This is a genomic window from Roseivirga sp. E12 (genome assembly GCF_017592825.1).
Classification (GTDB): Bacteria; Bacteroidota; Bacteroidia; order Cytophagales; family Cyclobacteriaceae; genus Roseivirga.
The window spans coordinates 230,686-288,356 of sequence record NZ_JAGFMD010000005.1 but is presented as its reverse complement, the minus strand read 5'-3'; the positions used below and the strand labels follow the sequence as shown (position 1 = coordinate 288,356).

Below are 57,671 nucleotides of genomic sequence, written 5' to 3'. Positions count from 1 at the left end.
GCACCGTAAGTAGCATTTTTGCCTACTCTTTCTTCTATAATCTCTAACGCCTCCCTGATCTTGGCTTTTGCTTTCTCATGATCACCACTCTCCACGTAGGTTGTTGCAAGGTTGTTTAATGAAATGGCGTAATCGATACTTCTTATTCCCTCTATTTGAGCAAAAATGGTATTGGCTTTTTCATAAAAGGGTTTAGCGAGTTCGGGCTTGCCTATTTGATTATAGCCTGTGGCTATATTGTCTAGGCTTATCGCATAGTCTCTGCTTTTCTCTCCCGTTACCTCTTTAAAGGTTTTGTTTGCTTTCAGCAAAATAGGGAACCCCTTGTCCGTCAGGTTTTGACGAAAATAGACCATCCCTAGATTATCTAACGTAATTGCATATTCCTTGCTTTTTTCCCCAAACAGAGTTTTCTCACCTTCAAGTACTTCGAGATATAGAACTTCTGCCTTAGGGAATAAACCTTGACGATCATAAGTTTGTGCTAGGCCTTTCTTTGCGCTTATGTATTTAGCACTTCCCTCTCCCTCCGTTTTACTAAGAATTACAAGACTTTTAAGGAAATAGTCCTCGGCTTTATCAAATTTACTCCAGCCCCTATATAAGTAGGCTATATCTACGAGGGTTTCGCTATATACCGTACTGGCCGTCCCCTGGAATTCTTTGATGTCATCCAGTAAGGCAAGGTACTCCTTCTCAGATTTCAAAAACTCCGTGGCTTTATAGAAATTCCATGCTAGACTTGATCTGTAGGAATTGATTAGTGCCTTCTTTTCTGGAGCATATTTTATCGCGAGGGATAGAGCTTCTCGATAGTATTTTTCAGCTTTTTTAAAATTATTGTCTTCGTGATAGTATCCAGCGAGGTTTCGTATGATAATCCAATGATTTTCGTTGCTCAAGGGCCTAACTTTTTCGGACCTAAGAACTGCTTGTGATCCAAGTCGAATTGCTTCGTTTTTTTCTCCCTTTTTTGAGGCTACCAGCGCCCTATCATTTAATGAAGTGGCTGTTTCTTTGCCGTCTATTCCATAAACCCATTTTTGAACTACCTGGCCATCTACAAAATTTTCTTTTTCCTTTACATCACCATCACTCCAATATTCAATTCGCTCACCATGTCGCTTGCCGTTGCGATAAACTGTTCTAGCTTTTATAGTACCCGTGGAGTAATAATTAGTGCGAACTCCGTGAAGTTCATTTTTGAGATAGTTGCCTTGCTCTTTTAATCTCCCAAAGCGATCATACAGCTTATAGGGGCCTTCTTGAAGGTCCGCACCAAATACATATTGCTCTTCAATTTTCCCATCAGGGAAATAACCGACCAATTCACCTTCCTTTTTGCCATTGATGAACTCTACCTCGGTTTTGATACCTCCTGCAGCATAGTATTCCTTAAGCTTTCCATGTAGAATACCCATTTCATAAGGTTGCTCTTGCCACAATTGACCATTTGGGTGATGTGTTGTGGCGATTCCGTGTAATGTGTCATTACGATAAAGCTCTGTCCCCGTCAACTCACCCTTTTCTCCGAAATGCGTAGATTTTCCATGTTTTAAATTACCCTTCATCTCGACCTTACTTCTAAGTTGAGCGTTAGGATATTTTTCTATATAACCAGTTGATTGTCCATTTAGGAAGTAACCTTCGTATATCAGAACTCCTTGTTCGTCATATTGATATAGAGTGTCGTTTGGGATGTCTATCCTATTGGCGAAGGAAGACCTAAGCCTGCCATTTGTATGGAAGGTTTGATGTAAGCCTTCTGGCTGACCCCAATTATAAACCCCCGTAAAACGAACCTTTCCTCCCTGATAATACTCCATGACTTTACCATGCAACGTGTCATTTTCGTAATTCTCTTTAGAAAAGAGCTCTCCGTTTTTATAAAACTCAAGAACTTCTCCTTGCCGTTTTCCCTTAGCAAAAGGTTCTGTCTTCTGTATTCCTTCTGACTCGAAATATTTATTAACCATTCCGTCCACTAGACCATTTTTATAGGGTACATCGTATTCTAGTTTACCCGAGGGGTAAAAGTATTTCTCACGGAGCATCACACCCTCATCAAATAAAATATGTAACGAGTCACGACCTTCTTGACTCAATACTTTTCTCCATCCATGTGGAACTCCTTCTTGATAAGTCGTAATAAATCGGGTCATTCCGTTTTCATGATATGCCGTATCTGATAGAATGACTTTACCTTTGTCATAATATGTGACAACTTTCAATTGACCTTCGGGGAAATATTCAACCAGACGCCCCTGGTTTTTATCATCAACTATATTCACTTCGATGTCAATCTGGCCGTTTTCAAAATAACTAGTCGCTAGGCCATTTTTTTTCCCGTCTTTCCAGTGTATTTCGACCCGTAATTGCCCATTCTCCCAATAAAACCGATGTGGCCCATTGGCCATTCCTTCTTTATAGGTTTCTACAATTTTAAGCCTGCCATTATTGAAGAATGTTGAATCATAGCCATCTAATAACCCCTTTCTATACATTGCCCTTCTTTCCAGTATCCCGTCATCATAATACCGCAGTAATTCACCCTCTCGTTTTCCATTCTTATACCCCATGGTTTGGTGTAACTGGCCATTCTTGTGATACCATTTCCAGTTACCCTTAGACACAAATTCGGGTCGGTCACTAATCGCCTCTCCAATAGATTGGCGTTCGCCTGTAAGGTATCGGCCCTCGACCTTTCCAACGGGCTTTCCTTTGCGGTAGCTAATTAAACGATAAAAGACAATGGAGTCAGGATTGAGGGTTTCATTCCAATTCTTGTCCATAGGGATTGTCCAATCTCCAACTCGTCTCCCCTGATTATCGATCTTATTTGGTCTTTCTGGGATGGACTGTGCAACACCTGAAAAATGGAAAAAGACAAAGGAGAATAAAAGGAGAAGACGTCTGTGCATGCTTTTTTATAGGGTACTCTAAGTATAATGTGAAAATATACAATGAATATATAAAGTTCGAACGATAAAAAAGGTAACGAGAGCTTGAGGTTTATGAAACTGGATGACGACAAATTGATCATCCATGAACAAATTATAATTGACAGCGTTATGCTTTAAATTTTGTTACTTCGCGGTTCGGATTCATTATCTAATCTATTGATTTGCCAATAATTCAGACAATATTTCGGTCTGTCATCCTATGAATTTTATACCTAAAACGCTTCTTAAAAAGCTTTATACCAGGGGCAGTCTCAATAAGACCGACCAAGGCTTTACTTTCAATGTCAAGAATAGATTGATTGATGTTCACTTTCAAGGCCTTAATTCTCTTGAAGTAGAGGGAAATAAAGTTCCGGAAGAAAAGGTGTTTGCAGACCTAGGTGATGGTAACTGGGTATCGGTTAATGAAATTAATCATCAAAATGGCTTTAGCCTAAAACTCGGTAAGAGTTTCAATGTGCTGGTTAAATCTAAGCTCAATGGGCAAGCGAATCTGAAACTAGATTTCAAGTTTGATACAAAGCCATTTGGAACACTGAGTTTTGGTGTGATGGACCAGGTGAATGAATTTCAAGCTGAAAGAGAACTAAAAATCCCGAGAGTTGTCAATGAAGACTATGGCAAAGCGGCTATTGACCAAAGACTCGACTTTGTAAAGTCCTTTACTGGGAGTGACCCAAAAAATATACACCAACCGATTGAAGACACTTCGGTTTATCAGGGAAACATTGAGCACCTAACTGGTTTCGCACAAGTTCCTTTAGGTATTGCTGGTCCCATACGGATTAATGGAGAGCATGCTCAAGGTGATTTCCTAATTCCCTTGGCGACCACCGAGGGTACACTTGTAGCTTCTTATAACAAAGGCATTAAACTCGTTAATGAGTCTGGAGGTGTTAATTGTCGAGTGGTGAAAGACGGTATGCAACGCGCCCCGGTCTTTATATTCGATAACGTAAATAAAGCTATTGATTTCAGTCAATGGATCGAAACCGTCACAGACAACTTGAAGGCTGAAGCTGAAGTTGGCTCACGACACCTGAAATATCAAAATGTTGAGGTTTACCAGGCCGGTAACAACGTATTTCTAAGATTCAATTTCTTTACGGGCGATGCTGCAGGTCAGAATATGGTGAACAAGGCCACTTTCCAAATCTGTCAATGGATTCTTGAATCATTTAAGGGCATTAAGCACTTCTTTCTGGAGTCTAATATGGCCAGTGACAAGAAGCATTCTTTTATTAATTCTCTCAACTCACGAGGCAAACGAGTTATAGCCGAGGTCACATTTTCTGAAAGACTTTTGGTACAGAATTTTGGTGTAGATGCCCATCAGCTTCAAAAACACCTTGGTGTGGCCAACTTGGGCGGAATGATGGCTGGTGTCAATAATAATGGCCTTCACACGGCAAATGCCTTAGCTGCAATGTTTATAGCATTTGGACAAGATGTAGCCAACTTGGCTGAAAGCACCGCTGGGTTCTTACACTCAGAAGTTACTGCCGATGGTAGTTTATATGGGACCATAACTTTACCCTCTCTTATTGTGGGGACTGTCGGTGGAGGTACAGCTTTGCCTACCCAAAGAGACTGCTTAGAAATGATCGATTGCTACGGCAGTGGCAAAGCGAAAAAATTAGCCGAAATCATTGCAGGAGTAGTGCTGGCTGGCGAAATTTCATTGGCTGCAGCTATTTCTTCACTTGATTGGGTAGCCGCACATGAAGATTTAGGAAGAAACTCAATTCCATAAGGACTGAAAGTATCTATCATCATACCAACCTTCAACGAGGAAACTTGCATTGGCTCGTTGCTAAAAAGTCTGCAACACCTCACGCCCGAACCATATGAAGTCATAGTTGTCGATGGAGGGAGTAGTGACAATACACTGGCTTTAGTAGAGAAATATGAGCCTCGGCTGATACAAGCCAAGAAGCTAGGCCGAGCGGCACAAATGCATGATGGAGCGATTGAAGCCAAAGGCGATATACTCTGTTTCTTACATGCCGATACTTTTGCTCCCGAGAATTTAGTCACGATTGTGGAGAATACATTAAGAGACGATAGCATAAAGCTAGCGGGCTTTAGAAGTATTATGACAGGCACCTGCCATCAGAGAATGACCACTTGGCACAACAGGGTCAAGACCTACTATGCGCCTTTGATATACAATCCCTATCGCACTATTTTCAAAGGACTAAGATTACTTTTCGGAGATCAACTGCTTTTTTGTCGTAAAGCCGATTACCTGAGCTCAGGAGGGTTTAATCCTGAAATGATGATTCTGGAAGAAGCAGACCTGTGTATCAAAATGAATCGATTAGGGAGGATACAACAGATCGACAGCAAGGTTTATTCATCCGACAGGAGAGTGGCCAAATGGGGTGTAATCAAATCGAATGCAATCTTTATTGCCATCACGGCACTTTGGGCGATTGGTGTCTCAAATAAGAGATTGGCTAGGTTCTACGGGAATGTGCGCTAGCATCTTTCAGAAGTTTCTTTCGTTTGACATGTAACGAATATTGATTTCGGAAGTATGTTGAATAACAGCCGGATCAAAACCCCATAACCATGGTCAAAAACTATCTCAAAATCGCCTTACGATCTCTTCTTAAGAACAAAGTCTACGCCTTTCTTAACATTTTCGGTCTCACTGTGGGCATTACCTGCTCCTTACTAATCTTTCTCTATGTTCAAGATGAAGTCACTTATGATAGCAATCATTCACAAGCAGACGATATCTACCGTGTTTCTTGTGAATACTACCTTCCTAATGACGGAGGCTCGGAGAAATGGGCCCCAATTTCTGCTTATGTAGCTCAGTACTTTGTTAATGATTATCCCGAGATCTTAGAATCGGTTAGGTTTCAGAGAAGTACTAATGTGGTTGTCCAAAAGACGGGAGAGACGGAGCTATTCCACGAGACAGTGGTCTATGCAGACTCCAATGTCTTTAATGTTTTCGATTATGATTTGCTTGATGGCAATCCCGAAACCGCCCTAAAACAACCAAATACTACAGTCGTATCTAAGGCCACCGCCATGAAGTATTTCGGCAAAGTAAATGTAATTGGAGAAACGTTGGAGCTACCAGACAATCAGCATATACTGACCGTCACGGGTGTTCTGGATCAAATACCAAACAATACCCATCTCAAGTTCGATATGCTTGTATCATTTGAAACCTTGAGAGCTGCAGGAAGGGTCAGTCCTACCTGGTGGAACTTCAATACGCACACCTATCTAAAGACTTCGCCTGGTATAGACCCGGTAGCATTAGAAAAAAAGATAAAGCGGATTTCAGCAGAATATATTTTAGACCAAGAAACTGGCTCTGGCTATAGACAAGAATACTTCCTGACTTCGTTAAATGACATTCATTTACGGTCGAATGTCAGATCTGAATTTGAGACAAACAGTCGAGAGGCGTATGTCTATATATTCTCTTCGGTAGGGCTTTTCATACTCATTATCGCTTGTATCAATTTTATGAATCTGGCCACAGCAAGATCTGTAAATAGAGCAAAGGAAGTGGGTGTGAGAAAAGTAGTTGGCGCTTTTAGGAAGCATTTAATAGGACAGTTCCTTAGTGAATCGATCTTTATCGCCTTCGTATCTCTGGTCTTGTCAATTATCCTCACCTTGCTCGTATTGCTTCAATTAAATGCCTTTACCGGCAAGGCCTTGGTATTTAATCCTCTTGAAAATATTTCCCTGGGAGTGGCATTAATAGGGATCACACTTTTCGTTGGCGTGGTCTCTGGTAGTTACCCAGCCTTCGTTCTATCGGCTTTTAAACCAACAGAGACATTAAAAGGGAGCTTCAAGACTTCCTCAAAAGGTATAGTGTTGAGAAAGGGACTGGTGGTTATGCAGTTCTTAATTTCTATTGGCTTAATTATCTCCACTTTGATTGTATTCAACCAGCTCAATTATATGAGAGATTTAGAGTTAGGTTTTGAAAAAGAGCGTGTGATATTCATCCCATCCAGATTCGGTGCCGGAACAGAACAAGGTTTTCAAGTATTGAAAGATAGGCTGGAGCAGTTCTCAGAAGTGAGCCAAGTGTCACTTTCATCACGTGTGCCCGGGAGAGAAATGGGCAACAATGTGGTACGTTTGGGCTGGGACCAAAGTGCGGATTGGAGTGATATGCGCTTTATTACGGTGGACTATGACTTTATAAATACTTATGATTTGGAACTGGTGGCTGGAAGAGGCTTCGATGAGACCTTTGGCACAGACCTAAATGAAGCCTTTATACTAAATGAAACTGGTGTGAATAGGTTGGGTTTTGCGAGTCCTGAAGAGGCCATTGGTAAGCAACTCGGTTGGCGGAACAGACAAGGGAGAGTGATTGGAGTATTGAAAGATTTCTATTTTATGTCGGTTCAAAATGAGATTGAGCCCTTCATTATGCCGATGCAACAGGGAACACCCGGATATCTCTCGGCAAAAGTTGAAACAGCCAATTTCACCAATGTAGTTAAGCGTATTGAGTCCACTTTTCGAGAAGTAATGCCGAATAGAATTTTTGAATATTCCTTTCTCAATCAAGACTTTGATCAGCAGTATAAAAACGAGGAAGGTTTCAGCAAGGTGTTTACCTTTTTTGCAATCATAGCCATTTTGATCGCTTGTTTAGGGCTCTACGGCCTTGCAGCTTTCACAGCACAACAAAAAGTTAAGGAAATAGGCATTAGAAAGGTGTTGGGAGCATCAGCCTTCGGTGTTGTATTTCTGTTATCAAAAGACTTTGTCAAGCTCGTATCCATATCATTTGTTATTGCCGCTCCTGCCGCCTATTTCTTAATGGATGGTTGGCTCAAAGATTTTGCAGAACGTGTCAATGTAGGTGCTGCTACTTTCCTTATCGCTGCAGGAGTGTCACTCTCAATTGCCGTTTTGACCATCAGTTACCAGTCTATAAAAGCAGCATTTACCAATCCAATAAAAGCACTGCGATACGAATAGATACTAAAAATTTGTGGTTGCACTCCATTAATATAGTGAGTCAATGACTTCAGTTTTGCTAGGGATTATCTTAAATGATAATGTCATCATGACCAAACTCATTGTTCAGAAGAGAATGACTCATTTTAGGATAATGCTCGTTGGTGTCCTTTTCGGTAATACTATTCTAAAAATCTCCATTACTTTTACCAGTCAAAAGTCATAAGCATTTTTTTGTGATTCTACGCAGCCTTTTTATGAAATGGGCTGTAATGGGATTATAAGGGCTACATTTGACCAAGATCGAAAAACTATTGGAAGCAATTATTCTAGGCTGCAAGGAGAATGATAGGCAGAGCCAAAAGGAGTTGTACAGCAATTTCTACGGCTATGCTATGAGCATTTGCCTGCGCTACACCGGAGGTGAAGCCGATGCTGTAGAAGTGCTGAATGATGGTTTTTTGAAAGTCTTTAAAAACATTGAAAAGTTTGAGATCACTAAGCCCTTTAAACCTTGGTTACGCAGAATTCTTGTGAATGCATGCTTAGACCATATAAAAAAGAATGCCAAGCACAACCACCTGGCCGATATTTCGGAAGCCCAAGTGGAAGAAACAGACCAAGTGGCTCCAGATCATGATATGGATTATCAGCAGATACTGGAGAAAGTTGGGCAATTGTCCCCGGCCTATAGAGCAGTTTTCAACTTGTACGTCATTGACGGATACAAGCATCATGAAATTGCCGAACAGTTAGGGATTACTACAAGTACTTCGAAAGCGAATTTGACGCGAGCAAAGGCAGCCCTAAGGTCTTTGCTTAGTAAGGAGGTGTATAATTATGGATGAGGCGAAGAACGGAGATAGATTAGAACAGCTTGTAAGGGAAGCAGCAGAGGGAGCTCAATTTGAGTTTAATCCATCCGCTTGGAGCGCGATGGAAAAGAAACTTGATGCTCCGAAAAAAGGATTCTTTTGGTGGAAGCTCTGGGGTGGACTCGGATTGCTTGCAGTAATCATATTGCTTATTATATACATACCTAATGGCTCAAAAGAAGAAAGGCTTGATGCCAACTCATCTTTAAAAGAAAGTACTCTTGTTAAGGAAAAAGGAGATAAGGATGACAAGTCTGGTACAGGCATCAAAGAGAATTCTACACCTTCATCTACTAATGAAGAACAGGTAGAGGAGAAAAGCATTACGCCCCAAGCTGAGAGTACAGACCAAGGAAATTTAGCAAGCGAAAATGCAAAAGCCGCAGTGACGGGTGAGACTGAAGTCAGAGAGGTTGGCGAATTGAATAATCAGGAATCAAGTGCGGATAATACTGTGACTAAGGCAGAAAATTCAAGTACTCAGCGCCAAGCCACTGAATCCGTTGATTCGCGGTTACGGTCGGCAGAAAGCACAGCATTATCTACTACAACATCCGCTGTAAGCACCAGTAAAGTCAGTGAGTCGGTAAACACCGTCAGCAATAAAAATGAGAGTAATTCAGCATCGGCAGTAACTTATTTTGATCCGGAGCAGCCTCTTGCTCCTTTGGACAGTATAGGTAGGCAAGAAGCCGAACTATACGAGGTCGGTATGGAAACCATTGCACCGAGGTGGGTACCTAGCGTCTTTCTATTCGATCTGTCATTGAAGCCCATGACCTTAGACACTGGTAGTTACCAAACAGCCGACTTAGATAGTCTGCAGACATTCAAAAGATGGTCGTTTGGTGTTTTGGTTTCTTTAGATTTAAGTGCGACCGGATTAGAGGGCTTTACTGATCCAGGAAACATGATCGGTTTGTTAGCAGAGTATAGGCTTTCCAGAAACTGGAGTATTCAATCTGGTTTAAGCTATTCAGTGAAAAACTATAGTGCACTTGGTGAAGAGTATGATACATCAACCTGGCCCGGAGGCCGCTCAGACAATCTTGTCAGTGCACTCGCCAGATGTTTGGTTATCGATATACCAATCAACGTGCGGAGATACTTCGCTGCGAAAAATGACAATCAGTGGTTCGTCAGCACAGGTTTATCGACTTACCTCATGCTACGAGAAGACTACGAGTATGAATATACTCGGCCGAGCCCTAATTGGGCACCAACAGGTCAGATCAGAGGAGAGAATAACCACTTCTTCGGCATAGCCAATTTCAGTGTCGGTTATGAAACTCCTATCAATAAGAGATTCGGTCTTGCTGTTGAGCCGTTTATGAAATTGCCTTTAACAGGCATCGGTCAGGGCAAGGTCAAGTTTTTGAGCTTTGGTGCTAACGTGGCCATCAAACTAAGATAATTACTAGCAAGTCGATTGAGTCGAAGAGGTCCTCATTTTATGAGGGCCTTTTCATTTTAAAACCATTACTTAGTTGAAAAGTATCTATGCTCAAAGCTCGACTTTATGAATCTAGAACCTAAGAAGCATTTATATGGGGCTTAGTGCTGTTAGAAATCTAGGTCTTTTGAAAAAGATCATTTATAAAGGCTGGTATTGGGATGCTAAGAACAAATTGAAACGCATTCAACCCGTTTTAACACGATCGGGAAAAATCGTGGATATTGGTTCTGGCTATGGCACCGTTACAGATTTACTCAGAAGAGACGGCTATGATATTACGCCCGTAGATGTTACAGATCATTCCATAAGAGAAGACTTAAAGCCCATTTGTTATGATGGTACTTCTCTACCTTTTAATGAGAATACATTTGATCAGGCCTTGTTGTTGACTGTTCTCCATCATACCCAAAATCCTCAGGCAATGATCGCTGAAACTGCCAGGGTCAGCAGAGAGGTTATCATTATTGAAGACGTTTATCGAAACAAAGTTCAGCAATACCTTACCTACTTTTTTGACAGCTTATTCAATCTTGAATTCAAAGGGCATCCCCATACCAACAATACACGTAAAGGTTGGGAGGCAGTTTGTAAGAACTTAGGCCTAGAATTAAAACTCATTCGGTCCGATCGGTTTTTACTTTTCTTTAGGCAAGAGACCTACCTGGTCATTCGCAATTCTGAAAACACCAAGCATTAGGAATTGCTGCAAACGTGAGCGTTTAAAAGAGTCGTTTCACAAGCTTCTTTCTCGCGAATTTACTTTCTTAGGTAGATGAATTGGGGATTTATAGGTTTTGGTAGAATAGCACGCAAGTTTTTAGAAAGTCTCAATGCAGTAGAAGGCGAAGTACCTTATGCATTTGCATCAAGGTCGAATGCTGCGGCATTACAAAACGAGTTTCCGAAAGTTAAAATGTATGACTCATATGAATCTCTTCTTGCCGATCCAGAAGTAGATATTGTCTATATCAGCACCACCCACAATTTTCACTGCCAAAATACAATCGATGCACTTCAGGCTGGTAAGCATGTGCTATGCGAGAAGCCTATGGGCATATCCAGCAACGAAATTGTTAAGATGACTGAAGTGGCTCGGGAAAGCGGGAAGTTTTTGATGGAAGCCATGTGGATGAGGTTTCTACCAGCATATCGACAGGCCATCGATGTAGTGAAATCTGGTAAAATTGGTGAAGTCAAATACATGACTGCCAGCTTTGGCTTTAGGTCTGAAGAAAAGCTTACCCAAGACGGCCGTCTCTTGAATCCTGACCTAGCGGGTGGAGCCCTCTATGATGTTGGTGTCTACCCTCTGACCATTGTTTCAGACCTTTTTGGTTGGGAGCCTAGTGATTTTAAAGCACACGCCATTAAGTCGGGTACTGGCGTAGACGAAACCATACAAGTACAGCTTGATTTTGGAGACAATCGCATGGCCCAAGTGCTGGGTAGCATTGCTCTCCATACCAACAAAGAAGCCTGTATTTATGGAGACAAAGGTTATGTGAGAATCCCCATGTTTTGGAAGGCAGAATCCTTCGAAATTATCAAAGGTGACGAAGTTGAAACCTTTAGTGCTCCTATGATCAGCACAGGCTATGCACATGAAATTGTTGAGGTAAGAGACTGTATTCTCAAGGGAAAGACGGAATCTGAATTATTTACACTTAACGATAGCTTAATGAGTGCTCGGTTGGTGGAGCGCATTCTTTCAACCATCTTCAAATAGAAAATTGACGAGTATGCCAAAAGGATTTTTAATAGACCAAGACGGAGTTATTTATGTTGAAAACAGCATGATTCCCGGTGCGGATGTCTTTGTGAAAACCCTGCAAGACAATAACATTCCCTTCACCTTTATGACCAATAACAGTCAACGTACGCCACTAGATGCTGTTCGTAAACTGGAGAAAATGGGCATTTATGTAGAGGAAAAAAATGTCTATACCAGTGCCATGGCCACAGCCCATTTTATGGCGCAGCAATTTCCCAATGGTACCGCCTATGTGTTGGGAGAAGGAGGGTTGATCTCGAGCCTTCACGAAAATGGATTGACTTTAGTGCAAAGTGATCCTGACTTTGTGGTGGTGGGCGAGGGCATCAATTTTACATTGGAGATGGTTCGCAAAGCCATAGATTTTATACTTGAAGGCTCTAAGTTTATTGCCACTAATCTTGATGCATCTCCTCGCAAGAAAGGCTGGAATAATTTGGGTATAGCCTCTATTGTAGCCATGATCGAAGCAGCCACTGGTAAGAAAGCCTTTTCTGTGGGCAAGCCAAGTCCAGTGATGATGCGTCAGGCCCGAAAGTACATAGGTTTAGCTACGGATGAAGCCACCGTAATTGGCGACACGCTTTCAACCGATATTCAAGGAGGAGTTCAGGTTGGCTACAAAACTATACTGACCTTAAGCGGGATGTCTGATCGTGACCAACTAAATGACTTTCCCTTCAAACCCGACCTAGTAGTGAATTCAATTGCTGACCTGACTTTGGACAAGATTCCTTGGTGGGAAGATTGACCTATTCCACGATCATTTCGTTTGCTGGAATTATTATATTTCTAACATGTACTTTTTAGGCTATGATTTGGGTAGTAGTTCAGTTAAAGCTGCTTTGGCTTAGGCTTGTAGATTTTTAGCATCAACACCAAGAACTCCTTTCATGTATATACTTATATTTCACTACCTTAGGAACCGACCAGAATCATTGTAAACTTGGAACTAAGGCATCATGATCAATACCTAAGCATCGACCCATTGATGGGCGGAGCTATTCGTGAATTGACTCTTTCTGCGAGCGGAAATGGCAGGACTTTAATTAGCCCACAGGAGGGCTACCACTACCAGTCTTCGCTGCTTTTTCCCTTTCCCAATCGACTGGCTGCTGGTAGGTTTGAAGTTGAAGGGAAAACCTACCAATTTCCGCTGAATGATTTTGGTAGACCTAATGCACTGCATGGCATGTTGCACAATCGAAAATTTGAATTGCAATCTCAGGATGAAGATCAAATTGTATTAGTCAATGCCTATGATGGCGAATTGACGCACTTCCCTTTCCCTTTTAAAATCGAAATAAAGTACAAATTGGAACCAGGAGGGCTTTCGGTGACTGCCGAAATATTGAATACGGGATCATCATCAATGCCATGCGTTTTTGGCTGGCATCCCTACTTCAATCTGTCGGAGGGAGATGAGTTAGGTGAGTTACAGTTAAGTGGGGTCGACCTTATTGAAGTGGATGAGAATATGATTCCTTCAGGCAAAAGAACACCTTTCAAAACACTGGAAGAACCGGCTGATGTCTCGGAGCTAAGCCTTGACAGTTGTTTTCTCTTTGTAGAAAGTGCTGACCGATATTCAACTCAACTAGTGTATCCAGATAAGACTGTACTGAACGTTTGGCAGGACGAAAATCACCCTTATGTTCAAATTTATACACCGGATGATAAGCGTACCATTGCTATTGAGCCAATGACGGGTAATATTGATGCCCTTAACAATAAGGAAGGCTTAAGTCTAATCGAACCTAAGCAATCCTTAGTCTTAAATTTCGGCCTTACACTTTCTTAGTTCATTCATGTATTACCATGATGGGCATGGGAATATCAAGAATCATCTTCTTAGTATGGCTTCCATGTCTTAACCTTTCCAGCAAGTTGTGGTGCTTAGAAATCATGGCAATCAACTCGATTTTGGCCTCCTTGGCAAATTCTAATAAGCCCTCTTCCACATCGTCAAATTTTCTGAAATGAAAGGAATGATTGATGTGTTTGAGATATTTATCCATGCTTCTGGCAATGTCGATTTGCTCTTTGACTAGCACATCCCCTTTGTCAATATGGATGACATGTAGCTGAGCCAGAAAGGCCTTGACTATATCTACTACCAGGTGAATTGCGTCATGATCGGGTACATTACGATAATCACCCGCCAAAGCAATATGCTTCATTCGACTAATGTTTGCATCTTCCGGTAATGCAATCACTGGAACTTTCACATGTTTGATTACATGATATGCGTTACTGCCGATCAACACTTTGGCCAAACCGCTGGCTCCATGAGTACCCATTACTATCAATGCAATGTCCTCATCTTTTGAGAGTTCATTAATGCTTTCATGAAGTGATCCATATTGGATGATATGCCTATAAGAGACCTTCAAAAGGGCTGGAGTTTCTTTAATTAGTTGTTCAATCCTTTGTCTCGAACTTTTTTCAAGTTCCTCAAAATCATAACCAACGTTTCCTGCTGGAACACCCTCAGCTAACCCTATCGGTACGATTACGGAATGGAATAACAGTAATTCCATTTGCATTCGTTCGGCTATTTGAGCGGCATTATTAAGGGAATTTTTAGAACAATTGGAAAAATCAACGGGTACAAGTAGCTTTTTCATAATTACCTCCTTTAAGTCTGTTAATGATGTAATGAAGCTACCTCATGTCAAAGTTGAAATGCCTGATTGGGGTCAGACAGGCACATGATAATCATCATGTTTTGAGGAAAATTTATTAAAATAAAAAAGGAGTAAGAGAAATCTTACTCCTTGATTTTTCGAGTAGCGGGAAAGGTCAAAATGTCGAACTATAAATCATGCCTAAGAGAGTATCACGAGCTTTGGTTGCTTTTGCAGGAATCAGCGTGAAAAAGGCTTTTAGTGAGGGTTATCTATTGAATTCGGATCGGAATTGTTCCAAAGTACCAGGAATCCATTTGACCTCAAAAAGGTCCTCACAAAGTTCAATTAGGAATTCGAACATATCGTTCGATAAACCTTGACCAAAATCTTCGTAATGTTTGCCTGCAATTGAGGGTCTGAGATCATGATTTGTCCTGATCAAGTCATAATGGAGTATTTTATCTCTAATAGACCTTACAATTTTACCCCATGACTCATCGACCTTCATAAATGTGTCCTCGATTTCCCTGCTCTTATCGCTATCCATTCTTCTAAGAATTTTATAGAAATCCTTGGTTCCATCTATTGGCTTGGTGTAGCCTAGGCATATGCAGCTCAATTTCTGAGCAAAATCTATAAATGATCTTATCTGAATGACTGTGCTTTCTAAGAATAAGGAGTCAATAATTGAATCCGCATTGTTCCATTCATAAAGCTCTTGATTGAGCCTAACCGGATCCAGTGGCTTTTTTAAATCGGATATTTGCCAGAGGAATTCGAGATTGATAACAGCAAGAGTGAATTTGAACAGCAATGCATCAGTATGCTTCAATATTTTTTGAGAATGCTCTAAGTCGTTTTTGTTTTCGATGAATATCGTAGAGGCTTCTCGAAACTTGAGGCCAATTGTATTGATTTGAAATCTAAAAACATCATCAATGATTTGAGTCAGGTCAACTTTCATCCGCTTTCCTTTAATTCGTGCATAAGGTGTGAAATCCATATTAGAACTGCATAGAAACTATTACTAATTTTGATTGAGATTTGGCGGGTTTACCCCTGACAGAGACTCGAACTTACGTGAGTCATTGATTATTAAGCCATTAACTGTGTTGAGTGCTATTTTAAGCATAAAAAAAGGACACTAATTGCTTAGTGTCCTTCCGAGTAGCGGGAGCAAGACTCGAACTTGCGACCTTCGGGTTATGAGCCCGACGAGCTACCAACTGCTCCATCCCGCGATGTATCAACCTCAGACGATTTCTGAAGTGGGCTACAAATGTAGGTGACAAATCCATTCGAAACAAGTACCTTTGCGACTTAATTTCTGAATGAATGAGTGATCAACCACATAAGGCTGGTTTTGTGAGTATTATAGGTAAACCGAATGTCGGTAAATCTACCTTGATGAATGCCCTAGTGGGTGAAAGGCTTTCAATAATAACATCAAAAGCGCAGACAACTAGACACCGAATTATGGGTGTATTAAGTGGAGAGGATTTCCAAATTATTTATTCTGACACCCCTGGAATTCTTAAGCCAGAATACAAGCTTCATGACTCCATGATGAGCTTTGTAAATAGCTCTTTTGAAGATGCTGATGTCATCCTCTTTGTGGCCGATCTTTATGAGAAGTTTGAAGACGAAAAACAGATCAATTTCCTGAAAGACAAGAAGGTCCCGGTTATCTTGGTTATGAATAAGATTGACCTCTCAAAAGGAAGTCAAGCGGAAGACAAGGCTGCTTATTGGCAGGAGCTATTCGACTTTGATGATGTAATTTTAGTATCAGCCTTGGAGAAGGAAAATATTGAATCACTTTTTGAATCAATAGTCAAACACCTTCCGGAACACCCCGAGTACTTCCCAAAAGATACCTTGACAGATAAACCTGAGCGCTTTTTTGTTGACGAAATCATAAGAGAGAAAATCTTTTTGAACTATAAAAAGGAAGTACCTTATAGCTGTCAGGTTGTGACGGGAGAATTTAAGGAAGATGAGAAAATCATCCGCATTCGTGCAGAGATTTATGTGGAGCGTAAAAGCCAAAAGGGCATAATCATCGGTCATAAAGGAGAGGCAATCAAGAAAGTGGGAATTGAAGCTAGAAAAGACCTGGAGACTTTCTTCGGAAAGCAGGTTCATTTGGAGACCTTTGTAAAAGTAGAAGAAGACTGGCGTAAGAAAGAGATGAAACTCAAGGGTTTCGGATATTCTAATTGAATATAGATTATGGCAAACATTGTAGCGGTAGTAGGAAGACCTAATGTAGGGAAATCGACTTTTTTTAACCGATTGGTAGAAAGAAGACAAGCCATCATGGATAATGAAAGTGGGGTTACTCGTGACCGTCATTATGGCTATGGAGAGTGGGTAGGAAAACACTTCACTGTTATTGATACAGGTGGTTATGTAACTGGTTCTGAAGACGTTTTTGAAGGGGCTATTCGCGAGCAAGTAGAAGAGGCAATGAACGAGGCTTCGGTCATCATTTTTATGGCCGATTGTCATGATGGGCTAACCGGACTCGATCAAGATTTTGCCAAGATCGTTCGTGGCTTGAAAAAACCAGTTGTTATTGCCGCAAACAAGGCTGACACCGCAGATTGGTCTTACCAGTCCAGCGAGTTTTATGGGCTCGGTTTGGGTGAGGTATTTCCCATTTCCTCTTCCAGTGGTAGTGGAACGGGGGAGTTACTGGATGAAGTGGTCAAGCACTTCGAAGATGATGGAAATGAAAATCCCGAAGACGGTATTCCACGCATCGCCATTTTAGGACGTCCTAATGCCGGAAAGTCTTCCTTCATGAATGCCATTTTAGGCAAAGAAAGAACCATTGTGACTGATGTTGCTGGTACGACTCGAGATTCGATTAACACTCACTACACACTTTATGGCAAGGACTTTATCTTGACCGACACAGCTGGTGTGAGAAAGAAGTCTCGCGTCCACGAAGACATAGAGTTTTACTCGGTCATGCGTGCATTGCAAGCACTACAAGATTCAGACGTCTGTGTTATCATGGTTGATTGTACAAGAGGTTTGGAGGCACAAGACATGAACCTCATTAGCCTTGCTCTGAAATATAAGAAGGGCATCATGCTCATGCTCAATAAGTGGGATTTGATCGAGAAGGACTCAAATACTATGAACAAGTTTAAAGCTGACCTTGAGGAAAAATTGGGTCATTTGAACTGGATTCCAAAGATTTTCACCTCGGTGACCGAGAAACAAAGAATCTTTCAAGCGATTGAAATGGCCGTTCAGGTTTATGAAAATAGGATTCGAAAAATATCAACTTCTCAGTTGAACGATGCACTATTACCCGCAATTGAGCACTATCCACCACCTGCTCTCAAGGGTAAGCATATTAAGATTAAGTATGTAACTCAGCTGCCTACTCACTCACCTACAATCGCCTTCTTCTGCAACCTTCCCCAATATATAAAAGCGCCTTATGAGCGTTATTTGGAGAATAATATCAGAGAGAAATTCGAGTTTGATGGGGTGCCAATAAAACTAGTCTTTCGGAAAAAGTAATCATTTTGAGAGAAGTATTGATAGATAAGGTGCCGGCTAGTGCACTTGACTATTGCCACCAACTTTGGTCGGATTTTCCTTTTGATTTTAAGCTTACAAAATCAAGATCTTCTAAGTTGGGAGACTACAGGTATGACCCAGATCAGAAGTCTCATATCGTTACTGTAAATGAGGACTTGAATACCTACCAATTTCTGATTACATACGTTCATGAAGTCGCTCATCGCGTGGTTCATAATCCACGTGGAAGACAGAAGCCCCATGGTATCGAATGGAAGATGTGTTTTCAGCGATTGATGTTGCCCCTCTTAAGACCGGAAGTCTTTCCGGAAGATATCCTGAGAGTCTTGGCAAGGCATATGAAAAACCCAAAAGCGAGTAGTTCGGCAGACCCCAAGCTGCTGGCCGTTCTTTCAGAATATGATGAGTCTAAAATCGATGGTACTACTTTGAAAGAACTTGAACTCGATACAGAATTCATGTTTAGAACAAGGGCTTTTCGTAAGCTTCAAGAGAAAAGAACAAGGGCGGTTTGCTTGGAGTTGAATAGTCAAAGGCGTTATTTAATTCCTATGGTAGTGGAGGTAGAAGTAATGCAGTAGATGAGTAACCACCCCCAACCCCTCCTTGAAAAGGAGGGGAGCAATTAGTGCTTTGTAAAATCATTTCATGATCAATGGTCTCGGGCAGAATATGGAACGACCTTATATCTAATGACTTGAAAATTCGTGATTGAGAAATTGAATCCAATTCCCCTCCTCCTAGGAGGGGTCAGGGGTGGTAAAAGCATTTTTAATTTTGTCTAATACTGCCATGGTTGCCAAAAAGACATCTTCATTTTCAATTCTGATGATTTTAAAGCCTAATTCTCTCAGCTCCTCATCGCGCTTTCGATCATATTGAACTCCTGCCGCTGAGAAATGCACATCTCCGTCAAGCTCAACGATTAGCTTTTCAGAAGGACAATAGAAATCTACAATGTAGTTTTTGATGCTATGTTGTCTTCGGAACTTGCGACCTTCTAATTGCTTATTTGAGAGTAGCGTCCATAGTGTGGCTTCGGCTGAAGTGCCATTATTTCTCAAGTGTTTTCGCCTTTCTTTTAAGGCCAGTCTGTTGTGAATTCTTCCCACTTGTATGTGTTTACTTCAATTTAATGAATGTATTAACCACCCCCAACCCCTCCTTGAAAAGGAGGGGAGTAATTAGTGCTTTGTAATCACCCCATGTGCAATAGTCTTGGTTAGCGTATGAAAATGACCTCATATCTAATGATTTCAGTACTCTCATCAATGAAGTGGATCTACTACCCCTCCTGCTAAGAGGGGTCAGGGGTGGTTTGTCTGAGAAAAGTAGGCAGTGAGGATCTTTTAATTAACCAATTCGGTGACCGATGATATGATCTATTTTTTCGAAGAAAAGCTGCGGTTTTAGGGTTCTCCAATTAACAATATCCAGTTCTCCACCAAAGTTGATATAGCTGTCTATGTTGAAGTTTTTCATCTCGTCTTGAACGAAGTCTCGAAAGTTTACACCTGTAATCCAGCCATCTTCCACCTCTTCAAACCACTCTTCGTAATAGCTATCATCAGAACCATGAAAGTTGAGAATATTCTCCCCTATCAGTATGTATTTAGTAATACCATAACCGTTGAAGTGGTCAATAATGTTCCGTTTTAAATACATCACATCATTGTTGATAGCATCATTCCACTCACCAATAAACTCTATAATGATAAAACCACGATCGTAATCGGTAAAGAGGATTTTAATATAAAGAGTTTCAGACCCCATAAAGTCCCAGTGTGGATCAATATAGTAGCCGTAAATATTCTCTGAATAAAGATCGAAGTTATACTCCTTTCCATCATATGGAGAATTAGGGTCTTCCGCTACATTGTAATACTTCAGCCAGTTATAATAAGGTTCGATATTATGCATCGGCTAGACAGTCTGAATGTGTACCCATTTGACTGGTTGGTTTGGCTTGTCTTGATTTAGGATAACCTCGAAGTCGAGCTCTTCTCCGTTTTCCACTGGCCCGATTACTGAAACACTACCTCCAGAATTCATATTGAACAAATTGGCAAGTTGAAGAGATTGAAAAACTAGCTCAGCGTTGGAGCTTGCCGAAAGCTGGACTAGAATATTGGCCTGAAACTGTTCGCGAAATTTTTCATATCTGGCCAGTCTTTGTATGTCGAAAACCAGACCGTTTTCCCTCTGAAACTTATCCAAAAACTTTTGAAAGTTCTCCTTTTGTGAAACCTCGTAGTTGATAGTAAGATGGATAGTTTTCATTGCTGATCGCTCTTGATAAAATCAATCACTTTCCGCACAGAACCGTGCTCTTTTAACAATTGCTCGGCTACCTTGTAATTTACCTGCAGCATTTCCATGATCATTTTTGCCCCTCGGTCTACCAGCTTATTGTTGGACAATTGCATGTCTACCATACGGTTTCCTTTTACCCGTCCGAGCTGAATCATCACTGAGGTTGAAATCATGTTGAGAACCAATTTTTGGGCAGTGCCTGCTTTCATTCGAGTGCTTCCGGTTACAAACTCAGGCCCAACTATGGGTTCGATTGGAAACTCGGCTTCCCAGGCCAAAGGACTATCTGGATTACAGCTTATACAACCAGTCAAAATGCCGTGCTCTTTTGCCTTTTTGATCCCGCCAATCACATATGGGGTTCTGCCAGAAGCTGCAATTCCAATGACTATATCTTTGTGATTAATCATATGCTCTTGCAAGTCTTTCCATGCCTGCTCAGTATCATCTTCGGCAAATTCAACTGCCTTGCGAATGGCACTATCACCTCCTGCGATAAGCCCGACTACCATACCATGTTCAACTCCATAAGTAGGGGGGCATTCAGAGGCATCGACAACACCAAGGCGGCCACTAGTACCTGCTCCGATATAGAAAATGCGCCCACCTTTTTGCATTCGTGGAACAATCTCTAATACTAAGCCTTCAATTTGTGGAATAACTCTTTCCACCGAATCGGCTACTGATTGGTCCTCTTGATTGATGTTTGCGAGTAGGTCTTTCACAGACATCTTTTCGAGGTCGTTATGATTTGATTCTGATTCGGTGACGTTCATTGTATGAATTATTGGTGAAATAGCGTAAGCCCTGCAATGGGCTGTTGTGTAATGTGTTTGATTTGAAGTCCGTTATTCATGGCAACATCGCGAAGAATATTACCGAAATAATACGCCACGGAACCTGTAAAATGGATAGGTAGTTCTTGATGTCCCTCATATTTCATCACGTTTTTGGTGATAAAAAGTTCGAAACCATGAGCCACTAATTGGTACATATATGGATCTGATACATGCTTGCCAATAAATTTCGCGAAGCTTGCTAAAAACCTACCTGGCATCGGCTCCTGATATATTTTTGTTAGAAAACCATCTTTGGTCAGTTCAAACTCCTCTTTGAATAGCACTCGTAAGTGCTTGGGCATATCCTTTCGATAGTAGTCTGTTACCAGCGCTTTGCCTAGATAGGTGCCACCGCCTTCATCTGCAATTGCCCAACCCAGAGAAGGTACGTTATCGAGAATTTTCTTTCCATCATAAAGACATGAGTTGGTGCCCGTTCCGATAATACAGGCGATACCAGACTGATCTCCACAAAGCGATCGCGCAGCTGCCAAGAGATCATGATTTACATCAATTTCAGCATGCGGATAATACCGTTTTAAGAGGTTGGCAATCTTGTCTCTATTAGTAGCAGAAGAGCACCCAGTACCATAGTAATAGATTCGATCAATTTTTTCGGGTACTTGATTGTGGAGGTTTTGAATCTCCTTTAGCATTTCTTCTTCCGTCTGATAATACGGGTTGATGCCCGCGGTTTTTGCCTGAGAAATATCTCCTTCCTCACTTATAACCCGCCAGTCAGTTTTTGTAAAGCCACTATCGGCAATCAGTATCTTCATTGAAAAGTTTTACCACGCTTTGTGGTTTCTAAGTTTGACGAATTTATAAGGGTAACAGGAGCTTTCCAATTAGCGAAAGACTTCCCTGTATTCATTCAACAAATTATACCAAAGGCGAAATAGGTAATGGAATTATGGTCTGACAGAATTGTCACTTGACTGAAATGAAAAGAACAGGCCTCTACGGCCTGTCCAATCACCTTTTTAATAAATAACCCAAACCAATATCTTTCTAATTCTTTGACTTCAGGTTTGATGTAACAACAAAAGCACGTCTCGAATCAAGTCTTTTCAAGTGATAAACCTTCTCTCCCAATTGGCCTAGAGGCATAAAACCATTCACGATTTCCTCTGTTCGAGTAATTCGCATTTCATTTTCATTTTTCATCTGGGCTAGTATGTTAAACTTTCTGCCATCGAGGGTTTCGTATGCAATCATAAACTGATTACCTCTGCTCAGCATTTGATAACCTTTAACGGTTTCTCCCATAATGCTCACATCAGTAGAACCTTCATTTAAATCGACTCCGAAGAGGATGTCTAGCTCTGTTGGGCTTTCCTCATTAGCCACCCACATACCTGCTAGGTTCACAATACCGTCATTGAAGTATAAGGGCTCAGTTTTATTTGGGGCACAGTAGGTCAGTAACAGTGCCATTGGGATGAAAATTAGTAGCTGGAATCTTTTCATGTTCTTTACTTTGATCCGAATGTCATGAAATACAAGAAGTTATTTCTCCACTTTCGTTGAGTGAACAGGACCCTTCGATAATTGGTATATTTCTTCGATAACTCGTAATATCCTTTGATGAATGAAATAGTCGTTCAAATGGCCTTGCTTCCAATAATTGTTGGCATTGCTTATCTTCAGACAAAGCATTAACTATGAAGATCAAATTATTCCTTTCTATCACTGGCCGTTCTTAACCTTCCTTGCCAACAGGACTTTAAGACTTTTCTACTTAGCCAAATCTGATTTATGAATTCCTAAAGAGAGGTTATACCGAAGAAGATGTTGCCAAAATGTGCTACAAAAATGTCTTCAGGGTATGGAGAGCAGTGGAGAAATTAGATGCAAGTGAATAGAGATTCTTATTGATAATCGTATCAAAAAATGTGGTCGACATCATTTATATCAACCTGACTTCTAATGGCGGGTATATTCGATTATGTATCGATCCCTCTCTCTTTTTGTTCTCTTCACAACATTCTCTTGCGTACAAGCACAGGAGGATGGTTTTATTCCACAATTCGCTAATGAAACCAACGCTATTAGCGGTTTTCTAAAGGTTCCAGAAAACAGGAATGACCCTAACACAAGGGAAATTGAGTTAGCCTATGTTGTCTTAAAAGCAAATGCTTCAGCACCGAAAAAGGACCCAATAGTTTATTTAATGGGTGGGCCCGGTGGAGCAGCTACTTATACAATAGGATCTTGGCGCAACTCTCAATTAAGAAGAGATAGAGATTTTGTCATTTTTGATCAACGAGGAACGGGGCTTTCTGCGTCTGTTTGTGATGATCTTGGGTCTGAAGTGTTTGAGATGGTAAGTCAAGACCTATCACCAGCCGAAGAAATGAAGGCCTTATTGGCAGCGGCAAATGCTTGCAAGGTGGAAATGAATTCTGTTGATCACGACCAAGCAGGTTATAACACGCCTGAGAACGTAAAAGATCTAGAAGCATTGCGCGTCCATTTGGGCTATAAACAATGGAATCTCTTTGGCACCTCTTATGGGTCAACATTTGCCTTAGCTTATATGAGAGAATTCCCTCAAAATGTCCGGACATCAATCATGGCAGCATTAGCTCCACCTCAAATCAATTATTATGCTGACTTTTCAACCAATTTCAGGCGATCGTTGCATATGGTTTTTGAAGCTTGTACTAATGATAAGTCATGCTTGAAAAAATATCCGAACCTTAAAAAAGACTTTTACGAAGTACTTGAGGGCTTGAAATCTAAGCCCTTTACCGCTAAGTATAATGGAAAGCCTTTTGTACTCAATGCGCAAGATATGTTGATGTTGGTACAGCAACATTTGTATTCAAAACCTACAATTGAACAACTTCCCGCACTAATAACGGCTATAAAAGGGGGTAATTCTGAGTTGGTAAATAGGGCCATTGCCGTTGCGGGGGCGACAATGGATGTTATTAACGTAGCCATGCATTGGTCTTTTGTAGCTTATGATGAGTATGGTGGTGGAAGAATTAAAACAGCTTCTTTGGATGATTTGACCAGATATCCTGAATTAAACAATCCAGGCCCAGCTTTTTTTACACCCAGTAAGGAGTTGATAGAGTCGTGGCATGCTTTCAGAGAAGAACCAATTTTGAGTGAGCCTGTTTCGTCTGATATTCCTTCGCTACTTGCTAATGGTGTATTTGATCCTATCACGCCACCAGCCTATGCTAAAGAAACCTTGAAATACCTTTCTAATGCTTTCTATGTAGAGTTTCCAACTGATGGCCATTCCACTTTCAACCCTTGTTATTTTGGCATTATTGAGGAGTTTTTAGAGCATCCAGAAAAGCAACCAAACTTGGGTTGTGCAGCTAGTGATAGAGGCTTTGACTGGCGATAGTTTTGAAAATGGTGAACTTTGAATTAAGAATATAACCTTCCTAGGCGGCATCAAGTTTTTCCCCAATCACCCAATCACTTTGTTTTCCGCAGGTTTTCCGTAGGGAGAATCACCTAACTCCCCCACAATCTCAAATTTCTCAAAGACCTTCTCCGTATGCGGAGCGTCTGGTAGTTCATCAGTTAAGTCCTGACCTGCCCAGTGCTCATAGTGCTTGCCGTTCTTCCAAAGTTTAGACTCGGTTACATCATAGATTTTGCTTAGGTAGGCGACCCAGATTTCATCCTTGTCTTGTCCATTCCTTAAAGCAAGCTGAGCCCTAGTGTATGTTTTAATTGGCATCACTCTTTTGATTCATTAGGAGCCTGATTTCTTCATCGCTGGTATAGAAGGCAAAATCAAGAAGTTGTGGTCCTAGGTGATGCTCGATAGCGATTTTATCAGCCCCTTTCTCAAATTTTGAACGAGCCTTTTTAGAGAGGGACCAGCCCACTAGAGTAGTTAGGGTGCCGAAGTATCCTCTCGAATCATACTGGACAAAATGTGCCATTTCATGCGCTAAGGCGGATACCTGCTGGTTGAGTGTTAGACGTTCCATAAATGACCCTTCCTCAATTTTGATCTTGTAAATTTTCCCCTTTCGGGGCTTTACAAAATTCCACATCGAAAAACTGGCCTCTACTGGCGCGCCAGGTAATTTTTTGACAATAATCTGAACCTTTCGATCGTGCAAGAGGGGATAATGAGAAAGGGCTAAGAGGGCGGCCAATTCAAACTTATCGCCATTCTTAAAGGTCACTTTGCCGCCAATTGCCTCTCGCAAAGAATCGAGTTTGGGAGCCCAAACAGATTCTTCATAATACTCTGGAAACCCAACACTACTTTGAGCATTAAGAGAATTATATATGGTGAGTTGAAAAGAAATAATACAGAGCAGGATACCCAACGCGGGCTTCTTGATTGATTTCAATATCATCTGGTAACGTAATAAGTGTGATCTCTTAGTAGAGTATAAAGAAACTTTACGGTGGGGAGGTCACTTTGGATATTGTATTTTTCTTTCAGCTTTCTCTCAACCAATTCGACTGGTTTCTTTACTGCATCATTTTTAAATGCTTTGAGTGCATCTTTTATGATCTGAACTTCGCCATCGCTGATATTTGCAGCTTCGAATATTTGTGGTTCGTAGTTTTCATCCACCACGTCCATTAATATCTTGTTTTGAACATTGGTGGCCGTAATTTTCTTGATTTTGACCACTGTAGTGCCCGCCAACAAGTCGCCAACGCGCTGTCCATTCTTAGTGAGGATGATAAATAGTACTCCCAGACCAACAATGAAAAAGTCTATTGGTTCTAAGAGCCAGCGCAGAAAGTAAGCCGCAAATGAAGGCGTGCTACCATCGAGTTTCACCACCTTAATGCTCAAGGCCATTTTACCCACGGTTTGGCCATTCATAAATACTTCCGATAGCAATCGATAGAGGTAAACGATTAGTCCGAGGATACCCCCTACAGCCAAGCTTTGAATAATGTTGAACAGGTCAAATACAAAGTTAATTAGGGCATAAATACTGAATATGATAACTGCATCAATAAGGAAAGCCAATAATCGTTCTCCGATGCCTGCCAAGGGGTATTCTAACTGAATGTTTTGAGTGGTTTGAATACTGACAGCTTGCATATGAAGTATTATTGCATAATTTTTGGCTGAATTACGAATTTATGAGAGAATCCGCTTTTGTGAAGGCAAATATAAGTAAATGGGAAGAGTTCGAAAGTCTCATTGCTGCTAATGCAAAAAAGGATCCTGATCAACTGGCCGACTTGTTTATTCAGCTAACGGATGATCTTTCTTATGCGAAGACGCACTACCCAAAATCCGATATCACAATTTACCTAAACAACCTTTCTACAAAGGTGCATCAGTACATCTATAGGAATAAAAAGGAGCGAAAAAATCGGTTTGTAGAATTTTGGAAATTTGAACTTCCGCTCATCTTTTGGCAGCATAGAAAAGAGTTTAGAATCTCACTGCTCATATTTCTGGGGGCTTGTATTATAGGGGCATTTTCTGCTGCTCATGATAACGACTTTGTTCGTTTGATTTTAGGCGATTCCTATGTCAATATGACTCTCAATAACATTGAAACTGGGGTGCCTCTTGGTGTTTATGGTAAAATGGCTCAGACTGATATGTTCGTTATGATTACGATTAACAATATTAAGGTCTCATTCTTCGCTTTCGCACTTGGAATTATTGCTTCTTTCGGAACTGCCTTTGCTCTTTTTCAGAATGGTGTGATGCTGGGTTCATTTCAATACTTCTTCTTTTCTAAGGGTCTATTGTTGACTTCGATTTTGACGATTTGGATTCACGGAACCATTGAGATTATTTCTATTATAATGGCTGGAGGAGCCGGGCTTATCATGGGAAATTCTATGCTTTTTCCAGGGACATACAGTCGAATGGAATCTTTGAGAAGGGGAGCGCTGACTGGCGCCAAAGTAGTATTGGGCCTAGTGCCTATGTTTATACTAGCTGGCTTTTTAGAGTCTTACGTTACGCGACTGTTTGGTATGTCGAATGCACTTAAGGCAACAATCATCCTTGGCTCGCTGGCCTTCATGATTTATTACATTATCTTATACCCTCGAAAGTTATTCAAAAATGGGATTCAACAGTAAACTGGAATTTTATAAAAAGAGGCAATTCAGCGATAAGCTGAACGCTACCTTCTCATTTCTCAGAGAAAACGCTGCCCCTTACTTAAAGGCACAAATCCTGATTGCGGGGCCTGTATTGATTCTCGTCAGTATTTTGATGAACGAGGTTTCTGGTGGCTTCTTAGCTCTGGCTATGGACCCTCAAGGACTGAGTGCCAATGATATTATTGATTTGCTTGGTGCCTATGGATTATCATTGGTCTCTATCTTGGTTACACTTGCCTTAATACCATCCGTGACCTATGGGTATATGATTCAATATCAGACCTTGGAACCGAAGGAAATTTCAATGAGTAATATAATGAAGGGCTTCTCGGGTAGGTTCTTCAATTTTCTAGGGTTCAATATCCTTTTCCTTATTGCTGCTACAATGATTGGCTTTATCATTGGTATCATATTTTCATTCATTGCAGCAACTGCAGGAGCCTTGTCCTTACTATTCGGATTTCTTGCAATGGTCGGAATGCTGGTCATCGTAACAGTTATGTTCTTAGGAACACCTATCATAGCCTTTGAAAAGACTAACCCAATCGATGCCTTTGGCAGGATTTTCACTTTATCGAAAGGCAAGTGGCTGAGCACTTTTGGTTTGGTTGTTGTTGTGGGTATCGTGGGCTATATCATAAATTTCGTTTTTGCTTTGCCAAGAGGAATTGTCACGGGATTTGAAGCCTTCACGATGATTCAGGAAGATGGTGATATAGGGGCACTAAATGAGTTAATGACGAATGATCCACTGAGTATTCTTTTTTCAGTGTTTGAATCCTTTGGTACAATAATTCTATACACCCTAGTCTACATCGCCCTTGCCTTTCAGTACTTTAATCTGGTTGAAAGAAGGGAATCTAGAGGATTGATGACTAAGATTGAGCAAATGGATACCGAGGGTGAGGAAGAGTCTGATGAGGATTATTAGTGTCATTCTTTTAAGTCTTTTTACTTTTTTCTCAACTTCTGCTCAGCAGACAGATAGTACTGGGACACAAATAGAAATCCGCGAATTCGATCAAGAAAAGCTATCGGAGTATCAACAGGATAAGAATTTTCAATATGAGCTTCCAAAACCCGAACGAGAAGGAATACTCGAGAGAATTTGGCGGTGGTTGCAAGAATGGTACGCAAGCGTCATCGGTACCGGTCCTACGGCCAACATAATTGACATCCTCTTTAGGATTGGCCTTTTTGCTGCATTCGTATTCTTTATTATCAAAATTTTTGGCATTGAGGTAACAACTGTTTTTAAGCCAACCAAGGCTCAAAAACTTCCCTATCAGGTGAGTGAAGAGCAGCTATTGGGAATTGACTTCGAGCAAGAAATAGCCAATGCTATTCAACAGAAACAATGGCGTTTTGCTGTACGATTGACTTATCTGCATGCCTTAAAACTACTGGCAGAAGCAGAATGGCTGACCGTTAAAAAGGGAAAAACGAATCGAGATTATCTATACGAACTTTCTGGCAAGAATATAGAAAAGGACTTCGAACGACTCAGCTTTATTTTTGACTATACCTGGTACGGTCATTTTGAAGCCAGTGATGTGATTCTGGAAGAGGCAAAAGATCATTTTGACAAAATTCAAAATGCAAAGACCATAGGATGAAAGAAAAGAAGTATGTCATATTCTTAATCGCGGTTGTAGCTCTTTATGTTGTCTCTGAGATGCTCAAACCGGCAAAAATGAATTGGCTTACTACGTATCACGAGGCACATAGTATTCCTTTTGGAGGTATCGCAATGCACAACCTCATGCAAGACATCTTCGATCAGCCATCACCAAAATCTGAGTACCGGACGCTTTATGAGTTGGCATTGGAAGAGTCTCCGATGGGCAACCCATTGATAATTGCAGATGGGATTGGTATGGATGGCAATGATTTCAACGCTTTAATGAAGCATATTGCTGCGGGTGGCTCAGCACTCTTGAGTGCTAGAAATATCCAAGGCCCCTTGGCCGATTCTTTGGGTTTTAACATTAGGGTGGAAGATGAAGAGTTGATTTATGATTTTCGAGCCATTCAGGAAGCACTGACTGGCCAGATTGAAGAGACTATTACACTGAATTTGCCTGATGATGCTAAAAGAGAGTACTCATTTTCTAAAGTTGCAACCACTTCTTATTTCTCTCGAATAGAAAAAGACAACTTTGAAGTGTTGGCCGTTAACGAAGATGATGATCCAGTGTTAATTGCTTATAAGAAACTGTCAGGGAATCTCTATCTGTCTACCATGCCTCTGGCCTTTACCAATTACTTTATTCTTGCAGAAAAGACCACAGAGTTTGCCGCAGCAATGCTAAGCCATTTGCCTGAAGATGAAGTTGTTTTCCAAAATGAATACTACCAACTAGGAAGACAAGAGGCACAGACGCCACTGCGGGTTATATTAAGTAACCGAGCTTTGAGGTGGGGATTTTTTATCCTTCTGTTTACGGTGATCATCTTTATGGTCTTTGAATCTAAGCGAAGGCAGCGTATCATCCCGCTAATTACACCGCTTAAGAATATGTCAATTGAGTTTGTCGAAACCCTCGGTAGATTGTACTACAGACAGAGTGATCATCGAAAGCTGGCTGAAAAAAGAGTGAATTATTGGAAGGACTTTGTTAGAGGACATTACAATCTAAGGACTGACCATTTTGATGAGCAATTTGCCGTTGATTTAACCAATAAGTCAGGTCAATCGAGGAAATCAATCAATGGCTTACTAGAATTTATTAAACGTGTTGAGGATGGAATTGCAATCAACGAAGGAGAGTTGATGCAAATTGAAAAACAGCTTAACGCATTTTACGGAATAGAATAATATGGAAAACCAGGAATCATTTGAAAGCAGGGTAGACCTGTCGAAACTCAAAGAAGGAGTAGAGAAGATTAGAGAGCAAATAGGTAAGGTAATAGTGGGCCAGAAGCAGATGGTTGATTTGATAATTACCGCTGTATTGGCTGATGGTCATATCTTATTAGAAGGTGTGCCTGGTGTTGCCAAAACCCTTGCTTCAAAGTTGGTGGCTAAAAGTATGTCTGTAGACTTTTCAAGGGTACAGTTTACGCCAGACCTAATGCCTTCTGATGTTTTGGGCACAAGTGTTTTCAATATGAAGACTTCCGAGTTCGACTTTAAGAAGGGCCCGATTTTCTCAAATATTGTATTGATCGATGAGATCAATCGCGCCCCCGCGAAGACCCAAGCTGCCCTCTTTGAAGTGATGGAAGAGCGTCAGATTACAGTGGACGGAAATACTTATCAAATGGAAGCGCCTTACTTGGTTCTTGCCACCCAAAATCCTGTTGAGCAAGAAGGAACTTATCGTTTACCTGAGGCTCAGTTAGACAGATTTCTGTTTAAGATAGAAATTGGTTATCCAAGCCTGGCTGATGAGACAGAGATTTTGCTGAAGGCGGCAAATAGAAAAGGACAGCAATTAGATGAAATAGAAGCAGTAATATCAGCGCAGGATATTGCCGCCTATCGAGAAACGTTGACTGACATTATAGTGGACGAAAAGCTCTTAGGCTACATTGCCGAAATTGTGAATCAAACCCGTAGCGATCAGTCTATTTATTTAGGAGCTTCACCAAGAGCCTCATTGGCACTCCTTAATGGTTCTCGAGCATTTGCGGCTATTCAAGGAAGAGACTTTGTTACTCCAGAGGACATTCAGTTTTTAGCTGGTCCTGTCCTGAAGCACCGAATAATTCTTACTCCAGAGAAAGAAATGGAGGGCGTCTCTCCTGCAGAGGTCGTTCAACAACTTGTGGCCAAGACTGAAGTGCCTCGTTAATGAGCCAAGTCCGTTCCTTCTATATTACCAATAGATTCTTTTATGCCGCAGGTGCGCTTGTATTCCTCTTTGTGGTCGGCTTTGCCGTGCCTTGGATTGCCATTATAGCGGAAGTTAGTTTCTACCTATCCTTAGCCTGTTTGGTGATAGATACACTCTTGCTTTTCAGAGTTAAGGATGGAATTGAACTAGAGCGGTTATGCACGGAGAAGTTCTCCAATGGTGATGACAATCCTGTCAGACTGATTGTAGAAAACAGGTATCCAATTGCGCTCCACCTTCAGGTGATTGACGAACTTCCTGAACAACTGCAGATTAGAGGTCAGCGATTTGAGCTTGATTTGGGATCTGGTGAAGTAAAGGAGATAGATTACAATGTAAGACCTCTCAAGAGAGGAGAATATAGCTTTGGTTTTGTGAATGTATTCGCTTCAACATTTTTGGGAGTCGTAAGAAAGCGCTACCAATTGGGAGAAGTACAAAGTGTGGCTGTCTATCCATCATTTATTCAGATGAGGAAATATGAGCTGCTTGCCATTTCCAATCAGCTTCAAGAGTTTGGAGTAAAAAAGATTAGGCGCATTGGTAATAACATGGAGTTTGAGCAGATCAAAAACTATGTTTCGGGTGATGATTACCGAAAAGTCAATTGGAAGGCAACGGCTAGGAAAGGCCGCTTGATGGTAAACCAATATCAGGACGAACGCTCCCAACAGGTATACTCAGTAATTGACAAAGGCAGAGTCATGCAAATGCCATTCGAGGGTTTAAGTCTCTTGGATTACGCGATCAATTCGAGTCTGGTGATCTCAAATATTGCATTGAAAAAGGGTGATAAGGCCGGCATAGTAACCTTTCAGCAAAAGGTGAATTCGATACTACCTGCTTCTTCTCGCAATATGCAATTGAACCTTATTTTAGAGCACCTCTATAAGCAGAAGACAGGCTATAAAGAGACGGACTATTCAAAATTGTACATCGCTCTGAAGAGAAAGGTCACTCAGCGGTCATTGGTTTTATTGTATACCAATTTTGAATCGCTTTCGGCTTTAAAAAGGCAATTACCCTTCTTGAGAAAGATTAGGCAACAGCACCTACTAGTTTGTATTTTCTTTCAGAATACTGAGATAGAAAAAGTGATTAATAAAAAGGCGATCGACCTTGAGGAGGTTTATACTAAGGGGATCGCAGAGCAGTTGGCCTTCGAAAAGAAATTGATCGTAAAGGAACTTCAGGCCCACGGTATCCATACAATTCTAACACCCCCGAAAGAATTAAGCGTCAATACCATTAATAAATACCTCGAACTGAAATCAAGAGGCTTAATATGAAAAAGAAGAAGCGATGGTTCGTTTTGGTTCCAGTAATCATTGTGGTGGCCACCCTTTGGAATACTTTTTCATTACCAGGACTTAACGACTTTGTTTCAAATTTTGAGGAGGTAGACCTTTATAGAAATCAGAATAATACGGGCCCAGTAGAGAGAGTTTATATTGTTACTGCCACAGATACTCTTTGGAGCGAGATGGAGCGTTACGCTGATTTAATGCCATATAGCAAACTCGGATCTACCAAGGTCTATTTCTTTCGCAAAGAGAGTCCATATCCGGCTAAGGCACAAGGTGGTAGTAATAATTTCGACACACAGTTTGAACAATACTGCCTGGCCAAATATCATAGAAACAGCTTCGGAGCGAGGTCCTTTGACTTGTTTCCTTTTGACAAATAGGCGTTATCAAATAGCAATCTGACTTGTAAGCACTACCAGACTTCGCTCCCAGCGAGGTAGGGTTAACATAAGATAGAGCGTACTATAACTGTTATCGCAATCATAGTCGATATTTTATTGTTAGTCATTTAAAAGATAAAGTGCTTTTAAGATCATTTTTATTTTAATGACCCAGTAGAAACCCCTATTCAGATGGAATGGGGGTTTTTCGTTAAACGCCTATCAGATTAGCTTACCCTGGGCTTTGATCCATCTTTCAGGAAAGTCGCCATGAGTGGCACCTTTATAATCCTCATAACTACAAGGAATATAGGCACGGTCCATCATTCGTTCACCATAATTAACAAGCATCCACCACTTATCTGATAGATTACTCTTGTAGAAAGTCATGGTATCTTCGGTTCCCTCAAAACTTACGGTATACTTGGTATAATTGTCAGAGTTAAACTGGCCAGTGTCTCTTCTGTTGTAGTAGCCTTCAATAAAATACCAGATCATAGTGGCCATTACAGAGGCAGTCTTTAATGCATCATCATCCAATGAAGGATAGTATTCGTGAAAACCAACTGAGGTCATCTTTTCATTAATCCCGGCATACCAACTCAGTTGGCAGGCTTCCTCTCCAGACAGTCCGAAAGGTTGAGCCTTGGGGTTGCCAGGAGCATCGGATGAACGAATAGCAGAGATATCGAAAGTCAGCATATCTGCCATGCGAATCAGGGGTTCTGCTTGTTTGATATCATACCTAATTTCGCCAAGCCTTAAAGACTCAAAGTAGAGCTTGTCAAGCGCCTTTAACATAGCCGAATCAATAAGGTAGGTTTGATGAGCTAAATGACTATAGTTGAGCAAGAAGTTAGGCTGATGCAGAAGCAATGCGTTTAAAAAGTTAGCCGAAGATTCAGCTTCTTCCTCCATATCCATAAAGGCATCTACATTGGCGACAGAGATTAGTTTGTTGGCAGTTTCATAGGCCTTGAATTGGCCTAAGGCTAAATCCTGGTTGCCACCAATCATTACAGGAATGACTCTTTGAGACATTAGAAACTCGCAGATTTCACGAATTCTTGCCTGTGTTTGCTCCTCGTCTTCTCCAGACTGAATGTTTCCCAGATCTGCTATACGATAGGTAGCGGCACTGCGCTTAAGGGCAAATAGTTTAGCGCGGATTAAGTCTGCTTCTCCTCTTGAATTGATACCAATAATGGCCAAATCCATTTTAGAAATATCGAAATCTTCGTCCTGTAAATGATTAACACTTTTGCCAAGGGCATTTGCAGGTAAATCGTATTCTGAAGAGAGCGGAGTGAAAAATAGTTTGAGGTTCATAGAGTGCGATGAATGCTAAAATAAAGATAGGACATTCTAGCAGAATTTTTGAACCAAATAAAAAAGCCCCGACTTGTCGGGGCTTTTTTATTTGGTTCAAAATCGTCAACGTTTTGATTTATCAACTAGAATCCTTTCGGTCTTTGTACCTGCAGGACTTACCACTCTAAGGATATAAATTCCATCAGGCAATTGATCCAACGGCAATTTATACTTGGGAGAGTTAGTTATTTTAGAATGAACTATGCGCTGATCATTATTGATAAGGGTATAGCTATAGCGCATTTCAATTTGTTTGGATTCAAGCTCTTTTATTAGGCTTTCGGGTTCATCTATCTCTATTTGCACTTGATCTATTGCTGGATTGGGATATACGTTCAGGTCTGTGTCAATACCAAAACCAATACCCCCACCTAGTCCTCCTCCGGAGCAACCCCAAGGATCGTAGGTAAGATCAAAATACTTTGTCAGCCAAGGAGATGTTCCACAGGCATTAACTGCTCTTACTCTCACGTAACGACCTGTACCAGGATTATTAAATTGTATTGTCGTTGTGGGATTTGTTGTGGTAGAAGAAAGTACATTTCCTGCATTAGACTGCCATTCATAGGAAGTAGGTAATGAACCAAAGAAAGGAGTCTCAGCAATAAATGTTGCAAGGTTGTTTCCACTGTTATCATAACAGATTGAAGCAGGAAAATCCACTAAGAAGTTGTAACTCAGGTTAGCTGGAACATTTGGTGATCCTACATTAATCTGTGTTTGAGTATTAACAGGGTAAGGCCACGCATCTTCACTCCGAACATTTAGTGTACCAGGCAATAATAAGCCGCTTGGAGCTTGTACTTTGACTGTTTCTGAATGAGTGGTGTAAGTATTGGTCGCTGTAGATAAGTCGCCAGTTGTACTTGTTACCTTCCAACCAGCTGGTAATTCCCATGTCCACCCATGATGCCAATTACAATAAGCAGCATTAGTGGCGCCTACAGGAAAGTTTGGAAGCGTAATATTCTTTATTTCGCCAGGTGAGCAAAAAAGCAAATCGTTGGTTCCTACTACAACTGCCTTGCCTGGAGGAATGGCTCTTGTTCGAAAGTTGAAAGTTCTTGTTTTCCATGAGGCAAAAGGCCCATTACCCTTAAACCTAACTTCTAATACTATATTATTGCTTTGAAAACCGAAGCCATCCACCCATTGAGGTACTCCCTGTGCGTTGTTTCCTATAAAGCGCCTAATCCTAAACTTAGATTCTTTGTTGCTATCCGTATGAAGGGTTAAAAAGGGACCATATGTTGGTCCTAGGGGGTCGTTATCAAACTCAATGGCTATGTCATTCCTTGAAACGCCATCCACGAAGAAGAAGTATTGCAGATTACCATGTATTTTATTTTGAAAAATATCTCTGGCAAAGAATGTCATTTCGGTTTCGGTATTGGGGCAGTATTCAAGGTAGGGACCGTTATGATAGCCTGACATATGAATGGTCTGTGAATGAGCATAATCGAAACTGATAAGAGCTAGAAATGCGATGAGTAGATGTCTTTTCATGTGTTTATATTTTAAGAGAGTAATTGTTTATTCTAATAACTCATTTTCTTTAAATAGAAACCTAAAAAGTATTAATTGATATTGTTAAAACACATAAAGTGTAATTGAAAATGATTTGAATAGGTGTGAACGACTCAATACTGTATTTAGAAAGTGCATAAAAAAACCTTTGAACACTTAAGCCCAAAGGTTTCTATTGTCTTTTTGGATAGAAACTATCCTCCAAAGTCGTCAAACGCGACATTCTCGTCAGGTACACCCCAATCTTCGCACATCTTAATTACTGCTGCGTTCATCATTGGAGGTCCACAGAAGTAGAATTCGATTTCTTCAGGAGCATCATGCTTACTTAGGTAGTGATCAATCACGGCCTGATGCACAAAGCCTACAAAGCCATCTCCTTCATCTTCCATTGCCTTTTTCTCTACCCAGTTGTCTTCTGGTACAGGTTCTGAAAGTACAAGGTGGAATTTAAAGTTTGGAAACTCCTTTTCAATTTTTGTAAAATCGTCTAAGTAGAAAAGCTCTCTCTTAGATCGTCCACCATACCAGTAAGAAACCTTTCTTCCGGTTTTAAGGGTGTGGAATAGGTGGAACAAATGAGATCTCATTGGGGCCATTCCTGCACCACCACCGATGTAAAGCATTTCTTCTTCGGTTGGCTTAATGAAGAATTCACCGTAAGGACCAGAGATCGTTACTTTATCACCAGGCTTTCTAGTAAATACATATGAAGAACAAATACCAGGATTAACATCCATCCATTTGTTATTGGCTCTGTCCCAAGGTGGAGTTGCAATACGAATATTCAACATCACAATGTTACCTTCTGCAGGGTGGTTAGCCATTGAATAGGCACGGAAGATCTCTTCCTTGTTCACCATTTGAAGATCCCAAAGACCGAACTTATCCCAATCCTCTTTGAATTTATCTGGACCAGCAGGGTCATCTGGGTGTGGTTCAATGTTCATGTCTTTAAAGTCACAAACAACCGGAGGTACATCTACTTGAATATATCCACCTGCTTCGAAGTCGAGAGTTTCTCCTTCAGGAAGCTTAACCACAAATTCTTTAATGAATGATGCTACGTTGTAGTTAGAAACTACTTCGCATTCCCACTTCTTAATACCGAAGATTTCTTCTGGAATGTGAATGCGCATGTCATTCTTCACTTTTACCTGGCAAGTAAGGCGAACGCCTTCTTTCTGCTCAGCGCGACTCAAATGACCAACTTCAGTAGGAAGAACGTCTCCTCCACCTTCATTGATAGTACACTTACACATGGCACAAGTACCACCACCACCGCAGGCTGACGGTAAAAATATTTTTTGTCCAGATAGCGTGTTAAGCAAGGTAGAACCCGCTGCTGTTACTATCGGATTTGCTTCGTCTCCGTTAACGATGATTTTCACATCTCCGGACTGAACTAATTTTGATTGAGCGTAAAGCAAAATCAACACTAGTAAAAGGATGACTGCAGAGAACGCAACGATTGACGTAATTATGATAGATGACATCTATTAATCGATTTTAAATCAATAATTTGAATCTAAAGACCCCGACTTATCGGGGCTACAAATATATTGACTAAAAGCTTAAATCAGTAGGCGTTTTGGAAAAAAGATGTGCGATGAAAAAAGCTCCTATACGGTGATTTTTTCAAGCAATTGCTGACCTTTTTTTAACTCCTCGATTTCAGCACTTAGCCCTTTGACACAAAGACTTCCTAATGTGTTTTCTGTGCCATTTGCGCAAAGAACAAGATTGTTTTTAGGATTGTTTAACCATTTCTCATCTAATAGATTGTTGATACACATCTTTCCTACCACATAACTGTGGTCAAAACTGAAATATTTGTGCTGTATACTTTCAAAATCTCCTAGGTCGATCTCATGAGGGTTGTCAAAACTCACATAAACCTCAAGCAGTGAATCGTTCGTAAAAGGGAGTCTTCCCAAGTTGTAATGCTTCTTGTATTCATATTTGTAATCGTAACTGAGTGCCGAAATATCTGACAGAACAGCTGCCCCGGTAGGTAGACTTCCTGCACCTTTACCAATGAAGAGTTGATCGTCACAGAACTCTCCATTCAGAGTGACAGCGTTGAATTCATTTTTAATTGAGGCTAAACTATGTTCGGGCTTGATAAACTGTGGAGACACAAAAGCATACACTTTATCAGCGATGCGTTTTGCTTGGGCAATAAGCTTTATGGTGAAACCTTTCTCTCTGGCATATTCCAAGTCAGCTGCCTTCAAATGATCAATCCCCAGATTGACTATCTGGTTAGGAGGCACATGAATGCCGAAGGCATGGGTTAGAAGAATGCTCAACTTATATTTTGCATCAAAGCCCTTGACATCGAGTGTAGGATCAGTCTCTGCGAAACCCAAGGATTGCGCTTGAAGTAGAGCAGTTTCGTAGCTCAGGTTTTCCTCAAATATCTTGGTTAAAATGTAGTTTGTAGAACCATTGAATATCCCTTTGATTTCGTTTAATGGCTCATGCCCAAAATACTCCTCCAATGTTCTAATGATTGGAATACTGCCACAAACGGCACCTTCATAGAGTAAAGCGCTTCCTGTTTTTGCCTGAAGTTCGATTAAGTCTGCGAGGTGCTCTGCAACCATTTTCTTATTGGCAGTAACTACTGACTTACCACTTTTTAGGGCCAGGGTCACTATCTCCAATGCCGCATCGGCATCATCTATCAATTCCACAATCACATCGATCTCCGGATTGTCCAGAATATCATTTGCTTTAGTGGTAAATAGCTTGGAGTCTAGAGGTCTTGGCTTATCCGGATTCTTGATACAGATTTTGCTGATTTGGCCTGAGAAGTTTTTGGATCCATTGAGCGTTTCATAGAGTCCTTGGCCTACACAGCCAAAGCCAAAGAGACCTATTCTAATGTTTTTCATTGGTGTACGTTTAAAAAGTTTTGAAGAATGTTGCTGATACCTTTGGCCTCTACCAGGAAACCATCGTGACCGTATTTTGATGGTACAAAGTTGAGCCTCGCATCTGGAATAGCTGAATGAAGTTGTTGCTGCTCGGCTTCGGTAAAGAGTAAATCTCCGGTTATGCCGATCACCTGCACTTTGGCCTTTACTTGACTTAGGGCATTTTCTATGCCTCTTCTTCCTCGACCTACATCATGGGTATCCATGGCCTTGTTCAAGGTATAATACGTTCTGGCATCGAAGCGCCTACCTAGCTTTTCGCCTTGATATCGTTGATAACTCTCAGCACTAAAATTGTCGAGTTGCCCTTCGGGGTCCTGCTGACTACTGTTGAAAGTTTCGTGATTTCGATAAGAAATCATAGCCATTGCCCTTGCAGCCTCGAGCCCTTTCCAACCTCCTTTCGGAGAGGATGAGTAGAATGAAGGATCGGACTCAATGGCCATACGCTGAGCTGCTCGAATGGCGATGCCCCATGGTGAACTTTTAGCTGATGTAGCAACCAATGCTAAATGTTTGAATAGTCTCTTGTCTTGTATTGACCATTCTAAAGCTTGTTGGCCACCCATTGACCCACCAATGCCTAACCAGATCTCATCAATGCCTAAATGTGCTTGCAATAGCTGATGGGCATTCACAATATCACGAATGGTCAGATTAGGAAAGTCCCTTAAGTATCGCTCGCCATTGCGAATGTCAAAATCCTTCGGTCCAGTACTGCCATAGCATGAACCAATAATATTTGCGCAAACTATGAAGTGATCCTTGGGATTGATAAGGTCATCTTCACCAATTAATCCTGGCCACCATTCTAGGGGGTTAGCGTTGGCTGTTAAGGCATGAAATACCCAAACCACGTTGCTTCGGTCTTCATTCACCCGACCAAAGGTGTGGTAGGCAATCCTTAGCTCTGGAAGTTCATTGCCATTCTCCAAAGGAAAAGGAGAATTGGTAAAGAAATACTCAGGTTGTGAATATTCAAGAGGGTTTAGACCCAAATGAGCTTTTTTAGTGTCTTTCAACATGATGATACTTTTTTAATGAAAAGATGGGTTGAAATACTAAGAGAGAATTCTCCCAATAGAACACAGAATATTGCTTGGGCTCAGGGCTTCTGAACTTAATAGATGCAATGATTGTCGAAAAATGGAATTACGCATACTTACCAATTTATATTCTCCCGAATGTCACTCGACACCCTTTGGGATCTGGATTTAGCACCTTTTCCGATGGTTGTCGGAATGGTTGCTAGCGCTTCAAAGAGCCAGTCTCTCCACGCTTCTTTATAAATCGATCCTTTTCCTGATACGGAAATGAATGACTTGATGCTGCAAACGTAGTAGCCGTTGTTGAAGTTTCAAAGAAAAATCTCAAAAAGGATATCTATTTAAAACCGATTGTTGGGCTGGGAATGATTTTTAGTTTATATGAGAACATTCCGATTGTTAACTTGCCTGAAATATTTTAGAAGATGCTGTCAATAGCTTATGAAACATTTTACGAAGTAGCTTGTCACCTCAGTTTTTCCAAAGCAGCGGATGTTATGTGTGTTTCTCAACCAGCTGTTAGTAAGCAGGTTAAGAAGTTGGAGGGTGAACTTGGGGTTCGTTTATTCGAAAGACAAGGAAATACTATCCGATTGTCTCCGCCAGGAGAAAAACTATTGACTCAATTAAGGCAGGCTAGGCAAATTGAGAAGCAAATTGAGTCGGATATTGATATTGTCAAGACTCAACAGGAAGCACGAGGTGAACTTAGGATAGGAGCGAGTACCACCCTTTCACTTTATGTTTTGCCTAAAGTACTTTCTTCTTTTAGAAGAAAATGGCCACAGACGAAGATTACATTGATCAATAGAAATACTGAAAATGTGTTGAAATCATTGGTGAAGGAAGAGATTGACCTGGCTATTGTAGAGGACAAGCATGAATCGAATGCTCTTCATTATGACTTCTTTATGGCTGACACAATCATTCCTGTTTGCTCCAACCACAGTCCTTTTGCTGGACAAAAAATCAGGTTGGATGAATTAATGAGTGTGCCATTAGTAATTCGCGAAGTCGGTTCGGGTACTCTTTCGGCTTGGTCTAGAAAGCTGAATGAGCTCAAAGTCAAGATTGGTAATCTTAATATAGTTGCTCGTTTGGGGGGGACAGAGGCCTTGAAAAACTTCTTGGTCGAAGACACAGCCATAGGCTTTCTATCCCCTTGGGCAATTAAAAGGGAACTGGAGATGGGGTTGTTAAAAGAGGTAGACATTCCTGATCTGAATGTTCAACGTAGCTTCAATTTTGTGATAAGAACAGGCGAAACCCCAGCTGGTACTACAAAGGCATTCGTGAGTGAAGCGAAGCTTATCTATAACTAATAGTTATAACTTGTTACCATTAATCATTTGATCGGTGATACTGTATTATTCATTATTGCAGAATGAATGCAACAGCTGTATTAGACTCTCATGTCAGTCACCTAACCTGTTCGGAATGCAACACGCGGTATTCAATTCTTGAGGTCCAAGGTTATGCATTATGCTGCAACAAACCTCTAGTTGTGGCATATGACTACAATAACGAGTTTGACAAGGCGTCCTTGCTAAGTCAGCCAAATACCATGTGGAGATACGCTAGTATGTTGCCTGTGCTAAATTCTGACAACATTGTGTCTTTGGGAGAGGGGATGACAGAGATATTGTCTCTCAAGAACCTGAGAAAAGAACATGGCCTTAGTTCAGTTTTGGTAAAAGATGAAGGTTCAAACCCGACTGGTTCCTTTAAAGCCAGAGGTTTGAGTATGGCGATTTCAAAAGCGAAGGAATTAGATATAGATCACTGTGTTATTCCAACTGCCGGAAATGCTGGAGGGGCCATGAGCGCTTATTGTGCAGCTGCTGGGATAAAAGCTACGGTTGTGATGCCAAGTCATACGCCATTAAGCTTTAAGCAAGAATGTGAACTCTATGGTGCAGAACTTCTTCTGGTTGACGGTCTCATTAATAAGTGTGCTGTTGTGGCTTCCGAAATCGAAATGAAGAAAGGAGCTTTCAATGTATCAACCTTAAAGGAACCTTACAGGTTGGAAGGAAAAAAGACCATGGGTTATGAGATTGCGGAGCAATTGAATTGGAAATTACCTGATGTCATTTTATATCCCACGGGTGGAGGAACCGGTCTCATTGGTATTTGGAAAGCTTTCCATGAAATGATCAGTTTGGGCTGGTTGAAGCCGGACGTCAAACTACCAAGAATGGTAGTTGTGCAAGCGGCTAATTGTTCACCTGTAGTTGATTTCCTTAAAGGAGTGGAAAAAGACATTGCTCTGTATACAGAATCAATTGGAAATGGACTTGCAGTGCCTGTGGCTTTCGGTCAAGATATGATTGCCAGAGTTGTTGCTGAATCTGGTGGTACAACAGTAACAGTAACAGACGAGGCCATGATTAATGGCGTGAAGGAAGTGGCCGAAAGCGAGGGTATTTTAATGGCACCTGAAGGGGCCGCTCTATGGAAAGGGCTCCTAAGGCTTATTGATCAAGGAGAAGTATCGAGAGATGAAAAGGTGTTGATGATTAACACAGGAGGTGGATACAAATACCTAGAGCACCTTGTTTAGACTTCTGAACCTAAGAAAGCGGCATAAGAATGCTTTGTTCGTTTTGCTTGGACTGGTATGTCTATTCCCATTAATCAATAGTCAATGGGCCCTCCTAATCGGTCTAGCTTTTCGGTTTGTAATTGGTGAGATAGAAATCAAGTTCATTCCCAAGCTGTGCAAATGGCTATTACAAACCTCAGTTGTCACGCTGGGCCTTTGTATAAATGTTCAGCAAGCAGCCAACGTGGGGACTGAGAACTTTCTGTATATAACCGTGTCAGTTATCATGGTTTTAAGCCTGGGTTGGTTGATGTCCAAGCTGGTTAAGATGAATACTGACCTTTCAATGTTAATATCTGCTGGAACGGCAATTTGCGGAGGGAGTGCCATAGCCTCAATAGCACCGATTCTAAGAGCATCAAATAGAAAAATATCCGTGGCCTTGTCAGTGGTGTTTTTGCTGAATGCCTTGGCCGTTTTAGTATTTCCAAACCTCGGTTTTGCCCTTGAAATGACTCAAAGGCAGTTTGGTTTGTGGTGTGCTGTGGCCATTCATGATACAAGTTCAGTGGTTGGTGCAGCTGCAGTATATGGACAGGAAGCATTAGAAATTGCAACTACTGCTAAATTAACCCGAATGCTATGGATAATCCCTTTGATGTTACTGTTATCATTTTTTAGGAAAAATGATTCGAAACTCAAATTCCCATGGTTTGTACTATTCTTCATCTTAGCTCTGATTTCAACTTCGATATTTCCATTAACACGAGTAACTGAGCATTCAGTGCTGAGCTTTTCTAAAGGTTTGATGGCCCTAGTACTTTTTTTGATGGGATCTTCACTTCAGATCAATAAATCCACAGGGTTAAAGCCTGTAGTGTTTGGTAGTGTGTTATGGATCTTTACAGTGGTTGTATCAGCTTTTGCTATACTGGAGTTTTACTGAAGCATTCTCAATACTGTAGTCAATTGCTTCTTTAAATCTCGTCTATCAACGATGAAATCAAGGAAACCATGATCCAATACAAATTCAGAGCTTTGGAAACCTTTCGGAAGATCTTTTCCTACCGTATCTCTAATAACACGAGGGCCCGCAAAACCAATTAAGGCACCTGGTTCAGCGATATTGAAATCGCCCAACATAGCATAGGAGGCTGTTACTCCACCCGTAGTAGGGTCGGTAAGCAATGAAATGTATGGAATACCTGCTTCCGAAAGTAAAGCAAGCTTAGCAGATGTCTTAGCCATTTGCATTAATGAGTATCCCGCTTCCATCATCCTGGCACCACCAGATTTAGAAATCATTAAGAAAGGGATTTTATGCTTAAGAGAGTAGTCAATACCCCTAGCAATTTTTTCTCCGACAACAGAGCCCATGGAACCACCAATAAAGGCGAAATCCATACAGCACACCACTAAGTCTAGGCCGTTCATTTTTCCATGGACAGTTCTTGCAGCGTCCTTAAGGTTTGATTTGGCTTGGGTAGCCTTAATCCTTTTGGGATAAGGTTTGCTATCAACAAATTTCAACGGATCTCCTGATGTCATGTCAGCATCCAATTCAGTGAATTTGTTCTCGTCAAACAGTATTTCGAAATACTCTTTTGAACCAATACGTACATGGAATCCATCTTCTGGACTCACATAAGCATTGTTTTTAAGTTCTCGAGTATGGACGATGGTACCGCCTGGGGTCTTAAACCATAAACCATCAGGAGCATCTTTCTTCTGATCAGTTGGAGTAGTAATACCCTTAATTTTTCGCTGAAACCAAGACATATAGTAGTGTTATCGCCTAATTTTTTTCAAAGAGTAGGCAAAAATAGGCTAAAAGTCTTCTCCCGCCAAAAGATTACTTAATACTGATGCTTGATAAAAACAGTTGAAAATGCTTGGGGGGCAAAATTATAGTCTTTTACTTTGGAGCGGAATGAACGTTCATTCCGCTTTAATATGATTGATAATAAGACAGTTGATAAGAAAAGTGCCATTCTAGAGTCTACACTTGACCTCTTGTGTGAGCACGGATTTCATGGTACTCCAATCTCAATGATTGCACAGCATGCTGGAGTGGGAGCGGGTACTATTTATCGCTATTTCGAAAATAAGGAGCAGTTGATTAATGAGCTGTTCACATCAATCAAAAGGCGAGTGATAAAAGCCATGCTTGACGGCTATAGAGAAGAAGGTTCTTACAAAGAGCGCTTCAAGCATCTGTGGAGAAACCTGATTAGCTATTGTATAGCGCACCCAAAGGAATTTCAGTTTGTAGAGCAATACAGGTATGCACCTTTTATGAGTAATGTAACAAGGGAAGAGAGCTTTATCATTTTAGCTCCGATTATGTCATTCTTCATAGAGTCCAAGCGTGCTGGAGAAATGAAGGATTTACCGCTCTATACGATTGTCTCATTGCTTTATGGGCCTATCGTTTCTCTATCCAAACTACATATAGACCATAACCAATCTTTAACAGAAGAACGCATTGAACAAGCGGCCGAAGCTTGTTGGGATGCAGTTAGAAATCATTAGAAATGAGTATGCAAAGTGTAATAATTAGTGGGGTGGGGAGTTGCATTCCATCGAGAGTGGTTCCAAATGAGCATTTTCTCGATACTGAATTCTACCAGGAAAATGGAGAGCGATTTACAGACCCGAATGATGTAATCATTCGAAAGTTCGAGAAGATTACAGGGATTAGGGAAAGACGCTATGCCAAGCCTGGCCAGAAGGCTTCAGATCTCGGGTCCATTGCGGCAAAGAAAGCTTTGGAAAACAGCAATGTGAATGCTGAGGACCTAGACTACATCATCTTCGCACATAACTTCGGAGACATGCAGAAGGACAATAATCGTATTGATATGATGCCGAGCCTTGCTGCAAGAGTGAAAGGTCAGTTGGGGATTGCCAATCCTGCCACTACTTGCTATGATATCATTTTCGGATGCCCAGGTTGGGTACAGGGTGCAATCCAAGCTACCCAGATGATTAGGTGTGGTGATGCTAAACATGTGATGGTGATTGGAGGCGAGACACTGAGCCAAACTGTCGATCCGCATGACCGTGATTCAATGATCTTTTCCGATGGGGCAGGAGCAACTATTTTCTCTGCTTCGGATGCAGAAAAGGGAGGTTATGTTGCGCAGTGCTCAAGAACGGATGCAAGCGAAGAGTTGTGTTACCTAGCTATGGGCCCCTCCAATAATGAGTCACTTAATGATCATGGTGGTAGCTATATTAAAATGAAGGGTCGTAAGATTTACGAGTATGCTCTAACCAATGTGGCCGATGCTATCAAGTGTGCCATTGAACGTGCCGGCCTTGGTCTAGAAGATATTGATAAGGTACTTATCCACCAGGCCAATGAAAAAATGGATGAGGCAATACTTCACAAGCTGTTCAAGCTTTATGGAGTAATGGGGGACTCAGAAAAATTGATGCCAATGACCATTCAGACTTTGGGGAACAGCTCGGTCGCCACCATACCAACCATGTTAGACCTGATACTCAAAGGAGAGTTAGAGGGTCATGAATTGAACTCAGGAGATAATATCATTTTTGCCTCTGTAGGTGCAGGAATGCATATTAATGCTATGGTTTACCAGATGCCCTAATCAGTTTTTCTTTTAAAAACTTGTCAAGTCGTGTAAATTCGATTTATTTGTTATACAAAAGTTTATTAAATAAGAAAATTATGAAAAAGGTCTTACTCATATTACTCATGGTTACAATTGTCCAATTGGTCTGGGCACAAAACACTGATGAAAAGAAAGCCGTAGAACGTGCTGCCTTGGATTACCTCGAGGGGTTTTACGAAGGGGATACTTCTAAGTTGAAAAGGGCTATTGCGCCAAACCTCCTGAAGTTCGGGTATTTTAAGGGACGAAATTCTACCACCTATGCTTCTGAAGGGCAAATGACCTACAAAGAGGCTGTGGACTATGCACTAGGAGTAAAAGCTAAGGGGCGTACTCGTGAGGTTCCTCCTGGCAGCGTAGAAATCTACGAAGTGGCTGAACATATTGCCTCGGCAAAAGTGAAAGCTTGGTGGGGCTTTGACTATCTATTACTCGCCAAGCATGACGGAAAATGGATGATTGAGCATGTGCTTTGGCAGGGTCCTGGTGAAAGGAAGAGGGGAAATTAGTCTTTCACCTCTTCATAATCCACGTAATCGCCACCCTTGAAGTTATCGGCAGATTTTTCTGTCTTCTTCTTTGGTGCGTATTCAACACTAACGTTTCCATCTTTAGGCTGAGCAGTTTGTGTCCTCTGCCGATTTCCTGAATACTGTTGTTGTTGTGCCTGTTTATAAAGATTACCCAAGAAGAATCTTGAGACACCTTTGAATAGCCACCCTATAACTACTATGAATAATATGAACTTGAGTAAAATACCCATCTATCGACTTAAGTATAAATTTCTTTTCGAATAAATTTCAAGGAAATAATCGTCAAGCAAGTCATCAATAAAGTAGATGGCTTCACCAGTAGATTTCATTTCAGGCCCTAACTCCTTATTCACATTCGGGAATTTATGGAATGAGAAGACTGGTTCCTTGATGGCATAACCCTTCTTAACGGGTTTGAAATCAAAATCAGTCACCTTTTTCTCACCCAACATCACCTTTGTGGCATAGTTCACATAAGGCTCCTGATAAGCTTTTCCTATAAATGGAACGGTTCTAGATGCTCTTGGGTTCGCTTCGATGATATAAACTTGATCATCTTTCACCGCAAACTGAATATTGATGAGTCCTTTTGTCTCTAAAGCCAGGGCAATTTTCTTAGTATGCTCCTCGATTTGTCGCATTACGATATCGCCTAAACTGTATGGGGGAAGGAGTGCATAAGAATCACCTGAATGTATACCAGCAGGTTCGATATGTTCCATAATTCCGATGATGTATACATTTTCACCATCACAGATCGCATCTGCTTCTGCTTCTTTAGCACCTTCTAAGAAGTGATCAAGCAGTACTCTGTTACCTGGAATATCTTTCAGGATGTTGACCACGTGTTCTTCAAGCTCTTGCTCGTTGATCACGATTTTCATGCCCTGGCCACCTAGTACATAAGAAGGTCTCACTAGCAGTGGAAAACCGATTTCCTTTGATAATTCAAGAGCTTCATCGGCATCCTCAATAACACCAAACTTTGGATAAGGAATATCGTTTTCTGCAAGAAGGGTAGAAAACCTTCCTCTGTCTTCTGCAAGGTCAAGTGCTTTGTAACTCGTACCGATAATCTTGATACCATAGCGATCAAGTTTTTCGGCAAGTTTTAGGGCTGTTTGCCCCCCAAGTTGAACGATAACACCTTCGGGTTTCTCATGAAGGATAATATCATAAATATGTTCCCAGAAAACTGGCTCAAAATAAAGCTTGTCTGCGGTATCAAAGTCCGTAGAAACAGTCTCGGGATTACAGTTGATCATTATGGTCTCATACCCACACTCTTTAGCGGCATATAACCCATGAACACAACAGTAGTCAAACTCTATACCCTGACCAATCCTGTTTGGTCCTGATCCTAATACAATGATTTTCTTTTTGTCACTTACAATAGACTCGTTTTCAGAGTCAAAGCTTGAGTAGTAATAAGGTGTTTGTGCCTCAAATTCAGCTGCACAAGTATCCACCATTTTATAAACCCGCTTGATACCAAGTTCATGTCTTTTGTTGAAAACTTTACTTTCAAGACAGTCTAAAAGATGAGCGATTTGTCTATCCGCATAGCCTTTCTCTTTGGCCATTCTGAGTAGACTCTCAGGAATAGTGTCTAGCGTATGCTGCCCTATTTCTTTTTCTAGCGCTATCAACTCTTCAATCTGCTGTAAGAACCATTTGTCAATTTTGGTCTTCTTTTGAATGGTCTTGAATGGAATGCCTAGTTTAAAGGCATCGTATATATGGAAGAGTCTATTCCAACTCGGATTCTCAAGACTGTGCAGTAAAGTGGCCTGATCTTTTACTTCTTTGCCATCAGCACCTAATCCATTTCGTTTAATCTCAAGTGATTGACATGCCTTTTGAAGAGCCTCCTGGAAGTTTCTGCCAATTCCCATAGCCTCGCCTACAGACTTCATTTGTAGACCTAGTTTTCTTTCCGCACCTTTGAACTTGTCAAAGTTCCAACGAGGGATTTTAACAATTACATAGTCTAAAGCCGGTTCGAAAAACGCCGATGTTGTCTTCGTAATTTGGTTCTTTAATTCATCTAGGTTGTAACCGATGGCCAGTTTAGCAGCAATCTTAGCAATCGGGTAACCTGTCGCTTTTGAAGCCAGTGCAGATGACCTAGATACACGCGGATTAATTTCAATACCAATAATTTCCTCGTTTTCAGGGCCTACAGAGAACTGAACGTTACACCCTCCAGCGAATTGGCCGATTGCATTCATCATGTGAATGGCCATGTCTCGCATTCTCTGATAGGTAGTATCAGATAGCGTCATTGCCGGTGCAACAGTAATGGAGTCACCGGTATGAACACCCATTGGATCAAAGTTCTCAATCGAACAGATAATGATGACGTTGCCAATATTATCTCTTAAGAGTTCCAGTTCGTATTCCTTCCAGCCAAGGATACTTTGTTCAACCAATACCTCGTGGATCGGAGAGGCATTTAAGCCTCTAGTAAGCGCTTCGTCAAACTCCTCTTGAGTATTGACAAATCCACCACCATAACCTCCCAATGTATAGGAAGGTCGGATGACGAGTGGAAATCCAATTTCTTGGGCAATCTCTTTTCCTTTTAGGAATGATGTGGCCGTTTCTCCTTTACAGACACCCACACCAATCTCCTTCATCTTCAACCGGAATTTCTCTCGATCTTCCGTGGTTTCAATCGCATTAATGTCGACACCAATGATGCGCACATTGTACTTTTCCCAAATGCCGGCAGTGTCGCAGTCAATGGCTAAGTTTAGCGCGGTTTGACCCCCCATTGTAGGTAAAACGGCATCAATCTGATGTTTTTCTAGAATCTCAATGATTGATTTTTTGGTGAGCGGCTTTAGATAGATGTTATCTGCCATCACCGGATCCGTCATAATGGTGGCGGGGTTGGAGTTAATAAGGGTCACTTCAATGCCCTCTTCTCGGAGTGATCTGGCTGCTTGAGATCCAGAATAATCAAACTCACAGGCTTGTCCAATAATGATTGGCCCACTACCTATGATCAGGATGGATTTAATGCTATTGTCTTTTGGCATGTTTTAAGTAAAGAACGACTGGTTGACTTAGGTACAAATTGGCACAAAGTTATGCCATAAACCGAATAATCAAAACGAGTTTATCATTAATCCCTGCAACATGTTTTTTTGACTGTTTTGAGGGGTGTTTGAAATCGATAATTGAAAAAATGACTAATTTGCCTAGACATACATTTACCTAGAAATTCAACCAAAATGAAAAACACTAATCTTATTAAGAGTGGACTTGCCTTGGTAGTAATGCTACTCTTTGTTGCAGGCTGTGCTGTTACAAATACTGCTGCAGATGGAAAGGCAGGTAAAAAAGGCAAAAAGATCGAGGCCTACGACCCCACTGGAACTTGGGAATATACCGTTGAAGCGCCTGATGGGGCAACGGGAGGTAAGCTGGTAATCGGGGGAGATCCTGGTACTTACACAGCTCAGTTAGAGACTGATCAATTCGGAACTATCGAACTTACAGAAGTTGATTTCCAGGGTACGGCTATGACAGGAAATATTGATGTCATGGGGAATACCGCTTCAGTTGAATGCGATTTCGATGGAGATACCTTTACTGGGGTAGTGTATGTCGGTGAAGACGCCTTGCCAATGGAAGGTATACGCGTAAGCAAATAGCTTTTAAGATATTCTAAACAAAAAAGGGAATTCGATCTTCGAATTCCCTTTTCTTTTGCTTTGTTCTTTTTAGGCGTTCAACGCTCGATTATCCGTAGCTGCTAAACATGCTTCTTTAAAAGCTTCTGAGTATGTTGGATGTGCATGAGACATGCGTGCAATATCCTCAGCTGAAGCCCTGAACTCCATAGCAACAACTGCTTCTGAAATCATATCCGCTGTACGGGCACCTATCATATGAACACCAAGTATTTCATCGGTTTCTTTGTCTGCCAATACTTTGACTAAGCCAGCAACATCCATAGATGCTTGTGCCCGTCCAAGAGCTCTGTAAGAGAATGAACCAGACTTATAGGCTCTGCCACTTTCTTTTAGTTGTTCTTCCGTCAAACCAACGGCCGAAACCTCAGGCCATGTATAAACTACACCTGGGATGAGGTTATAATTGATATGAGGCTTTTCACCGTTAATGACTTCGGCAACGAACACTCCTTCTTCTTCGGCTTTGTGGGCTAACATAGCGCCTTTAATTACATCACCAATGGCGTAGATGTTATCAGCCGAAGTCACTAAATGACTATCGACTTCGATTCTACCCCTGTCATCAGTTTTTATACCAACGTTTTCCAGTCCCAAACCTTCAGTGTATGGCTTTCTTCCAATTGAAACAAGGCAGTAGTCACCTTTTACTTCCACAAGCTCACCCTTCTTGTTTTCTGCTTTTACAGTTACTGTTTTCGCAGTTCCTTTTACTTCGGTAACCTTATGTCCTAAGTAGAAGTTGAAGCCTAACTTTTTAAGAGACTTTTTCAATTCTCGACCCATCGTTTTGTCCATAGATGGAATGATATCATCCATGAACTCCACCACCGAAACCTCTGCACCTAGACGTGCATAGACAGAACCTAATTCCATTCCAATTACTCCACCACCAATAACTATCATGTGCTTAGGAATTTCTTTGAGTTCCAATGCCTCTGTGGAGGTGATAACTCTCTTTTTGTCTATGTTGATGAATTGGAGAGAAGCTGGTTTAGAACCTGTTGCTATAATGGCTTTTTCAGTTTCCACTTTGGTGACTTTGCCTTCAGCATCAGTAACCTGAATGGTGTTTTTATCTACGAAAGAGCCCATGCCATGAAAAACATCGATCTTATTCTTCTTCATTAAGAAGTCGACTCCGCTTGTTACCTGACTCACAACGCCTGCCTTTCGGTCGATCATTTGTTTCAGGTTCACCTTTAAGTCTTTCAATTCAATACCATGCTCACCGAAAGTATGGGCTGCATTGTGGTAATGTTCTGAAGAGTCTAAAAGTGCTTTTGAAGGAATACAGCCTACGTTCAAACATGTACCGCCCAAAGTGTTATACTTCTCAATAATGGCAGTTTTCATACCTAGCTGGGCACATCGGATAGCTGCAATGTAGCCACCGGGTCCTGATCCTATTACTGTTACATCGTATTTCATTTTTGTATCGTTAGTACTTAGTACCAAGTAGCTAGTACTTAGACTAAGTGATTTTTTAATCCTTTTGTCATTAGGATTAACTGAGATATTTGATCACAGATTTCATCCTTAACTGTTTCTTCTATGAAGCCAACTTCAAACGAAATGATTATTTGTGTCTCTACTTCATGCATTGAACCAATTGCTATCCCTAAAAACTGATTAAACTCTTTATTAGAGTTCCTGCCAGCGCCTTCAGCAATGTTTGAAGCTATTGATACGGCTGCTCGATTAATTTGACTTTTCAAACCAAACTTCTCTTCAGAAGGGAAGCTTGATGTAATCAAGTAAATGCGTTTTGTTAGAGCTATGGACTTCTTCCAAACTTCTAATTCTTTGTATTTATGCATTAAGTCTTGTTCTCAGTACTTGGTACCCAATACTCGGTACTCAATACGATTTAAATTCCGAGTAGTAAACGTGTTGGGTCTTCAAGTAACTCTTTTACTCTTACTAGGAAGCTCACAGATTCACGACCATCAACTATTCTATGATCGTAAGACAAGGCCACATACATAATTGGCAAAATTTTCACTTCTCCATTTACAGCCATAGGTCGCTCAACAATGTTGTGCATTCCTAAGATGGCGGATTGAGGGGCATTGATGATTGGAGTTGACAGCATTGAGCCGAAAATCCCTCCATTGGTAACGGTGAAAGTACCACCAGTCATTTCATCAATTGTCAGCTTACCATCTCTGGCTTTCGTTGCCAGACGAACAATTTCCTTTTCGATTTGATCGAAGCTCATGGATTCAGCATTACGGATGACCGGAACCATCAATCCTTTAGGAGCCGATACTGCGATCGAAACATCAACAAAATCGCTATAAACAATCTCATTCTCTTCAATTCTGGCATTCACTGCGGGCCATTCTTTAGCGGCCATGGTGACAGCCTTAGTAAAGAAGGACATGAAGCCTAAACCTACCTCGTACTTTTCCTTGAACCTATCCTTGTATTTCTTACGAAGGTCCATGATCGGTTTCATATTCACCTCATTGAATGTGGTCAGCATGGCTGTCTCATTCTTCACGGATACCAACCTTCGAGATACAGTCTTTCTCAAGGATGTCATTCGTTCTCTCCGCTCATTTCTGCTGCCAGGGACAACAGGTGCTGGTGCAGGTGCAGCAGTCGGTTTGGTAGGAGTAGCTTGTGCTTTTTCGGCATCTTCCTTAGTGATACGTCCATCTTTACCCGTACCCTTTACCGTTGAGGCATCGATGCCTTTTTCAGCAAGTATCTTAGCTGCAGCAGGAGAAGCGTGGCCAGTTGCATAGGTATTATTGCCTGTCGCTTCGGTGGCTTCGACAGCCGTACTTTGCGCTGGTGCAGCCGCTGCAGGTGCTCCGCCTTCCATTACTTCGATCTTACAAATTAGGTCGCCTATCTCAATCGTAGCGTCTTCTTGCGCTACAATGCGTAGTATACCATTGGCTTCTGCAGGTAACTCGAATGTTGCTTTGTCTGAATCAACCTCGGCAATAACTTCGTCCAATTCAACAAAATCTCCATCGGCTTTCAACCAACTTGATATGGTGACTTCCGTAATGGATTCTCCAACGGTAGGCACAATCATTTCTTTTACTTCGCCAGTGGCTTTTGGGCCATCAGAAGCAGGAGCTGGCTTAGCTTCAGTAGTAGGTTCGTCTGCCTTTGGAGCACTGCCTGAACTAGCCTCGTCTATTTTACAAATGACATCACCTATTTCCAGTGTGTCACCCTCACTGGCAACGATATGTAGGGTGCCTGCTGCTTCCGCATTCAATTCGAAAGTAGCTTTATCTGACTCAAGCTCGCAGATCACTTCGTCCATTTCGACATGATCTCCTTCTTGCTTGAACCATTGTGCAATGGTTACTTCTGTGATTGACTCACCAACTGCAGGAACTTTGATTTCCAAACTCATGATTCTATTGATTTAAGCGAAAGCTTTGTTAATAATTTCTTCTTGTTCTTGAGCATGAACCTTAGCATATCCGGTGGCCGGTGATGCACTTGCCTTTCTCGAAATCAGGGTGAGGTTCTTCTCCTTATATGCTCGCTGGACAAAGCTCCAATAACCCATGTTCTCAGGTTCCTCTTGTAGCCATACGTATTCAGCGTTCTTATACTTGTCTAGTATTTTGTTCACCTGCGAAGCAGGGAAAGGTTGTAATTGCTCGATTCTAATGAGAGCAACATCCTTTCGTTTATCCTTTTCCTTTCGCTCTAGTAAGTCATAATAGACTTTTCCAGAACATAGAATTACTTTCTTTACTGACCTTGCGGTGACATTGTCATCTCCGATAACCTCTTGGAAACTACCAGAAGTGAATTCAGCTAGTGGAGATACTGCCTTAGGGTGTCTCAATAAAGACTTTGGTGACATGATCACTAATGGCTTTCTAAACTCCCAGGTCATTTGTCTTCGCATAGCGTGGAAGAAGTTAGAAGGGGTAGTAATATTGGCCACTGCCATATTATATTCTGCACTCAGTTGAAGGTACCTTTCAGGACGAGCATTTGAATGCTCAGGCCCTTGGCCTTCGTAGCCATGAGGCAATAGCAGCACCATGCCATTCATACGCTGCCACTTAGTTTCGGAGCAGGACACAAACTGGTCTATCATTACTTGGGCGCCATTGGCAAAATCCCCAAACTGTGCTTCCCAAATAGTAAGTGCATTGGGGTTAGCCATTGCATAACCAAATTCAAAACCCATCACTCCAAACTCTGATAGCAGAGAGTTATATATTTCGAATTTATTTTCAATACCCTCAATATGATCGAGGCTATTATGGGCATAATTGGTATTCATATCATGCAATACAGCATGTCTATGTGAGAATGTGCCTCTTTGAACATCTTGTCCTGTGAGCCTCACTTTCTTACCGTCTAAAAGCAAAGAACCATAAGCTAAAAGTTCTCCTCCGGCCCAGTTCAACAGTTTGTCCTTAAAGAACATGTCGTTTCGCTGCTTCAGTTGCTTTTCAATCTGCTTTAGTGGTTTAAAACCTTCTGGTACAGATGTAAGTGCCTTGGCAACTTTCTCTATACTGCCTTCAGAGATGCCTGTATTAGGAGATTTTTCAAAATCTTCAGGCTTGGACCTTCTTAAGTTTCTCCATTCTTCTTCTAAAGGTTGGTATACATATGGTAAAGGCTTTTGCTTAACCATATTCAATCTGTCCTGAAGAGTGGCTCTAAACTCCTTGTCCATGTTCTTGGCCAAAGCAGCTTCTACTTCACCTTTTTCAATGAGTTGTTTGTTATAGACCTCTCTTGGATTGGGGTGTTTAGAAATGACATTGTAAAGCGAAGGTTGAGTGAACTTAGGTTCATCGCTTTCATTATGGCCATGTCTTCTATAGCAGACCATATCTACGAAAATATCTCTTTGGAATTTTTGTCTGTACTCAACAGCAAACTGAACACAGAAGATTACTGCTTCAGGGTCATCTCCGTTTACATGTAAAACTGGTGCGTCAATAATTTTTGCTACATCAGTAGAGTAGATACTAGATCTAGCATCATCAAAGTCGGTAGTAAATCCTACTTGGTTATTAATCACAAAATGGATGGTGCCACCTGTATTATAGCCTTCAAGTTTGCTCATCTGAACAATCTCATACATGATACCCTGGCCTGCTACAGCAGCATCACCATGAACTAGTATTGGTAGAATTTTAGAACGATCTCTATTGTATTCTTCATCCCCCTTCGCTCGAACAAAACCCTGAACAACAGGATTCACAGCTTCCAGGTGAGATGGGTTTGGAGCAAGCTTGAGCTCGACCGTCTTACCATTTTGAGCTTTGATTTGACTAGAGTAACCTAGATGGTATTTTACATCACCATCCCCCATGGTAAGGTCTGGAGTCGCACCGCCTTCAAATTCATTAAAGATTTGCTCGTAAGTCTTACCCATAATATTGGCAAGAACATTAAGTCGACCTCTATGTGCCATACCAATCATCACTTCTTCCAGGCCAAGCTCGGCACCTTTATTAATGATTGCATCTAAGGCAGGAATCGTAGTTTCGCCACCCTCTAACGAAAACCTCTTCTGTCCGAGGTATTTAGTATGTAGAAAGTTTTCGAATACCACAGCTTCATTGAGCTTAGATAAAATGCGCTTTCTCTGCTCTGCAGAAGGATTGAAGCTCAAAGCTTCTTTTTCAATTTTTTCTCTGAGCCATTTGAGTTTCTCAGGGTCACGGACAGACATGTACTCGAAGCCAACGGTGCCTTCGTATATATACTTCAGCGTCTCGATGATCTTTCTAAGCGTGGCTTTTCCAATACCAATTTCTTCACCAGAGACAAACTCAGTATCCAGGTCAGCTTCCGAAAGATTGAAGTATTGTAGGTCAAGAATCGGTTTACGATCCTTTCTCTCTCTTACAGGGTTTGTTTTAGACCTGAGGTGGGCACGTGTACGATAGGCGTGAATAAGATTTCTTACTTGAACTTCTTTGGCGTTTCCTGATACTACAGCTGATGATCCTGTAGATCCCTGACCGTTGGGCAACATTGGAAATTGCTCTTGGGCGAACTCAAAGCCTTCGAAGAACTTCTTCCATCCTTCGTCAATGCTTTGTGGGTCTGCTTTATATTGCTGATAAAGCACTTCGAGTGCTTTTGGATCAGCGTTGCTTAGGTAAGTATAATTGTCCATGGCGTTATTATTCCTGACACTTAACAACAAAAGTACTGGAATGGTTTAGGCTTTAAAAACCGTTTATGCGGTTTTACGAATATATCATTTTTAAATACAAAGCTTTTTGAGTCATATATATAAGGTGAAAGGAGAGGCTCGAGGAAGATGCTTATTATTGGAGTTCCATTTTACTAGATTAAAAAAAAGACTTACCTTTGCAGTCCTTTTTCAGGACGTGTTCCTGAGAATTTGAGGACGAGATCCTAGTAGAACTTAAAAGTTATATGGCTGTTAAAATCAGATTGGCCCGAAGAGGTCGTAAAAAAAGAGCGATGTACGATGTTGTCATCGCTGACGCAAGAGCACCACGTGATGGTCGCTTTATTGAAAAAATCGGAACCTACAATCCAAACACCGATCCTGCATCGATTAATATCGATAACGACAAAGCGTTTGATTGGGTGATGAAAGGTGCACAACCTACAGACACTGTAAGAGCAATGCTTTCTTATAGAGGTGTGATGTTCAGAAAACATTTACAAGTAGGTGTGGATAAAGGAGCAATCTCTCAAGAAGATGCTGATAAGAAGTTAGCTGCATGGGTTGAAGACAAGGAATCTAAGATTTCTGGTAAAACTGATCAATTGGCTAAGGCTAAAGCCGAGGCGAGAAAAGCTAAACTTGAAGCTGAAGCTAAAGTGAGTGCTGCAAGAGCTGAAGCAATTGCTGCTAAGAATGTAGTGGTAGAAGAGGTTGCTGAAGAAGAGGTTGAAGAAACTGCTGAGGCTACTGAAGCTGTAGAAGCTGAGGCGCCAGTAGTTGAAGAGGCTGCAACTGAAGAAACTCCTGTAGTAGAAGAAGCGCCAGCTGAAGAGGTTGTTGCCGAAGAAGCTCCAGCTGTTGAAGAAGCCCCTGCCGAAGAAGTAGCTGCAGAAGCTGCTCCAGAGGTAGAAGAGACTCCTGCTGAAGAAGCACCGGCTGCTGAAGAAGCAGAAGAGGCACCAAAGGCTGAAGCTGAAGAAGCTCCTGCTGCTGATGCATCTGAGGATGCTGCTGAAGAGGAAAAGGCTTAAGCAAGAATAATCGCCATGACCATTGACGACTGTTATCAATTAGGTTACATAGTCAAAACACATGGTTTGAAAGGTGAGGTTCAGATTTATCTGGATGTTGATTCACCGAACGAATATCAAAATTTGGAATCAGTTTTTGTCCTGCAAGGGCAACAGCTGGTTCCTTTTTTTATTGAATCCATGAGTAATCTCAATGGGGCTAAGACTATCGT

General features: G+C 41.2%; 54 protein-coding genes, 1 tRNA gene and 1 riboswitch (2 of these 56 only partly in view). Of the genes, 30 read left to right on the top strand and 25 right to left on the bottom strand.

Annotated elements, in window-relative coordinates; translation table 11 throughout:
* A protein-coding gene (locus J4E76_RS13655; protein ID WP_208505037.1) for a CHAT domain-containing protein crosses the window boundary here: on the bottom strand, positions 1–2,921 show its 5' portion. It extends 1,888 nt beyond the left edge of the window; the window shows 2,921 of its 4,809 coding nt (coding positions 1–2,921); it begins with the start codon at positions 2,919–2,921; the stop codon falls past the left edge of the window.
* Positions 2,922–3,162: 241 nt separating this feature from the next.
* Between J4E76_RS13655 and J4E76_RS13650 the strand changes: the two genes are divergently transcribed.
* The 9 genes from J4E76_RS13650 (at position 3,163) to J4E76_RS13610 (ending at position 13,822) form a co-directional block, all read left to right on the top strand.
* Positions 3,163–4,716, top strand: coding sequence for a hydroxymethylglutaryl-CoA reductase (locus J4E76_RS13650; RefSeq protein WP_208505035.1), 1,554 nt, complete (start codon positions 3,163–3,165; stop codon positions 4,714–4,716).
* A 3-nt stretch (positions 4,717–4,719) separates the two neighbouring features.
* The gene (locus J4E76_RS13645; RefSeq protein WP_208505085.1) at positions 4,720–5,448 is read left to right on the top strand and encodes a TIGR04283 family arsenosugar biosynthesis glycosyltransferase; all 729 of its coding nucleotides are present in this window, start codon (positions 4,720–4,722) and stop codon (positions 5,446–5,448) included.
* Positions 5,449–5,537: 89 nt separating this feature from the next.
* Complete coding sequence (locus J4E76_RS13640) at positions 5,538–7,940, top strand: ABC transporter permease (protein ID WP_208505033.1); 2,403 nt, start codon at positions 5,538–5,540, stop codon at positions 7,938–7,940.
* A gap of 272 nt (positions 7,941–8,212) precedes the next feature.
* Positions 8,213–8,767: an RNA polymerase sigma factor gene (locus tag J4E76_RS13635; protein ID WP_236017465.1), complete on the top strand. Its 555-nt coding sequence runs from the start codon at positions 8,213–8,215 to the stop codon at positions 8,765–8,767.
* Positions 8,760–10,208, top strand: a complete 1,449-nt coding sequence (locus J4E76_RS13630; RefSeq protein WP_208505031.1) for an outer membrane beta-barrel protein — start codon at positions 8,760–8,762, stop codon at positions 10,206–10,208. Before J4E76_RS13635 ends, J4E76_RS13630 begins: the two co-directional genes overlap by 8 nt.
* A 166-nt stretch (positions 10,209–10,374) precedes the next feature.
* Complete coding sequence (locus tag J4E76_RS13625; protein WP_208505029.1) at positions 10,375–10,947, top strand: bifunctional 2-polyprenyl-6-hydroxyphenol methylase/3-demethylubiquinol 3-O-methyltransferase UbiG; 573 nt, start codon at positions 10,375–10,377, stop codon at positions 10,945–10,947.
* Positions 10,948–11,022: 75 nt separating this feature from the next.
* Positions 11,023–11,976, top strand: a complete 954-nt coding sequence (locus tag J4E76_RS13620; RefSeq protein ID WP_208505027.1) for a Gfo/Idh/MocA family protein — start codon at positions 11,023–11,025, stop codon at positions 11,974–11,976.
* Positions 11,977–11,989: 13 nt separating this feature from the next.
* The gene (locus J4E76_RS13615) at positions 11,990–12,772 is read left to right on the top strand and encodes an HAD-IIA family hydrolase (protein WP_208505024.1); all 783 of its coding nucleotides are present in this window, start codon (positions 11,990–11,992) and stop codon (positions 12,770–12,772) included.
* Positions 12,773–12,967: 195 nt separating this feature from the next.
* Complete coding sequence (locus J4E76_RS13610; protein ID WP_208505022.1) at positions 12,968–13,822, top strand: aldose 1-epimerase; 855 nt, start codon at positions 12,968–12,970, stop codon at positions 13,820–13,822.
* 1 nt (position 13,823) lies between these two features.
* Here the strand turns inward: J4E76_RS13610 and J4E76_RS13605 are convergent, their stop codons facing one another.
* The 3 genes from J4E76_RS13605 to J4E76_RS13595 all read right to left on the bottom strand — a co-directional run bounded on the left by J4E76_RS13605 (position 13,824) and on the right by J4E76_RS13595 (position 15,892).
* On the bottom strand, positions 13,824–14,648 hold the full coding sequence (locus J4E76_RS13605) for a universal stress protein (protein ID WP_208505020.1): 825 nt from the start codon (positions 14,646–14,648) through the stop codon (positions 13,824–13,826).
* Positions 14,649–14,916: 268 nt separating this feature from the next.
* Positions 14,917–15,654 carry a hypothetical protein gene (locus J4E76_RS13600; protein WP_208505018.1) on the bottom strand — a complete coding sequence of 246 codons (738 nt, stop codon included), beginning with the start codon at positions 15,652–15,654 and terminating at the stop codon, positions 14,917–14,919.
* A 165-nt stretch (positions 15,655–15,819) separates the two neighbouring features.
* Positions 15,820–15,892, bottom strand: a tRNA-Met gene (locus J4E76_RS13595).
* 94 nt (positions 15,893–15,986) lie between these two features.
* Between J4E76_RS13595 and era the strand changes: the two genes are divergently transcribed.
* From era to J4E76_RS13580, 3 genes are read left to right on the top strand one after another with little or no spacing between them, the layout of a single operon-like run.
* Positions 15,987–16,874: a GTPase Era gene (era, locus tag J4E76_RS13590; protein WP_208505016.1), complete on the top strand. Its 888-nt coding sequence runs from the start codon at positions 15,987–15,989 to the stop codon at positions 16,872–16,874.
* Positions 16,875–16,883: 9 nt separating this feature from the next.
* Positions 16,884–18,191 (top strand): ribosome biogenesis GTPase Der, encoded by a 1,308-nt coding sequence (der, locus tag J4E76_RS13585; RefSeq protein WP_208505015.1) that lies wholly within the window; start codon positions 16,884–16,886, stop codon positions 18,189–18,191.
* 5 nt (positions 18,192–18,196) lie between these two features.
* Entirely contained in the window at positions 18,197–18,793 is a 597-nt protein-coding gene (locus J4E76_RS13580; RefSeq protein WP_236017464.1) for a SprT-like domain-containing protein, read from the top strand.
* Positions 18,794–18,952: 159 nt separating this feature from the next.
* Here J4E76_RS13580 and J4E76_RS13575 read toward each other — a convergent pair whose 3' ends face one another.
* The 6 genes from J4E76_RS13575 to J4E76_RS13550 all read right to left on the bottom strand — a co-directional run bounded on the left by J4E76_RS13575 (position 18,953) and on the right by J4E76_RS13550 (position 22,834).
* Positions 18,953–19,324, bottom strand: coding sequence for an endonuclease domain-containing protein (locus J4E76_RS13575; RefSeq protein WP_370592806.1), 372 nt, complete (start codon positions 19,322–19,324; stop codon positions 18,953–18,955).
* 241 nt (positions 19,325–19,565) lie between these two features.
* A complete protein-coding gene (locus J4E76_RS13570; protein WP_208505013.1) occupies positions 19,566–20,132 on the bottom strand; it encodes a hypothetical protein in 567 nt (188 codons plus the stop codon).
* A gap of 3 nt (positions 20,133–20,135) precedes the next feature.
* The gene (locus tag J4E76_RS13565) at positions 20,136–20,492 is read right to left on the bottom strand and encodes a hypothetical protein (protein WP_208505011.1); all 357 of its coding nucleotides are present in this window, start codon (positions 20,490–20,492) and stop codon (positions 20,136–20,138) included.
* The gene (murQ, locus tag J4E76_RS13560; protein ID WP_208505009.1) at positions 20,489–21,301 is read right to left on the bottom strand and encodes an N-acetylmuramic acid 6-phosphate etherase; all 813 of its coding nucleotides are present in this window, start codon (positions 21,299–21,301) and stop codon (positions 20,489–20,491) included. The genes J4E76_RS13565 and murQ overlap by 4 nt, the downstream gene beginning before the upstream one ends.
* 8 nt (positions 21,302–21,309) lie before the next feature.
* Positions 21,310–22,143, bottom strand: coding sequence for an N-acetylglucosamine kinase (locus tag J4E76_RS13555; protein ID WP_208505007.1), 834 nt, complete (start codon positions 22,141–22,143; stop codon positions 21,310–21,312).
* A gap of 232 nt (positions 22,144–22,375) precedes the next feature.
* Positions 22,376–22,834, bottom strand: a complete 459-nt coding sequence (locus J4E76_RS13550) for a hypothetical protein (protein WP_208505005.1) — start codon at positions 22,832–22,834, stop codon at positions 22,376–22,378.
* 281 nt (positions 22,835–23,115) lie between these two features.
* Between J4E76_RS13550 and J4E76_RS13545 the strand changes: the two genes are divergently transcribed.
* A complete protein-coding gene (locus J4E76_RS13545; RefSeq protein WP_370592809.1) occupies positions 23,116–23,229 on the top strand; it encodes a hypothetical protein in 114 nt (37 codons plus the stop codon).
* An 83-nt stretch (positions 23,230–23,312) separates the two neighbouring features.
* Positions 23,313–24,731, top strand: a complete 1,419-nt coding sequence (locus tag J4E76_RS13540; protein ID WP_208505003.1) for an alpha/beta hydrolase — start codon at positions 23,313–23,315, stop codon at positions 24,729–24,731.
* Between the two features lie 66 nt (positions 24,732–24,797).
* Here the strand turns inward: J4E76_RS13540 and J4E76_RS13535 are convergent, their stop codons facing one another.
* The 3 genes from J4E76_RS13535 to J4E76_RS13525 are packed head-to-tail and all read right to left on the bottom strand — an operon-like array spanning position 24,798 to position 26,414.
* A complete protein-coding gene (locus J4E76_RS13535) occupies positions 24,798–25,067 on the bottom strand; it encodes a cytochrome b5 domain-containing protein (RefSeq protein WP_208505077.1) in 270 nt (89 codons plus the stop codon).
* Positions 25,063–25,707, bottom strand: a complete 645-nt coding sequence (locus tag J4E76_RS13530; protein WP_208505001.1) for a hypothetical protein — start codon at positions 25,705–25,707, stop codon at positions 25,063–25,065. Before J4E76_RS13530 ends, J4E76_RS13535 begins: the two co-directional genes overlap by 5 nt.
* Positions 25,704–26,414, bottom strand: a complete 711-nt coding sequence (locus J4E76_RS13525; RefSeq protein WP_208504999.1) for an RDD family protein — start codon at positions 26,412–26,414, stop codon at positions 25,704–25,706. The genes J4E76_RS13530 and J4E76_RS13525 overlap by 4 nt, the downstream gene beginning before the upstream one ends.
* A 41-nt stretch (positions 26,415–26,455) precedes the next feature.
* On the opposite strand from J4E76_RS13525, the gene J4E76_RS13520 reads away from it, so the two are divergent.
* Genes J4E76_RS13520 through J4E76_RS13490 form a run of 7 tightly spaced genes read left to right on the top strand, consistent with a single transcriptional unit; the run spans position 26,456 to position 32,968 of the window.
* Positions 26,456–27,418 (top strand): stage II sporulation protein M, encoded by a 963-nt coding sequence (locus J4E76_RS13520; protein ID WP_208504997.1) that lies wholly within the window; start codon positions 26,456–26,458, stop codon positions 27,416–27,418.
* Positions 27,402–28,373: a hypothetical protein gene (locus J4E76_RS13515; protein ID WP_208504995.1), complete on the top strand. Its 972-nt coding sequence runs from the start codon at positions 27,402–27,404 to the stop codon at positions 28,371–28,373. Before J4E76_RS13520 ends, J4E76_RS13515 begins: the two co-directional genes overlap by 17 nt.
* Positions 28,360–29,058, top strand: a complete 699-nt coding sequence (locus tag J4E76_RS13510) for a DUF4129 domain-containing protein (RefSeq protein ID WP_208504993.1) — start codon at positions 28,360–28,362, stop codon at positions 29,056–29,058. Before J4E76_RS13515 ends, J4E76_RS13510 begins: the two co-directional genes overlap by 14 nt.
* Complete coding sequence (locus tag J4E76_RS13505) at positions 29,055–30,260, top strand: DUF4350 domain-containing protein (protein ID WP_208504991.1); 1,206 nt, start codon at positions 29,055–29,057, stop codon at positions 30,258–30,260. Before J4E76_RS13510 ends, J4E76_RS13505 begins: the two co-directional genes overlap by 4 nt.
* 1 nt (position 30,261) lies before the next feature.
* A complete protein-coding gene (locus J4E76_RS13500; RefSeq protein WP_208504988.1) occupies positions 30,262–31,239 on the top strand; it encodes a MoxR family ATPase in 978 nt (325 codons plus the stop codon).
* Positions 31,239–32,570 (top strand): DUF58 domain-containing protein, encoded by a 1,332-nt coding sequence (locus tag J4E76_RS13495; protein ID WP_208504986.1) that lies wholly within the window; start codon positions 31,239–31,241, stop codon positions 32,568–32,570. Before J4E76_RS13500 ends, J4E76_RS13495 begins: the two co-directional genes overlap by 1 nt.
* Positions 32,567–32,968, top strand: a complete 402-nt coding sequence (locus J4E76_RS13490) for a hypothetical protein (protein ID WP_208504984.1) — start codon at positions 32,567–32,569, stop codon at positions 32,966–32,968. Before J4E76_RS13495 ends, J4E76_RS13490 begins: the two co-directional genes overlap by 4 nt.
* A 222-nt stretch (positions 32,969–33,190) precedes the next feature.
* Here the strand turns inward: J4E76_RS13490 and J4E76_RS13485 are convergent, their stop codons facing one another.
* The 5 genes from J4E76_RS13485 to metX all read right to left on the bottom strand — a co-directional run bounded on the left by J4E76_RS13485 (position 33,191) and on the right by metX (position 39,833).
* Positions 33,191–34,297, bottom strand: a complete 1,107-nt coding sequence (locus J4E76_RS13485; RefSeq protein WP_208504982.1) for a formimidoylglutamase — start codon at positions 34,295–34,297, stop codon at positions 33,191–33,193.
* Positions 34,298–34,402: 105 nt separating this feature from the next.
* Positions 34,403–35,845 carry a T9SS type A sorting domain-containing protein gene (locus tag J4E76_RS13480; RefSeq protein WP_208504981.1) on the bottom strand — a complete coding sequence of 481 codons (1,443 nt, stop codon included), beginning with the start codon at positions 35,843–35,845 and terminating at the stop codon, positions 34,403–34,405.
* A gap of 215 nt (positions 35,846–36,060) precedes the next feature.
* Positions 36,061–37,362, bottom strand: coding sequence for an NADH:ubiquinone reductase (Na(+)-transporting) subunit F (gene nqrF / locus J4E76_RS13475; protein ID WP_208504979.1), 1,302 nt, complete (start codon positions 37,360–37,362; stop codon positions 36,061–36,063).
* A 126-nt stretch (positions 37,363–37,488) separates the two neighbouring features.
* A complete protein-coding gene (locus J4E76_RS13470) occupies positions 37,489–38,766 on the bottom strand; it encodes a homoserine dehydrogenase (RefSeq protein ID WP_208504977.1) in 1,278 nt (425 codons plus the stop codon).
* On the bottom strand, positions 38,763–39,833 hold the full coding sequence (gene metX, locus J4E76_RS13465; RefSeq protein ID WP_208504975.1) for a homoserine O-acetyltransferase: 1,071 nt from the start codon (positions 39,831–39,833) through the stop codon (positions 38,763–38,765). Before metX ends, J4E76_RS13470 begins: the two co-directional genes overlap by 4 nt.
* Before the next feature lie 142 nt (positions 39,834–39,975).
* Positions 39,976–40,100, bottom strand: a riboswitch (SAM riboswitch).
* Positions 40,101–40,279: 179 nt separating this feature from the next.
* Here metX and J4E76_RS13460 point away from each other — a divergent pair.
* The 3 genes from J4E76_RS13460 (at position 40,280) to J4E76_RS13450 (ending at position 43,345) form a co-directional block, all read left to right on the top strand.
* Complete coding sequence (locus J4E76_RS13460) at positions 40,280–41,176, top strand: LysR substrate-binding domain-containing protein (RefSeq protein WP_208504973.1); 897 nt, start codon at positions 40,280–40,282, stop codon at positions 41,174–41,176.
* A gap of 62 nt (positions 41,177–41,238) precedes the next feature.
* Positions 41,239–42,417 (top strand): threonine synthase, encoded by a 1,179-nt coding sequence (locus tag J4E76_RS13455; RefSeq protein ID WP_208504971.1) that lies wholly within the window; start codon positions 41,239–41,241, stop codon positions 42,415–42,417.
* Positions 42,410–43,345 (top strand): YeiH family protein, encoded by a 936-nt coding sequence (locus J4E76_RS13450; RefSeq protein ID WP_208504969.1) that lies wholly within the window; start codon positions 42,410–42,412, stop codon positions 43,343–43,345. Before J4E76_RS13455 ends, J4E76_RS13450 begins: the two co-directional genes overlap by 8 nt.
* On the opposite strand, the gene accD is transcribed toward J4E76_RS13450, so the two are convergent.
* On the bottom strand, positions 43,339–44,178 hold the full coding sequence (accD, locus tag J4E76_RS13445; RefSeq protein WP_208504967.1) for an acetyl-CoA carboxylase, carboxyltransferase subunit beta: 840 nt from the start codon (positions 44,176–44,178) through the stop codon (positions 43,339–43,341). The genes J4E76_RS13450 and accD overlap by 7 nt on opposite strands.
* A gap of 174 nt (positions 44,179–44,352) precedes the next feature.
* Between accD and J4E76_RS13440 the strand changes: the two genes are divergently transcribed.
* The 3 genes from J4E76_RS13440 (at position 44,353) to J4E76_RS13430 (ending at position 46,546) form a co-directional block, all read left to right on the top strand.
* Positions 44,353–44,931 carry a TetR/AcrR family transcriptional regulator gene (locus J4E76_RS13440; RefSeq protein WP_208504965.1) on the top strand — a complete coding sequence of 193 codons (579 nt, stop codon included), beginning with the start codon at positions 44,353–44,355 and terminating at the stop codon, positions 44,929–44,931.
* Between the two features lie 8 nt (positions 44,932–44,939).
* Positions 44,940–46,013, top strand: a complete 1,074-nt coding sequence (locus J4E76_RS13435; protein ID WP_370592805.1) for a 3-oxoacyl-ACP synthase III family protein — start codon at positions 44,940–44,942, stop codon at positions 46,011–46,013.
* 80 nt (positions 46,014–46,093) lie between these two features.
* A complete protein-coding gene (locus J4E76_RS13430; protein WP_208504961.1) occupies positions 46,094–46,546 on the top strand; it encodes a nuclear transport factor 2 family protein in 453 nt (150 codons plus the stop codon).
* On the opposite strand, the gene J4E76_RS13425 is transcribed toward J4E76_RS13430, so the two are convergent.
* A complete protein-coding gene (locus J4E76_RS13425) occupies positions 46,543–46,800 on the bottom strand; it encodes a DUF4834 family protein (RefSeq protein ID WP_208504959.1) in 258 nt (85 codons plus the stop codon). The two genes, J4E76_RS13430 and J4E76_RS13425, sit on opposite strands and share 4 nt — an antisense overlap.
* Positions 46,801–49,614, bottom strand: a complete 2,814-nt coding sequence (gene carB, locus J4E76_RS13420) for a carbamoyl-phosphate synthase large subunit (protein WP_208504956.1) — start codon at positions 49,612–49,614, stop codon at positions 46,801–46,803.
* A gap of 195 nt (positions 49,615–49,809) precedes the next feature.
* Between carB and J4E76_RS13415 the strand changes: the two genes are divergently transcribed.
* Positions 49,810–50,232 (top strand): hypothetical protein, encoded by a 423-nt coding sequence (locus tag J4E76_RS13415; RefSeq protein WP_208504954.1) that lies wholly within the window; start codon positions 49,810–49,812, stop codon positions 50,230–50,232.
* A 69-nt stretch (positions 50,233–50,301) separates the two neighbouring features.
* Here the strand turns inward: J4E76_RS13415 and lpdA are convergent, their stop codons facing one another.
* From lpdA to J4E76_RS13395, 4 genes are read right to left on the bottom strand one after another with little or no spacing between them, the layout of a single operon-like run.
* On the bottom strand, positions 50,302–51,702 hold the full coding sequence (gene lpdA / locus J4E76_RS13410) for a dihydrolipoyl dehydrogenase (protein WP_208504952.1): 1,401 nt from the start codon (positions 51,700–51,702) through the stop codon (positions 50,302–50,304).
* 38 nt (positions 51,703–51,740) lie between these two features.
* Positions 51,741–52,091 carry a four helix bundle protein gene (locus J4E76_RS13405; protein ID WP_208504951.1) on the bottom strand — a complete coding sequence of 117 codons (351 nt, stop codon included), beginning with the start codon at positions 52,089–52,091 and terminating at the stop codon, positions 51,741–51,743.
* A 50-nt stretch (positions 52,092–52,141) separates the two neighbouring features.
* On the bottom strand, positions 52,142–53,653 hold the full coding sequence (gene odhB, locus J4E76_RS13400) for a 2-oxoglutarate dehydrogenase complex dihydrolipoyllysine-residue succinyltransferase (protein ID WP_208504950.1): 1,512 nt from the start codon (positions 53,651–53,653) through the stop codon (positions 52,142–52,144).
* 12 nt (positions 53,654–53,665) lie between these two features.
* Positions 53,666–56,404: a 2-oxoglutarate dehydrogenase E1 component gene (locus tag J4E76_RS13395; RefSeq protein ID WP_208504949.1), complete on the bottom strand. Its 2,739-nt coding sequence runs from the start codon at positions 56,402–56,404 to the stop codon at positions 53,666–53,668.
* Between the two features lie 266 nt (positions 56,405–56,670).
* Here J4E76_RS13395 and J4E76_RS13390 point away from each other — a divergent pair, with 266 nt between their 5' ends.
* Complete coding sequence (locus J4E76_RS13390) at positions 56,671–57,459, top strand: 30S ribosomal protein S16 (protein WP_208504948.1); 789 nt, start codon at positions 56,671–56,673, stop codon at positions 57,457–57,459.
* Positions 57,460–57,474: 15 nt separating this feature from the next.
* Positions 57,475–57,671, top strand: partial view of a ribosome maturation factor RimM gene (rimM, locus tag J4E76_RS13385; RefSeq protein WP_208504947.1) — the 5' end (the start) only. The gene runs 349 nt beyond the window's last position; the window shows 197 of its 546 coding nt (coding positions 1–197); it begins with the start codon at positions 57,475–57,477; its stop codon lies beyond the right edge, outside the window.

What these genes read in the sequence shown, in the direction of transcription:
- J4E76_RS13440 (WP_208504965.1), top strand. Translation starts at nt 44,353, where the DNA reads ATGATTGATAATAAGACAGTTGATAAGAAAAGTGCCATTCTAGAGTCT.
- J4E76_RS13515 (WP_208504995.1), top strand. Translation starts at nt 27,402, where the DNA reads ATGGGATTCAACAGTAAACTGGAATTTTATAAAAAGAGGCAATTCAGC.
- accD (WP_208504967.1), bottom strand. Translation starts at nt 44,178, where the DNA reads ATGTCTTGGTTTCAGCGAAAAATTAAGGGTATTACTACTCCAACTGAT.
- J4E76_RS13550 (WP_208505005.1), bottom strand. Translation starts at nt 22,834, where the DNA reads ATGAAAAGATTCCAGCTACTAATTTTCATCCCAATGGCACTGTTACTG.
- murQ (WP_208505009.1), bottom strand. Translation starts at nt 21,301, where the DNA reads ATGAACGTCACCGAATCAGAATCAAATCATAACGACCTCGAAAAGATG.
- J4E76_RS13460 (WP_208504973.1), top strand. Translation starts at nt 40,280, where the DNA reads ATGCTGTCAATAGCTTATGAAACATTTTACGAAGTAGCTTGTCACCTC.
- J4E76_RS13435 (WP_370592805.1), top strand. Translation starts at nt 44,940, where the DNA reads ATGCAAAGTGTAATAATTAGTGGGGTGGGGAGTTGCATTCCATCGAGA.
- J4E76_RS13570 (WP_208505013.1), bottom strand. Translation starts at nt 20,132, where the DNA reads ATGCATAATATCGAACCTTATTATAACTGGCTGAAGTATTACAATGTA.
- J4E76_RS13565 (WP_208505011.1), bottom strand. Translation starts at nt 20,492, where the DNA reads ATGAAAACTATCCATCTTACTATCAACTACGAGGTTTCACAAAAGGAG.
- odhB (WP_208504950.1), bottom strand. Translation starts at nt 53,653, where the DNA reads ATGAGTTTGGAAATCAAAGTTCCTGCAGTTGGTGAGTCAATCACAGAA.
- J4E76_RS13520 (WP_208504997.1), top strand. Translation starts at nt 26,456, where the DNA reads ATGAGAGAATCCGCTTTTGTGAAGGCAAATATAAGTAAATGGGAAGAG.
- J4E76_RS13480 (WP_208504981.1), bottom strand. Translation starts at nt 35,845, where the DNA reads ATGAAAAGACATCTACTCATCGCATTTCTAGCTCTTATCAGTTTCGAT.
- era (WP_208505016.1), top strand. Translation starts at nt 15,987, where the DNA reads ATGAGTGATCAACCACATAAGGCTGGTTTTGTGAGTATTATAGGTAAA.
- J4E76_RS13485 (WP_208504982.1), bottom strand. Translation starts at nt 34,297, where the DNA reads ATGAACCTCAAACTATTTTTCACTCCGCTCTCTTCAGAATACGATTTA.
- J4E76_RS13615 (WP_208505024.1), top strand. Translation starts at nt 11,990, where the DNA reads ATGCCAAAAGGATTTTTAATAGACCAAGACGGAGTTATTTATGTTGAA.
- nqrF (WP_208504979.1), bottom strand. Translation starts at nt 37,362, where the DNA reads ATGTCATCTATCATAATTACGTCAATCGTTGCGTTCTCTGCAGTCATC.
- J4E76_RS13620 (WP_208505027.1), top strand. Translation starts at nt 11,023, where the DNA reads ATGAATTGGGGATTTATAGGTTTTGGTAGAATAGCACGCAAGTTTTTA.
- J4E76_RS13505 (WP_208504991.1), top strand. Translation starts at nt 29,055, where the DNA reads ATGAAAGAAAAGAAGTATGTCATATTCTTAATCGCGGTTGTAGCTCTT.
- J4E76_RS13555 (WP_208505007.1), bottom strand. Translation starts at nt 22,143, where the DNA reads ATGAAGATACTGATTGCCGATAGTGGCTTTACAAAAACTGACTGGCGG.
- der (WP_208505015.1), top strand. Translation starts at nt 16,884, where the DNA reads ATGGCAAACATTGTAGCGGTAGTAGGAAGACCTAATGTAGGGAAATCG.
- J4E76_RS13500 (WP_208504988.1), top strand. Translation starts at nt 30,262, where the DNA reads ATGGAAAACCAGGAATCATTTGAAAGCAGGGTAGACCTGTCGAAACTC.
- J4E76_RS13390 (WP_208504948.1), top strand. Translation starts at nt 56,671, where the DNA reads ATGGCTGTTAAAATCAGATTGGCCCGAAGAGGTCGTAAAAAAAGAGCG.
- J4E76_RS13630 (WP_208505031.1), top strand. Translation starts at nt 8,760, where the DNA reads ATGGATGAGGCGAAGAACGGAGATAGATTAGAACAGCTTGTAAGGGAA.
- J4E76_RS13530 (WP_208505001.1), bottom strand. Translation starts at nt 25,707, where the DNA reads ATGATATTGAAATCAATCAAGAAGCCCGCGTTGGGTATCCTGCTCTGT.
- carB (WP_208504956.1), bottom strand. Translation starts at nt 49,614, where the DNA reads ATGCCAAAAGACAATAGCATTAAATCCATCCTGATCATAGGTAGTGGG.
- metX (WP_208504975.1), bottom strand. Translation starts at nt 39,833, where the DNA reads ATGTTGAAAGACACTAAAAAAGCTCATTTGGGTCTAAACCCTCTTGAA.
- J4E76_RS13510 (WP_208504993.1), top strand. Translation starts at nt 28,360, where the DNA reads ATGAGGATTATTAGTGTCATTCTTTTAAGTCTTTTTACTTTTTTCTCA.
- J4E76_RS13455 (WP_208504971.1), top strand. Translation starts at nt 41,239, where the DNA reads ATGAATGCAACAGCTGTATTAGACTCTCATGTCAGTCACCTAACCTGT.
- J4E76_RS13395 (WP_208504949.1), bottom strand. Translation starts at nt 56,404, where the DNA reads ATGGACAATTATACTTACCTAAGCAACGCTGATCCAAAAGCACTCGAA.
- J4E76_RS13405 (WP_208504951.1), bottom strand. Translation starts at nt 52,091, where the DNA reads ATGCATAAATACAAAGAATTAGAAGTTTGGAAGAAGTCCATAGCTCTA.
- lpdA (WP_208504952.1), bottom strand. Translation starts at nt 51,702, where the DNA reads ATGAAATACGATGTAACAGTAATAGGATCAGGACCCGGTGGCTACATT.
- J4E76_RS13600 (WP_208505018.1), bottom strand. Translation starts at nt 15,654, where the DNA reads ATGGATTTCACACCTTATGCACGAATTAAAGGAAAGCGGATGAAAGTT.
- J4E76_RS13470 (WP_208504977.1), bottom strand. Translation starts at nt 38,766, where the DNA reads ATGAAAAACATTAGAATAGGTCTCTTTGGCTTTGGCTGTGTAGGCCAA.
- J4E76_RS13605 (WP_208505020.1), bottom strand. Translation starts at nt 14,648, where the DNA reads ATGAAAAAGCTACTTGTACCCGTTGATTTTTCCAATTGTTCTAAAAAT.
- J4E76_RS13650 (WP_208505035.1), top strand. Translation starts at nt 3,163, where the DNA reads ATGAATTTTATACCTAAAACGCTTCTTAAAAAGCTTTATACCAGGGGC.
- J4E76_RS13425 (WP_208504959.1), bottom strand. Translation starts at nt 46,800, where the DNA reads ATGGGTATTTTACTCAAGTTCATATTATTCATAGTAGTTATAGGGTGG.
- J4E76_RS13430 (WP_208504961.1), top strand. Translation starts at nt 46,094, where the DNA reads ATGAAAAAGGTCTTACTCATATTACTCATGGTTACAATTGTCCAATTG.
- J4E76_RS13540 (WP_208505003.1), top strand. Translation starts at nt 23,313, where the DNA reads ATGTATCGATCCCTCTCTCTTTTTGTTCTCTTCACAACATTCTCTTGC.
- J4E76_RS13490 (WP_208504984.1), top strand. Translation starts at nt 32,567, where the DNA reads ATGAAAAAGAAGAAGCGATGGTTCGTTTTGGTTCCAGTAATCATTGTG.
- J4E76_RS13415 (WP_208504954.1), top strand. Translation starts at nt 49,810, where the DNA reads ATGAAAAACACTAATCTTATTAAGAGTGGACTTGCCTTGGTAGTAATG.
- J4E76_RS13495 (WP_208504986.1), top strand. Translation starts at nt 31,239, where the DNA reads ATGAGCCAAGTCCGTTCCTTCTATATTACCAATAGATTCTTTTATGCC.
- J4E76_RS13640 (WP_208505033.1), top strand. Translation starts at nt 5,538, where the DNA reads ATGGTCAAAAACTATCTCAAAATCGCCTTACGATCTCTTCTTAAGAAC.
- J4E76_RS13525 (WP_208504999.1), bottom strand. Translation starts at nt 26,414, where the DNA reads ATGCAAGCTGTCAGTATTCAAACCACTCAAAACATTCAGTTAGAATAC.